General features: G+C 56.0%; 36 protein-coding genes. 15 read left to right on the forward strand and 21 right to left on the reverse strand.

The genetic code is table 11. The features are described from left to right. Positions 1–424: 424 nt before the first annotated feature. The 5 genes from rsmJ to gntX all read right to left on the reverse strand — a co-directional run bounded on the left by rsmJ (position 425) and on the right by gntX (position 6,404). The gene (rsmJ, locus tag QVF11_RS13390; protein WP_112216702.1) at positions 425–1,189 is read right to left on the reverse strand and encodes a 16S rRNA (guanine(1516)-N(2))-methyltransferase RsmJ; all 765 of its coding nucleotides are present in this window, start codon (positions 1,187–1,189) and stop codon (positions 425–427) included. A gap of 4 nt (positions 1,190–1,193) precedes the next feature. Beyond that, entirely contained in the window at positions 1,194–3,236 is a 2,043-nt protein-coding gene (gene prlC, locus QVF11_RS13395; RefSeq protein ID WP_142513376.1) for an oligopeptidase A, read from the reverse strand. A gap of 209 nt (positions 3,237–3,445) precedes the next feature. After that, positions 3,446–4,762 (reverse strand): gluconate transporter, encoded by a 1,317-nt coding sequence (gene gntT / locus QVF11_RS13400; RefSeq protein WP_110274838.1) that lies wholly within the window; start codon positions 4,760–4,762, stop codon positions 3,446–3,448. Between the two features lie 333 nt (positions 4,763–5,095). After that, positions 5,096–5,671 (reverse strand): Fe-S biogenesis protein NfuA, encoded by a 576-nt coding sequence (gene nfuA, locus QVF11_RS13405; protein ID WP_110274837.1) that lies wholly within the window; start codon positions 5,669–5,671, stop codon positions 5,096–5,098. A gap of 58 nt (positions 5,672–5,729) precedes the next feature. Next, the gene (gene gntX / locus QVF11_RS13410) at positions 5,730–6,404 is read right to left on the reverse strand and encodes a DNA utilization protein GntX (protein ID WP_287857413.1); all 675 of its coding nucleotides are present in this window, start codon (positions 6,402–6,404) and stop codon (positions 5,730–5,732) included. A 37-nt stretch (positions 6,405–6,441) separates the two neighbouring features. On the opposite strand from gntX, the gene bioH reads away from it, so the two are divergent. Then, positions 6,442–7,224 (forward strand): pimeloyl-ACP methyl ester esterase BioH, encoded by a 783-nt coding sequence (bioH, locus tag QVF11_RS13415; RefSeq protein WP_142513378.1) that lies wholly within the window; start codon positions 6,442–6,444, stop codon positions 7,222–7,224. A gap of 111 nt (positions 7,225–7,335) precedes the next feature. After that, the gene (locus tag QVF11_RS13420; RefSeq protein WP_110274834.1) at positions 7,336–7,605 is read left to right on the forward strand and encodes a YdgH/BhsA/McbA-like domain containing protein; all 270 of its coding nucleotides are present in this window, start codon (positions 7,336–7,338) and stop codon (positions 7,603–7,605) included. 193 nt (positions 7,606–7,798) lie between these two features. On the opposite strand, the gene QVF11_RS13425 is transcribed toward QVF11_RS13420, so the two are convergent. Then, complete coding sequence (locus tag QVF11_RS13425; protein WP_287857416.1) at positions 7,799–9,073, reverse strand: acid phosphatase; 1,275 nt, start codon at positions 9,071–9,073, stop codon at positions 7,799–7,801. 193 nt (positions 9,074–9,266) lie between these two features. On the opposite strand from QVF11_RS13425, the gene QVF11_RS13430 reads away from it, so the two are divergent. Then, positions 9,267–10,109 carry a 23S rRNA (adenine(2030)-N(6))-methyltransferase RlmJ gene (locus tag QVF11_RS13430; protein WP_112216696.1) on the forward strand — a complete coding sequence of 281 codons (843 nt, stop codon included), beginning with the start codon at positions 9,267–9,269 and terminating at the stop codon, positions 10,107–10,109. Positions 10,110–10,180: 71 nt separating this feature from the next. After that, a complete protein-coding gene (gene gorA / locus QVF11_RS13435; protein ID WP_287857418.1) occupies positions 10,181–11,533 on the forward strand; it encodes a glutathione-disulfide reductase in 1,353 nt (450 codons plus the stop codon). 50 nt (positions 11,534–11,583) lie between these two features. On the opposite strand, the gene QVF11_RS13440 is transcribed toward gorA, so the two are convergent. Next, positions 11,584–12,207, reverse strand: coding sequence for a glutathione S-transferase family protein (locus QVF11_RS13440; RefSeq protein ID WP_287857420.1), 624 nt, complete (start codon positions 12,205–12,207; stop codon positions 11,584–11,586). Between the two features lie 120 nt (positions 12,208–12,327). On the opposite strand from QVF11_RS13440, the gene QVF11_RS13445 reads away from it, so the two are divergent. The 4 genes from QVF11_RS13445 to QVF11_RS13460 all read left to right on the forward strand — a co-directional run bounded on the left by QVF11_RS13445 (position 12,328) and on the right by QVF11_RS13460 (position 16,490). Next, positions 12,328–13,476 (forward strand): iron-containing alcohol dehydrogenase, encoded by a 1,149-nt coding sequence (locus QVF11_RS13445; protein WP_287857422.1) that lies wholly within the window; start codon positions 12,328–12,330, stop codon positions 13,474–13,476. A gap of 263 nt (positions 13,477–13,739) precedes the next feature. Next, complete coding sequence (locus QVF11_RS13450) at positions 13,740–15,392, forward strand: alpha,alpha-trehalase (protein WP_287857424.1); 1,653 nt, start codon at positions 13,740–13,742, stop codon at positions 15,390–15,392. Between the two features lie 68 nt (positions 15,393–15,460). Continuing rightward, positions 15,461–16,009 carry a GNAT family N-acetyltransferase gene (locus QVF11_RS13455; protein WP_287857426.1) on the forward strand — a complete coding sequence of 183 codons (549 nt, stop codon included), beginning with the start codon at positions 15,461–15,463 and terminating at the stop codon, positions 16,007–16,009. Between the two features lie 52 nt (positions 16,010–16,061). Beyond that, entirely contained in the window at positions 16,062–16,490 is a 429-nt protein-coding gene (locus tag QVF11_RS13460; protein WP_142513384.1) for a lysozyme, read from the forward strand. On the opposite strand, the gene QVF11_RS13465 is transcribed toward QVF11_RS13460, so the two are convergent. Together QVF11_RS13465 and QVF11_RS13470 are read right to left on the reverse strand one after the other, a co-directional pair. Beyond that, the gene (locus QVF11_RS13465; RefSeq protein ID WP_287857428.1) at positions 16,487–17,095 is read right to left on the reverse strand and encodes a response regulator transcription factor; all 609 of its coding nucleotides are present in this window, start codon (positions 17,093–17,095) and stop codon (positions 16,487–16,489) included. The genes QVF11_RS13460 and QVF11_RS13465 overlap by 4 nt on opposite strands. 354 nt (positions 17,096–17,449) lie before the next feature. Further along, positions 17,450–18,208 (reverse strand): SDR family NAD(P)-dependent oxidoreductase, encoded by a 759-nt coding sequence (locus QVF11_RS13470; RefSeq protein ID WP_287857430.1) that lies wholly within the window; start codon positions 18,206–18,208, stop codon positions 17,450–17,452. A 119-nt stretch (positions 18,209–18,327) separates the two neighbouring features. Between QVF11_RS13470 and QVF11_RS13475 the strand changes: the two genes are divergently transcribed. The 3 genes from QVF11_RS13475 (at position 18,328) to QVF11_RS13485 (ending at position 21,929) form a co-directional block, all read left to right on the forward strand. Beyond that, on the forward strand, positions 18,328–19,227 hold the full coding sequence (locus QVF11_RS13475) for a LysR family transcriptional regulator (protein WP_287857432.1): 900 nt from the start codon (positions 18,328–18,330) through the stop codon (positions 19,225–19,227). 77 nt (positions 19,228–19,304) lie between these two features. Then, positions 19,305–20,336 carry an inner membrane protein YhjD gene (gene yhjD / locus QVF11_RS13480; RefSeq protein ID WP_112216676.1) on the forward strand — a complete coding sequence of 344 codons (1,032 nt, stop codon included), beginning with the start codon at positions 19,305–19,307 and terminating at the stop codon, positions 20,334–20,336. Positions 20,337–20,606: 270 nt separating this feature from the next. Continuing rightward, complete coding sequence (locus QVF11_RS13485; RefSeq protein ID WP_112216675.1) at positions 20,607–21,929, forward strand: MFS transporter; 1,323 nt, start codon at positions 20,607–20,609, stop codon at positions 21,927–21,929. Between the two features lie 53 nt (positions 21,930–21,982). On the opposite strand, the gene QVF11_RS13490 is transcribed toward QVF11_RS13485, so the two are convergent. After that, positions 21,983–24,034 carry an AsmA family protein gene (locus tag QVF11_RS13490; protein WP_287857436.1) on the reverse strand — a complete coding sequence of 684 codons (2,052 nt, stop codon included), beginning with the start codon at positions 24,032–24,034 and terminating at the stop codon, positions 21,983–21,985. 195 nt (positions 24,035–24,229) lie between these two features. Between QVF11_RS13490 and kdgK the strand changes: the two genes are divergently transcribed. Next, on the forward strand, positions 24,230–25,159 hold the full coding sequence (gene kdgK, locus QVF11_RS13495) for a 2-dehydro-3-deoxygluconokinase (RefSeq protein ID WP_142513388.1): 930 nt from the start codon (positions 24,230–24,232) through the stop codon (positions 25,157–25,159). 170 nt (positions 25,160–25,329) lie between these two features. On the opposite strand, the gene QVF11_RS13500 is transcribed toward kdgK, so the two are convergent. From QVF11_RS13500 to bcsR, 9 genes are all read right to left on the reverse strand, one after another. After that, positions 25,330–26,829 (reverse strand): M16 family metallopeptidase, encoded by a 1,500-nt coding sequence (locus QVF11_RS13500; protein WP_112216672.1) that lies wholly within the window; start codon positions 26,827–26,829, stop codon positions 25,330–25,332. Between the two features lie 221 nt (positions 26,830–27,050). Beyond that, the gene (gene dctA, locus QVF11_RS13505) at positions 27,051–28,337 is read right to left on the reverse strand and encodes a C4-dicarboxylate transporter DctC (protein ID WP_112216671.1); all 1,287 of its coding nucleotides are present in this window, start codon (positions 28,335–28,337) and stop codon (positions 27,051–27,053) included. A 153-nt stretch (positions 28,338–28,490) separates the two neighbouring features. Beyond that, the gene (hmsP, locus tag QVF11_RS13510; protein ID WP_287857440.1) at positions 28,491–30,497 is read right to left on the reverse strand and encodes a biofilm formation regulator HmsP; all 2,007 of its coding nucleotides are present in this window, start codon (positions 30,495–30,497) and stop codon (positions 28,491–28,493) included. 301 nt (positions 30,498–30,798) lie between these two features. After that, positions 30,799–34,284, reverse strand: coding sequence for a cellulose synthase complex outer membrane protein BcsC (gene bcsC / locus QVF11_RS13515; RefSeq protein WP_287857442.1), 3,486 nt, complete (start codon positions 34,282–34,284; stop codon positions 30,799–30,801). Beyond that, entirely contained in the window at positions 34,266–35,375 is a 1,110-nt protein-coding gene (gene bcsZ / locus QVF11_RS13520) for a cellulose synthase complex periplasmic endoglucanase BcsZ (protein ID WP_287857444.1), read from the reverse strand. Before bcsZ ends, bcsC begins: the two co-directional genes overlap by 19 nt. Before the next feature lie 3 nt (positions 35,376–35,378). Then, positions 35,379–37,730: a cellulose biosynthesis cyclic di-GMP-binding regulatory protein BcsB gene (gene bcsB / locus QVF11_RS13525; RefSeq protein ID WP_287857446.1), complete on the reverse strand. Its 2,352-nt coding sequence runs from the start codon at positions 37,728–37,730 to the stop codon at positions 35,379–35,381. Positions 37,731–37,740: 10 nt separating this feature from the next. Then, on the reverse strand, positions 37,741–40,359 hold the full coding sequence (bcsA, locus tag QVF11_RS13530) for a UDP-forming cellulose synthase catalytic subunit (RefSeq protein ID WP_287857448.1): 2,619 nt from the start codon (positions 40,357–40,359) through the stop codon (positions 37,741–37,743). Next, complete coding sequence (gene bcsQ / locus QVF11_RS13535) at positions 40,356–41,093, reverse strand: cellulose biosynthesis protein BcsQ (protein ID WP_287857450.1); 738 nt, start codon at positions 41,091–41,093, stop codon at positions 40,356–40,358. The genes bcsA and bcsQ overlap by 4 nt, the downstream gene beginning before the upstream one ends. Before the next feature lie 11 nt (positions 41,094–41,104). Beyond that, a complete protein-coding gene (bcsR, locus tag QVF11_RS13540) occupies positions 41,105–41,293 on the reverse strand; it encodes a cellulose biosynthesis protein BcsR (protein WP_004106713.1) in 189 nt (62 codons plus the stop codon). Between the two features lie 167 nt (positions 41,294–41,460). Between bcsR and bcsE the strand changes: the two genes are divergently transcribed. Genes bcsE through bcsG form a run of 3 tightly spaced genes read left to right on the forward strand, consistent with a single transcriptional unit; the run spans position 41,461 to position 44,884 of the window. Next, complete coding sequence (gene bcsE / locus QVF11_RS13545) at positions 41,461–43,017, forward strand: cellulose biosynthesis protein BcsE (RefSeq protein ID WP_287857453.1); 1,557 nt, start codon at positions 41,461–41,463, stop codon at positions 43,015–43,017. Next, positions 43,014–43,211, forward strand: a complete 198-nt coding sequence (gene bcsF / locus QVF11_RS13550) for a cellulose biosynthesis protein BcsF (RefSeq protein WP_110276212.1) — start codon at positions 43,014–43,016, stop codon at positions 43,209–43,211. Before bcsE ends, bcsF begins: the two co-directional genes overlap by 4 nt. Next, entirely contained in the window at positions 43,208–44,884 is a 1,677-nt protein-coding gene (gene bcsG / locus QVF11_RS13555; RefSeq protein WP_287857457.1) for a cellulose biosynthesis protein BcsG, read from the forward strand. The genes bcsF and bcsG overlap by 4 nt, the downstream gene beginning before the upstream one ends. Before the next feature lie 84 nt (positions 44,885–44,968). On the opposite strand, the gene QVF11_RS13560 is transcribed toward bcsG, so the two are convergent. Both QVF11_RS13560 and QVF11_RS13565 read right to left on the reverse strand, forming a co-directional pair. Next, a complete protein-coding gene (locus QVF11_RS13560; protein WP_110276214.1) occupies positions 44,969–45,076 on the reverse strand; it encodes a type I toxin-antitoxin system toxin Ldr family protein in 108 nt (35 codons plus the stop codon). A 370-nt stretch (positions 45,077–45,446) separates the two neighbouring features. Next, positions 45,447–45,554, reverse strand: coding sequence for a type I toxin-antitoxin system toxin Ldr family protein (locus tag QVF11_RS13565; RefSeq protein WP_110276214.1), 108 nt, complete (start codon positions 45,552–45,554; stop codon positions 45,447–45,449). Between the last annotated feature and the right edge of the window lie 29 nt (positions 45,555–45,583).

Genomic DNA, 45,583 nt, shown 5'->3' on the forward strand with positions numbered 1-45,583 from the left:
GTCAAGCGCCGCCCCCGGGGAAAACGCGCACGATATTTCAGGCAGCGACATCCCCTGATTGCGGCTGATGCCTTATCCGGGCTACCAGACCGCACGGGCCCGTAGCCCGGGCAAGGCGCATCAAGCGCCGCCCCCGGGGAAAACGCGCACGATATTTCAGTCAGCGACATCCCCGGATTGCGGCTGATGCCTTATCCGGGCTACCAGACCGCACGAGCCCGTAGCCCGGGCAAGGCGCATCAAGCGCCGCCCCCGGGGAAAACGCGCACGATATTTCAGTCAGCGACATCCCCGGATTGCGGCTGATGCCTTATCCGGGCTACCAGACCGCACGAATCCGTAGCCCGGGCAAGGCGCGTCAAGCGCCGCCCCCGGGGAAAACGCGCACGATATTTCAGGCAGCGACATCCCCGGATTGTAAGATTTATCCTTGTTGCTCAATCGCCGTTCCGGCGTAAATATCAAACCGGTGGCCTTTGGTGACCACCGCGTTCGGCGTCGCCACATCCGCCAGCGGCGGCGCATAGTCCGGTCGTTTGACCACCACGCGTTTGGTCGCCAACAGACGAGCAGGTTCCAGCAGGCCATCAGCGTCTAAATCCGGCCCCACCAGCGACTGAAACACCCGCATCTCTTTCTTCACCAGCGCACTTTTCTGCTTGTGTGGGAACATCGGGTCGAGGTAAACCACCTGCGGACGCGGAGTAATATCGGTCAGCGCCATCAGGCTGGAGGCGTGAATTAGCTGTAGCCGCTCCTGCAACCATGGACCGATTTCCGCATCGGCATAGCCGCGCGTCAGGCCATCGTCGAGCAGCGCGGCAACCACCGGATTGCGTTCCAGCATCCGCACATGGCAACCCACAGAGGCGAGGACGAACGCATCGCGCCCCAGTCCGGCAGTCGCATCGACCACATCCGGCAGGTAATCACCCTTAATACCAACCGCTTTTGCCACCGCCTCGCCGCGGCCGCCGCCAAACTTGCGTCGATGAGCCATCGCCCCGCCGACAAAATCGACGAAGATACCACCAAGCTTCGGCTCATCGCGCTTGCGCAGTTCCAGATGCTCCGACGTCATCACCAGCGCCATCAGGTTGTCTTCATCGTGTTCCAGCCCCCAGCGGGCAGCAAGAACAGACAAGGCGCCGTCTCCGGCGCCCGTTTCATCAATTAAGCAGATTTTCACTCAATCAGCCTTTGATTCCGTAATGCTCAAGCATCGCGTCCAGCTGCGGTTCGCGACCACGGAAGCGTTTGAATAGCGTCATCGGCTCTTCAGAACCACCGCGAGTCAGGATATTGTCGAGGAATGACTGACCGGTTTCGCGGTTGAAGATCCCCTCCTCTTCGAAACGCGAGAAAGCATCAGCAGCCAGCACATCGGCCCACAAATAGCTGTAGTAGCCCGCCGCATAGCCACCGGCAAAAATATGGCTGAAAGCATGCGGGAAGCGGCCCCATGACGGTCCAGGGATCAGCGCAACCTGCTTTTTAATTTCCGCCAGCGTTTCGAGGATTTTAGCCCCCTGCTCTGGCTGGAACTCCGCATGCAGGCGGAAGTCGAACAGTCCGAACTCCAGCTGACGCAGGATAAACATCGCCGCCTGGTAGTTTTTTGCCGCCAGCATTTTCTCCAGCAGTTCTTTTGGCAGCGGCTCGCCGGTTTCATAGTGACCGGAGATAAACGCCAGAGCGTCCGGCTCCCAGCACCAGTTTTCCATAAACTGGCTCGGCAGTTCGACCGCATCCCACGGCACCCCGCTGATGCCGGAAACCCCGGCGGTATCGATACGGGTCAGCATATGATGCAGGCCATGACCAAACTCGTGGAACAGAGTGATCACTTCATCATGAGTGAACAGCGCCGGTTTGCCGCTGACCGGACGGTTAAAGTTACAGGTCAGATAAGCGACCGGTTTTTGCAGCGAACCATCGAGTTTGCGCATCTGGCCGACGCAGTCGTCCATCCATGCCCCGCCGCGCTTATGTTCGCGAGCGTAGAGATCGAGGTAGAAGCTGCCACGCAGTTCATTGTTTTCGTCATACAGCTCGAAGAAACGCACTTCCGGATGCCAGACGTCAACATCGGTACGCTCTTTGGCGGTAATACCATAAATACGTTGAACGACTTCGAACAGGCCGTTAACGGCTTTGTTTTCCGGGAAGTACGGGCGCAGCTGTTCGTCGCTGATGCTGTACAGATGCTGTTTCTGTTTTTCGCTGTAGTACGCGATATCCCACGGCTGCAGTTCATCAACGCCAAATTCGGCTTTGGCGAAGGCTCGCAGCTGGGCCAGCTCTTTCTCACCCTGGGGACGGGCACGTTTGGCCAGGTCGGTCAGGAAGTCGAGCACCTGCTGTGGGTTCTCGGCCATTTTGGTAGCCAGAGACTTGTCGGCATAGCTGTCGAAGCCCAGTAGCTGCGCCAGCTCGTGGCGCAGGGCAAGAATTTCCGCCATCACTGGGCTGTTGTCCCACTTCCCGGCGTTTGGCCCCTGGTCAGAAGCGCGGGTGGAGTAAGCGCGATACAGCTCTTCACGAAGCCGCCCGTTGTCGCAATAAGTCATCACCGGAAGATAGCTCGGGATATCCAGAGTTAGCAGATAGCCTTCCTGCTCTTTGGCTTCTGCCTGCGCTTTGGCGGCAGCCAGCGCACTTTCCGGCATCCCGGAAAGTTCGGCTTCATCGGTCACCAGCTTCGTCCAACCCATAGTGGCGTCGAGCACGTTGTTGCTGTACTGGTTGCCCAGCTCGGACAGGCGAGCAGCGATTTCGCCATAACGTTTCTGCTGCTCTTTCGCCAGGCCAATACCAGAAAGTTCAAAATCACGCAGCGCGTTATCCACCGCTTTTTTCTGCGCGGTATTCAGAGTGGCGTAATGGTCGCCGTCGCGCAGGTCGCGGTACGCTTTATACAGACCTTCATGTTGCCCAACCCAGGTGCTGTACTCAGAGAGCAGCGGCAGGGTTTGTTCGTAGGCTTCGCGCAGTTCCGGGCTGTTTTTAACCGAGTTCAGATGGCTGACCGGCGAAAAAATACGCCCCAGCACGTCATCCACTTCTGCCAGCGGCTGGCAAAGATTTTCCCAGGTGTACGGCGCCCCTTGCGCCACCGCGCTCTCTACTGCCGCCCGGCAATCATCCAGCGCTTTGGTGACCGCGGGGACGACATGTTCAGGTTGGATAGCAGAGAAAGGGGGCAATAAAAAAGGCGTCAGTAATGGATTGGTCATATGCGCAGTCCTGTTGAAGAGGGTAAATGAAGCGCGCGTCCGGCGCTTTAGCATGAGATCTAGAATGGGGGATAGTTGGGTGAATTTCAATGTCAGGCACGGTGCAGGACCGGGTATTACTGCGATAAGCCTGGCCTCTGTGGTTATTGCGCATAAAAAAGCCGGGTCAGCATCGCTGCTACCCGGCCCGTTTTATACTGACGCTCTGCTTACACCACCATCCCCAACAGCAAGCAGCCAATCAGACCGCACACGGAGATAATGGTTTCCAGCACCGACCACGACCTGATGGTCTCGCCGATAGTCAGGTTGAAGTACTCTTTAAACAGCCAGAAGCCCGGATCGTTGACGTGAGAGAAGATAACGCTACCGGAACCAACGGCGATAACCATCAGTTCAGGGCTCACGCCGGTAGTCGCGATCAACGGTGCAGCAATCCCGCCTGCGGTAATAGCTGCAACGGTCGCCGAACCCAGCGCAATACGCAGTACCGCAGCAATCGACCAGGCCATAAACAGCGGAGACATATTGGATTCATGCATGATAGAGGCGATGTATTTGTCCATCCCGCTATCGACCAGCACCTGTTTGAAGGCGCCACCGCCACCGATGATCAGCAGCATCATGGCAATAATTTTGATGGAAGAGGTCAGCGTTTCGTTGATCTGGTCCATCGAGCGGCCACGGTTGAGGCCAAAGGTGAACAGCGCGATCAGCACCGCAATCAGCGTTGCCATCACCGGGTCGCCAAAGAACTCAGCAACCGGCAGGAAAGCATGACCTTTCGGCAGCACCATCTCGGCTACCGCACGCATCGCCATCAGAATAACCGGTACCAGAGAAGTCCAGACGCTGACGCCAAAGCCCGGCATCTCTTCTTCAGTGAATGTTTTCGGGTTATGCAGGCCTTCCGGAATCGGTTTATCGATGCCTTTCAGGAAACGTGCGTAAACCGGACCGGCCAGAATCACTGTCGGGATCGCCAGAATCGTACCGAACAGCAGGGTTTTACCCATATCGGCATGGAAAATGGTGGCAATCGCCGTCGGACCCGGGTGCGGAGGCAGGAAGCCGTGGGTAACGGAAAGCGCGGCCGCCATCGGCACGCCGACATATAGCAGCGGGATGCGGGCGGACGCAGCGATGGTAAAGACCAGCGGCAGCATCAACACGAAACCCACTTCATAGAACAGCGCGAAGCCGACGGTAAAACCGGTCAGCACGACTGCCCATTGGATGTGTTGTTTACCAAATTTGTCAATTAACGTGGTGGCGATACGCTGCGCACCGCCGCAGTCCGCCAGCATTTTACCGAGCATAGCGCCGAAGCCCATGATCAGCGCGAGGCTGCCGAGGGTTCCCCCAACGCCGTTCTTGATGGAGACGATAACTTTATCCAGAGGCATGCCCTGCATGAGCCCGACGGCAAGCGCCACCAGAACCAGAGCGATAAAACCGTTCATTTTGAAACGGATCATCAGCAACAATAACAGGGCAACCCCGATAGCAACGATGACTAATGGCATGATTTACCTGGCCTTAATTTGTTATGGGTAACGTCATAGTTTCAACATTGACTTCATCCGTTCCGATTGGAACAAAAAATGTCCGACGCCGTAAATGCTAGCTTTATCCTTACCCAGAGAAAGGATAGCCGGCTATTTTTTAATCTGTGGCGCCTGAAATGAATGATACGGGTAACATAGTAAGTTTGAGAATCACCTGGGCAGTGTAAATTTCAAATATGAGACTTAAGTCATACTCTTTCCCGGGTTTTTGCCGGGTTGCTTAGCGGGGAATGATGCGCGGTAACTTGAGAAGAGTAGCCCGACAGCGCAAATACTGCCGGGCGGGGGGAATCAATAGTAGGAGTGCTCGCCGCGCTGGTGTTCGGTCAGATCGCGTACGCCTTTCAGTTCCGGGAATTCGTTCAGCATCTGCTTCTCGATCCCTTCTTTCAGGGTTACATCGACCATCGAACAGCCGTTACAGCCGCCGCCGAATTGCAGGATAGCCAGACCATCGTCGGTGATTTCCATCAGCGTGACGCGCCCGCCGTGACCGGCCAGCTGCGGGTTAATCTGCGATTGCAGCAGATATTCGACGCGCTCCATCAGCGGGGCATCATCAGAAACCTTGCGCATCTTGGCGTTTGGCGCTTTCAGCGTCAGCTGAGAGCCTAGCTGGTCGGTAACAAAATCGATTTCAGCGTCTTCCAGGTACGGCGCGCTAAGTTCATCGACATAAGCGGTCAGTTGCTCAAACTTCAGCGCAGTATCGGTGTCTTCCACCGCATCCGGTGGGCAGTAGGAAACGCCGCACTCAGCGTTTGGGGTACCGGGATTAATCACAAATACGCGAATTTGTGTCCCTTCTTCCTGATTTACCAGCAGTTTGGCAAAGTGCGCTTGTGCAGCATCGGAAATACGGATCATAGCGTTGGCCTAATAGTTGACTATTTTACTTGGTTATAATACGCCCATCAGCAGGGGTCTACAAGGTACGGCATATACACCATACCTGAACCGTCGCGGCGCCGTTTCGCAAAAGCAGGCGGGATATCTCGGCGACGGTGCTTCCGGTTGTGACGACATCATCCACAATGGCGATATGGTGACCCCGCACCGACAATTCAAGCTGAAAGGCGTTTTTCAGGTTCTGTTTGCGCAATCTGGCGCTGAGCTGATGCTGGGTGGCGGTACGACGCTGACGGGTGAGCGCATCGCTACGCCAGGCGCAGCCCATCCAGTGCGCCAGCGGGCGGCACAGCAGATCGCTCTGATTAAAACCCCGCTTCCACTGGCGACGCTGCCAGAGCGGCACGCTGATAATTCTATCTGGTTTGGGAAGCCCCCTGCTCTGATGAATACGCAACAGCAGAAGACGCGCCAGCGCCGGAGCCAGCTCTGGTCGTTTGTTGAATTTTAACTGGTGAATCATGCCGCTCAGCGGCGGCCGATAATCATTCACCGCAACCAGCCGCTGCCACGGCGGTGGTTTTTGCAGGCAGCGCCCGCACGGCAGCAGGCCTGCCTGAGCAGGTAGCCCACACTGAGGACAGAGCGGCTCAGACGCCATCAACGATGCAGCGCATCGCGAGCAGATCCCCCAGCGGGCGATGACCAGCGGCATTTGACATAGCCAGCATAAGCTGTGTGCTGTTAGCATATTTCCCCTTATCTTGATGGAAAGAGAACAGTAACCGATGAAAGAGATCTGGTGGCAAACCACGGGCGAAGGAAATTGTCATCTTGTGCTGCTGCACGGATGGGGGCTGAATGCGCAAGTGTGGGATTGCATCACGCCGGAACTAACCTCGCATTTCACGCTGCACCTCGTCGACCTTCCGGGCTATGGCCGCAGCAGCGGATTTGGTGCCCTATCGCTCCAGGAGATGGCGCAGCAGGTGCTAGCCAAAGCGCCAGAGCGCGCTATCTGGCTGGGCTGGAGCCTCGGCGGGCTGGTGGCAAGTCAGGTTGCGTTAACTCACCCCAACCGCGTGCAGGCGCTGGTCACCGTCGCCTCTTCTCCCTGTTTTAGTGCTCACGATAGCTGGCCGGGAATCAAACCCGAGGTGCTGAGCGGTTTTCAACAGCAACTGAGTGAAGATTTTCAGCGCACCGTGGAGCGTTTTCTGGCGCTGCAAACTATGGGAACCGAGAGCGCCCGCCAGGATGCCAAAGCACTGAAGAAGGCAGTGCTGTCGCTGCCGATGCCTGCGCCGGAGGTGCTAAACGGCGGACTGGAGATCCTCAAAACCGCCGATTTACGCCAGCCGCTGGCGGCGCTGACGATGCCGTTTTTACGTCTGTACGGTCGGCTGGATGGTCTGGTGCCGCGAAAAATCGTGCCGGTGCTCGACGCGCTGTGGCCACAGAGCCAATCCATCATCTTCGATAAAGCCGCCCACGCGCCGTTTATCTCTCATCCGCAGGAATTTTGCGCACCTCTGATAGCGCTAAAAGCCCAGGCCAGTAAATATTTTTAGCAGGACATGGTAAAAACGCAGGGCCCGACAATACTTAGGTTGTTGCGGCGGTTGACTATTTCATGTTGCCTTCGCGACCTAAAAACAACAACCTAATGGAGAGTAGAGGCTATGAAACTTGTTACAGGAATTGTTGCATCTCTGGTGATTGGTTCCCTGTCCTTCGGCGCGTTCGCTGCCAAGGAAATTCAAAAAGATGAAGTCGCTAAAATGAATCTGACCAAAGTCGGTTCGATTACCACCTCAAAAACGACTTCTCCGATGGATGCGAAGCGCGATCTGTCGAAAAAAGCGGATGAGATGGGCGGCACTTATTTTGTGGTGATTGCAGGCGAGAAGAACGAGAAAACGGTTCACGCGAACGCGGACGTCTACAAGTAAGCCAGTAAGCGGGTCTCAGGACCCGCTTTCGGTATCGCGACGGTGCGGGCGGTTTCCCGGACAGGTGCGCCAGCACCGCCTCCGGGAAAATGCATCATTCAATCTTCCCAGTGCGGCTACGCTGACTGGCTACGAATTCACAACCGTCTGATCTGTACTCTACCAGGCTACGAAAGGCGCTGGCCTCCCGTGATTATTGATGAACTTTGGCCGCCATCTGATACGCAGCAGGCAGATTCAACCGCTGCCAGAACTGCTGGTCACCGGTCTCCCCCGACAGCGGGTACCCTGCGGGCAGAGCCGTTTTGACCATCAACGCCCGGCGCTGCGCGGCGGACAGATTCGGCAATGCTGCTTCCAGCAACACTTCCGCCCCTTCCGGCACCTTCAGACCCTGTTTTTCGCCCTTCTGCTGCGGCAGGCTGTAGGTCATGGTGAAGCGATAAAACTCACGCATCGCCGGGTCGCGATAGGGATCGTCCTTCGCAGGCACCTTCGCGCATTCCGCCAGCGTCGTACCGCACTCTTTCTCCAGCGCCGTACGCAGTTGGTCGCGAGCTTCATTGAACAACGCGCGATACTTCGCATCATTCAGATAGTGAGCGACGTTGCGCTGCGCCACCATCCGCGAGCCCATCACGTCCAGCGGATAATGCACGCCCAGCACGATGCGCGAGTAACCATAGCGAGCGCCGCGGGTTACCAGCGCATCAAAGCGCTCGGGGATCATCTCCGCCATCAGCAGCGCATCGGTATAGCCGGTATTGGTATGTCCACTCGGGAATGAGCCACCGTCTGCGGTATACGGTTTGTTATCCTTCACCACCACATCGTCCGGCACCAGATGGATGGTGTTCCCCTGAATCAGGAACGGGCGCGGGTTATTAAAGTGCTTTTTCGCCGCGCTGGTACTCACTTCGGAAGCTTTAATCAGCGCAGCTGCCTTGCCGAGCTCGCCTTTATCGTAGGCGGTAAGGAATGCTTTCCCAAGGCGTGGCCCCATCGCATCGCTGAGAAAATAGAGATAGCTGATCCCCTCAGCATCTGCCAGCGCCTGGTGGCGAGAGGTCTGCACAGCATCGCGGTTAATCGCGGTGACGGTTTCGAGGTTTTGCTGTATGACCGCCTTCGGCAGCGTGCTGAACGCCGAGAGCAATTCGATACCCGCCTGCTGGTTGGCTTTAGCCTGGAAATCGTAACCGCTGCCCTTCAGCCACGCTTTATCCGCCTGGGTTTTATTCTGTTTAGCGTGCTCCAGCTGGTCACGAGTGAGGGTTGATGCATCGCCCTTCAGCGCGTTACGTAGCTGGGACAGGCTTTGGTTCTCCAGGGCATTGAATGCCGGACTCGCAGCCGCTGGCGTCACGCCGTTAGCCATCGCCGCCACCTGATTCAGAGGGACACCTTGCGCCAGAACCGGCAGCGCCAGGATGAGCGCCGATGTCAGAAGCGTAATTTGCAGTTTCATTATTTTCCCTTTATACAAATAGTTACCTTGCCTGCATGCGACGCTAGCGCCCCTGCTTTACGTTTTTATGACACGGTTATGTTTTGCAACGCTTTAACCGCATTTGAAACAGCGCGGTGCCGGAGGCGGTAATCCAGGCGGATCTGCGGTAAACTATCGGTTATCTTGTTTACTTCCCGGAATCACCGCATCCATGCTCAGTTATCGCCACAGCTTTCACGCAGGCAACCACGCCGACGTCCTTAAACACACCGTTCAGAGTCTGATCATTGAATCACTGAAAGAGAAAGAAAAACCGTTTCTCTATCTGGACACTCACGCCGGAGCAGGCCGCTATCAGCTGAGCAGCGAGCACGCTGAGCGTACTGGTGAATATCTCGAAGGTATCGCCCGCATCTGGCAGCAGGATGACCTGCCCGCCGAGCTGGAGCCGTATATCTCCGTCGTCCAGCATTTCAACCGCAGCGGCCAGCTGCGCTACTACCCCGGCTCGCCGCTGATTGCCCGCCAGCTTCTGCGCGAGCAGGACAGCCTGCAGATGACCGAGCTGCACCCAAGCGATTTCCCGTTGCTGCGTTCTGAATTCCAGAAAGATGATCGCGCCCGCGTGGAAAAAGCCGACGGCTACCAGCAGTTAAAGTCGAAGCTACCGCCGGTTTCCCGCCGTGGGCTGGTGCTTATCGACCCGCCTTACGAAATCAAAAGCGATTACCAGGCGGTAGTCACCGGTATTCATGAAGGCTACAAGCGCTTTGCGACCGGTACCTACGCGCTGTGGTATCCGGTGGTGCTGCGAGCACAGATTAAGCGCATGATCAAAGAGTTAGAAGCCACCGGCATTCGCAAAATTCTGCAAATTGAGCTGGCGGTACGCCCGGACAGCGATCAGCGCGGCATGACCGCCTCCGGGATGATCGTCATCAACCCACCGTGGAAGCTGGAGCAGCAGATGAACAACGTGCTGCCGTGGCTGCATAAGAAGCTGGTACCGAACGGTATCGGCCACGCAACGGTCAGTTGGATCGTGCCAGAGTAATCGCAACCATCGGTGGAACCTTTTACGCCTCGCGCTACAATCGCGGCCATTCAATAATAAGGACCAGAGCCATGACCAAACATTATGACTACATCGCTATCGGCGGCGGCAGCGGCGGCATCGCCTCCATCAACCGTGCGGCAATGTATGGACAGAAGTGCGCGCTGATTGAAGCCAAAGACCTGGGCGGCACCTGCGTGAACGTCGGCTGCGTGCCGAAGAAAGTCATGTGGCATGCGGCGCAGATCCGCGAAGCAATCCATCTGTATGGCCCGGATTACGGTTTTGATGCCACCATCAATAACTTCGACTGGGACAAACTGATCGCCAGCCGTAGCGCCTATATCGACCGTATCCACACCTCTTACGACAACGTGCTGGGTAAAAACAAAGTCGATGTGATTAAGGGCTTCGCGCGCTTTGTCGATGCGAAAACCGTGGAAGTGAATGGTGAAACCATTACCGCCGATCATATCCTGATCGCTACCGGTGGCCGTCCGAGCCATCCGAATATTCCGGGAGTCGAGTACGGCATCGATTCCGATGGCTTCTTCGAACTGCCGGCGCTGCCGAAACGTGTTGCGGTCGTTGGCGCAGGCTATATCGCCGTTGAGCTGGCGGGCGTGATTAATGGCCTGGGTGCGGAAACTCACCTGTTTGTGCGTAAACACGCGCCGCTGCGCAGCTTTGATCCGCTGATCGTCGAGACGCTGGTCGAAGTGATGAACGCCGAAGGCCCGCAGCTGCACACCAACGCCATTCCGAAAGCGGTGGTCAAGAATGCCGATGGCAGCCTGACCCTGGAGCTGGAAGATGGCCGCAGCCAGACCGTCGACTGCCTGATTTGGGCGATTGGTCGCGAACCGGCAAACGATAACTTCAATCTCGCCGTTACAGGTGTGAAAACCAACGATAAAGGCTATATCGTCGTCGACAAATTCCAGAATACGAACGTTTCTGGCATTTACGCCGTGGGCGATAATACCGGTGCCGTTGAGCTGACCCCAGTGGCGGTTGCCGCCGGACGTCGTCTCTCTGAACGCCTGTTTAACAACAAGCCGGACGAGCATCTGGACTACAGCAACATCCCGACCGTGGTCTTCAGCCATCCGCCTATCGGCACCGTCGGTTTAACCGAACCGCAGGCACGCGAGCAGTACGGCGATGAGGCAGTGAAAGTGTATAAATCCTCTTTCACCGCCATGTATACCGCCGTAACCTCACACCGCCAGCCGTGCCGTATGAAGCTGGTCTGCGTCGGCCCGGAAGAGAAGATTGTCGGCATTCACGGCATCGGCTTCGGTATGGATGAGATGCTGCAGGGCTTCGCGGTGGCGCTGAAAATGGGCGCGACTAAGAAAGACTTCGATAATACCGTGGCGATCCATCCAACGGCATCGGAAGAATTTGTAACGATGCGCTAAGGCGTTCATCGGTCGATAAAAAGAAGCTCCCTGGAGCTTCTTTTTTATATTTACGCCACGCCATTATTCCCATGGCGCTTGAACGCCGAACGCTGATTCAGCGCCATATACCAGCGCTCGACTTCCGCCATTTCCGGATGGGCGAATGGCGTCATTTTCCAGCGATGCACCGACAGACCAAGGACAATATCCGCGAGGGTAAACTGGCTACCGGTGACCCATGCTCCGGTCTGCTGAAGCTGCGCATTGACGATCTGCACGCAGCGAGTCCAGGCGGCAATGCTCTCTTTGATCGCCGCCGGATCCTGAAAGCGTGGATCCTTGCGCACCAACCCCATAAAAGCATAGCGCCAGGCACTGTTAAACTCCGTCGCCTGCCAGTCCATCCAGTGCTCAACCTCTGCGGCAGCCTGCGGTGCGCAGGGGAGCAGGTCTTCCCGCCCCGCTTTACGCGCCAGGTAGCGGCAAATACTGTTCGACTCCCACAACACAAAATCGTCATCCAGCAGCACCGGCACCAGGCTATTCGGGTTAAGGGCACGAAACTCCGGTGTCTCAATTGACTGGAACCCACTGCCATAATCTTCCTGCTGATAATCCAGCCCCGCTTCTTCACAGGTCCACAGCACTTTACGCACGTTAATTGATGAGCGCTTGCCCAGTATTTTTATCATTGTCAGCAATTCCTCAATCAAAAGAGATGGTTGTTTCACAATACTCCAACAGCAACACGTGTACAGCTGGATAATGTGTATAGTGGATTGCAGGATTTTTCTCCAGAACAGGTACCCGACATGTTGACCTCTTTTAACGTTTTAACACCGGGCAATATCCGCTTTGGACGCGGCCTTGCTCGTAGCGCAGCCCCCTGGCTCGCCGGGCATTCCGCGCAGATACTGCTGGTTCACGGCGCCAGCCTGCAACGCGCTGAGTTTTTGCTGGCGGAACTGCGAGCGCATCAGCTTGACGTCACCACTCTATCTATCGCCCATGAACCTTGCTTACAGGATATTGAACAGGGCGTTCGCCTGGCGCGGGAAAAGGGCATCGGGGCGGTGGTCAGTCTCGGTGGCGGCGCGGTGATTGACGCAGGCAAAGCGATTGCGGCGCTGATTCCAGCTCAGGGAGCGGCTCTCGAGTATCTGGAGGTGGTTGGTACCGGGCGCGTGTTAGAGGCTAACCCGCTACCGTTCGTCGCTATCCCTACCACCGCTGGCACAGGAGCGGAGGTGACGAAAAATGCAGTGATTAACGTCCCCGAACAGCAGCGTAAAGTGAGCCTGCGCGACGATCGTATGCTGCCGGACCTGGCGATTATTGACCCATCGCTCACCGACAACACCCCGCGAGCAGTGACGTTAGCTTCCGGACTCGACGCCATCACCCAGGTGATCGAGCCGTGGCTCTGCACCCGCGCCAATCCCTTTACCGATGCGCTATGCCGGGAGGCGATCCCGCGCGGAATAAAAGCGCTCAGAACGCTGATGGAAAAAGAGTGCCCGGACAGCCGCGATGAGATGGCGTGGGTTAGCCTGTGCGGCGGTCTGGCACTGGCGAATGCCGGACTCGGCGTGATCCACGGCCTGGCTGGCCCGCTGGGCGGCCTAAGCAACGCCGCTCACGGCGCGCTCTGTGGCAGCCTGCTCTCCTTCGGCCTGGCGCTGAATGAAGCGCAGATTAGCGATGAGAAAATCAAACAACGATTTGCTGACGTGCGGCAATGGCTGGCCGCCGGGCTGGATGTTGAGCCGAGCAACGCCTGGGAGAGCCTGCGAGAGTGGAGCCAGCACGCGGGTCTGGGCAATCTGCACGATCTCGGCGTACCGCGCGATGCCCTGGAGCCTGCGGCGCTCGCCGCCAGCAGCTCATCATCGATGAAGGCTAACCCGGTGATGCTGACCAGCGAGCAGCTGCTGGAGATGCTGGAAGCCGCGTGGGAATAATCTTTCGCTGTTCCAGGCAAAAAGAATTTAGATTTTGTTGCAAAACGATTGCTCCGAATTTCTCTCGTGAAATCGGAGCGATTAAATATTTTTAATGCATAAAATCAGACAATTAAAGTTATAGCTGGTTGCCACTGTTCAGCGAAAATCGTGATCTAGCACACACTTTACCTCCCGAATCCCGCTGCGAATGTCTACGCTTAATAGACAGGTCGGGCGCGCCCGGCATCCTCTACAGACGCAATCCGGAGGCCCGCATAACTATGTTCAGCCAGAAATTACGCAACGTTGATGACGACGAGTTGAGGATCGAAAACGATCTGTGCTACGAAGCCGATCCGTATGAGTTAAAACTGGATGAAATGTTCGACGCCGAACCTGAACCGGAGATCATCGAAGGGCTGCCCGCCTCGGATGCCCTGACCCCTGCGGACCGCTATCTGGAACTATTCGCCCACGTGCAGAAGTCACGTATTTTCGTCGATAGCAAAACCTTCCCCGACTGCGCTCCGAAGCAGGATCCGCTGGATATTTTGATCCACTATCGTCGCGTGAGACGCACGCCCGACTTTGATTTACGCCAGTTCGTTGAAGAACACTTCTGGCTGCCGGACGGCCGCGCCGAGGATTATGTTTCCGATCCCAAGCGATCCCTTAAAGAGCATATCGATAATCTGTGGCCAATCCTCACCCGTGAACCGCAGGATCACATTCCCTGGTCATCGCTGCTGGCGCTGCCACAGTCCTATATCGTGCCCGGCGGGCGTTTTAGCGAAACCTATTACTGGGACTCCTACTTCACCATGTTGGGGCTGGCGGAAAGCGGCCGGGAAGATCTGCTGAAATGCATGGCCGACAACTTCGCGTGGATGATTGAAATTTATGGCCATATTCCTAACGGCAACCGCACCTACTATTTGAGCCGCTCGCAGCCACCGGTCTTCGCGCTGATGGTCGAACTGTTCGAGGAGGATGGCGTGCGCGGTGCAAAACGTTATCTTGACCATCTGCAAATGGAGTACCGTTTCTGGATGGACGGCGCGGAATCGCTGATACCTAACCAGGCCTATCGCCACGTGGTGCGCATGCCGGACGGTTCGCTGTTGAACCGTTATTGGGACGATCGTGATACGCCGCGCGACGAATCCTGGCGCGAAGATGTGGAAACGGCGAAACGCTCCGGGCGACCGCCGAACGAGGTTTACCGCGACCTGCGCGCCGGGGCAGAATCCGGCTGGGATTACTCCAGTCGCTGGCTGCGCGATGTTACCCGGCTAGCGAGCATCCGCACCACTCAGTTTATTCCCATTGATTTGAACGCCTTGCTGTTCAAGCTGGAAAACACCATCGCTAATCTTTCTGGCCTGAAGGGCGATCGCGAGACGGAAGCCACTTTTCGTCAGAAGGCCAGCGACCGCCGGGCGGCAGTCACTCGCTACCTGTGGGACGACGAGAGCGGCTGCTTTCGCGATTACGACTGGCGTCGCGAGCAGTTGGCGCTCTTCTCCGCCGCCAGCATCGTTGCGCTATACGTCGGCATGGCGACCCATGAACAAGCCGACCAGCTCGCCGATGCGGTACGCGCACGTCTGCTGACTCCCGGCGGCATCATGGCGACCGAGTATGAAAGCGGCGAGCAGTGGGATAAACCCAACGGCTGGGCGCCGCTTCAGTGGATGGCAGTGCAGGGTTTTAAAATGTACGGTCAGGACCCGCTGGGTGACGAGATTGCCCAAAGCTGGCTGCAAACGGTGAACCATTACTACAAACGGCACCATAAGCTGATTGAAAAGTACCATATTGCCAGCGCCACGCCGCATGAGGGCGGCGGCGGGGAATATCCGCTTCAGGATGGCTTCGGCTGGACCAACGGCGTGGTGCGGCGGTTAATCGGTCTGTACGGCGAACCTTCGTAGCCGGTCACTATTCCCGGAGTCGATGTCCTGCTATGTTCTTGACATCGACTTTCGCCGGAAGACTTATCATGCCTGAACTCCTTACACCACGCCTGCGCTGCTCACCGCTGCAGCTCGATGACTGGCCGCTTTTTCTCTCTCTGCAACAAGACACCCAGGTGATGCTTTACGTCTCCGATGCTCGTTCAGTGGCTGAAATTCGCGAGATTTTTGATTCACGCCTGCCTGTATGGTCGCCCGGCGCTGCCCACTGGCTGTGCCTGGTGGTACGCGATCGACAGACTCACGCGCCCCTTGGCCTTACCGGATACCATCACCACACAAACGATAGCGCCGAAGTAGGTTTTCTGTTTGCTCCCCAGGCGCAGGGCAAAGGTTACGGCTCTGAATCCCTGCGCGCGCTGTGCGATTACGCCTTCTCCGCAGGCGGCATCAGGCGGCTCACCGCAACCGTCACCGCGGGCAATCAGGCGTCAAAAAGCTTGCTACAGAAGGTTGGATTTCGTCAGGAAGGCGAGCTGCGCGAATGTTATTGGCTCAACGGTCGTTGGCATAATGACTGGCTATTTGGCCTGCTGCGTCACGATTACAACCAGCCTGGGCCATCTGGCGAATAGGGAGTGGTCAACTTTTCCTCTACACTGCAGGCCAGAAACAGAGGAAGCCAAAATGCCCCCACCGAAACCGTTGCTAAGCCCACAGGGTCTGAACTTTATTAAACAAGCTCAAGGATTAGCGCTCGACCCCTATTGGGATGAGAACGGCCTGCGCGTGATTGGCTACGGCCATGTTCTCAATGACTATGAAACCTTCAGTCACTTTACGCGGGAGATCGCTGATACTTTACTTATCGTGGATCTCCTGCAATGCCAACGGGAACTCCAGCGGAACCTCAACATTCCGCTCAATCAATCACAATACGATGCGCTGGTCTCTTTAGCCTTTAGCTGTGGCCCGTCGTCTCCCGCACTCAATACTATTTTGACTCACCTCAACCAGCAGCGATTTGCACAAGCGCTGGCCGTGTGGAGAAATATCCGCAGCGGCCATCAGCAACGACAAGAAGAGTGTGTAAGATTTTCCGTTGCAGTAGATTAAGTTTCGCTGACGCCATTAAGCACCATCGCCGCCTGAGTACGATTTTTCACATCCAGTCGGCGATACAACGACTCAAGATGAGCCTTTACTGTACCGGCGCTAATATTTAAAGCCCGGCTAATCTCTTTATTCGAATCTCCCGCAGCCAGCAACTGGAGAATCTCACGCTGACGATGGCTCAAATGAACCAATTTATTATCCCGTGTTTCTGCGGTTATTAACCAATCGCCTGGCAAACAAAGCAGCCCAAGCAGGATGCTGTTAATCGCCTGGGCAAAAGTTTGCAGACTCTCTTCGCGCTGAACAATAGCGCGCACATTGTAGGAGAGCACACGCTGCAGCCAGCTTTTGTTATCATTAGAAACAATCAGCAGCACCTGAGTTTGCGGAAAGCGTAGCTGTTTTTCCTGTAACAACCAGCAGCAAAATTCACTGTTCATATCGCCATCCAGAATCAGCAGAGCTTCCGGATGCGTCGTCAGCTTCTGCCAAAGTTGCTCTGCCTGACAGGTACCAAAAATATCAATTTCAGGAATGTGTTGCTGAAGGCCAATTTTCATTCCATGAATAAATATCGACTGTCTGTCAAACATGATTACCTGCATGGATTAATCTCCATCGAAAAACGCCCGATAAAATGAGGGGGAAGGGTAATATCAGCAAGATAAAATAAGAACTCGCTGTTTGGCCTGGGGCATTTTACCGATGAAGGGGATTAATGAAATATCAAAACAATGAATGGTTACATGCCTTATCGTCACCATTACGCATTCACAATATTTATTACATTTGAATTAAGGAAATCCTTAATTAAGTGAGCAAATAGATATGTTAATAATATTAATTTATGGATTCTAAACCAACCCGGCAACGCGGGCGATGGCAAAACGCGGAAAGAATGTTACGGAATAAGAAAGCGCATTAAATGCCGTCCCCCAGCATACTGGGGGACAGACTGATTATAAAAACATACCGCCGGAGACTTCCACCCGCTGGGCGTTCATCCAGTGAAGATCGTCACTCAGCAACGCGGCAATGGCATCGCCGATATCATCCGGCAGACCGACTCTTCCCAGCGCCGTTTGCGCGGCGATATGCTGGTTGACGTGCACGTTATCCCGCACCACGCCGCCGCCAAAATCGGTTTCAATCGCGCCTGGAGCGATGATATTAACCGATATTCCCCGCGCTCCGAGTTCTTTTGCCTGATAGCGTGTCAGCACTTCCATCGCCCCCTTCATTGAGGCATAGGCCGCATAGCCCGGTAGAGCAAAACGCGCCAGCCCGCTGGAAACATTGAGGATACGTCCTCCATCCTGCAATAACGGCAGCAGGCGTTGGGTGAGGAAGAACGGCCCCTTAAACTGGATATTCATCAGCTCATCAAACTGAGCTTCACTGGTCTCAGCAAAGGGCACATTGAGACCAATACCGGCATTGTTTAATAAATAGTCGAAGGTGTCGCGCTGCCAGCGCTGCTGAAGTAATTCCGCCACCTTCTGAGCAAAGCTTTCAAAACTGCTAACATCACCGACGTTTAAAGGTAATGCCGCTGCTTTCACGCCTGTTCGCTCAATTTCTGCGACAACTTCCAGCGCCGCCTGCGAGTTGCTGTGGTACGTCAGAATAATATCGGTTCCCTTCGCCGCCAGCTTCAGCGCGGCGTTTTTTCCCAGTCCACGGCTGCCGCCGGTCACTAAAGCGATACGTTGTGTCATCAGAAAACCCCTTCTCGATTGCGTTTGCATGGTTGAAGAGCTTATTAGCTGCTATAAAAACAATAAATATGGGAAATTGCGTTTTACTGTTTCAATTAAAACAACAATAGGTCCCCAGGATGGATAAAATTCACGCAATGCAGCTATTCATCAGGGTAGCGGAACTGGAGAGTTTTTCCCGCGCCGCTGATACCCTCGGCCTGCCGAAAGGGAGCGTATCGCGCCAGATTCAGGCGCTGGAAAGCCATCTTGGCGCCCGCCTTCTGCACCGCACAACCCGCCGGGTGCAGTTGACTCAGGACGGCATGGTCTACTACGAGCGCGCCAGGGACTTGCTCAGCAATCTTGAGGAGCTGGACGGCATGTTTCAGCTTGATCCTTCCAGCATCAGCGGGCGTCTGCGGGTAGATATGCCGGTAAGTCTGGCTAAAAGGCTGGTCATTCCGCAACTACCGGGATTTTTGCAACAGTACCCCGGTATCGAACTGGAACTGAGCAGCAGCGATCGGCTGGTCGATGTGGTTCGTGAAGGATTTGACTGTGTGGTGCGCGTCGGCACGCTGAAAGACTCCGGGCTTATCGCACGTCCGCTGGGGAAATTAACGCAAATCAACTGCGCCAGTCCGCAGTATCTGGCGCGCTTCGGCTACCCGCAATCGCTCGACGATCTGGCCGATCATGCGTTGATCCACTACGCCAGCAATCTCGGCGTACGCCCACTGGGGTTTGAAGTGGTCAGCGACGGCGCTGTCCGCTGGGTAAAAACCGGCGGCGTGCTCACGGTGAATAGCACCGAGACCTATCAGGCGTCTTGTCTGGCGGGTCTGGGAATTATTCAGGTACCACGTACCGGCGTTCGCGAGATGCTGCGCACCGGTGAGCTGATTGAAATTCTGCCCCACTATCGCGCCGAACCGCTGCCGGTTTCATTGCTCTACCCGCATCGGCGTAATCTTTCACGCCGGGTGCATCTATTTATGGAGTGGCTGGGCGGGCTGATGAAAAGCTATGTTGATTGAGGGGCCAGGCACCCCATAAGCGATTTTACGTATATAATTTTGGTGAATACAGTAGTAAATAAAGGAAGAAATAAGTTATGACGCCGGAAAACGACGCTCACCGCACGGCCCAGGATCCGAGCCAGCAGCCGGAAAAAAACAAAAGCACCCTTGCTACGATCAACGACTCCACCGTAGCCAAAAAAGCCAACCAGGCGCTGAAAAGCGTCACCGGGACAGCAGAAAAAGTTCAGCGCAACCCCATTATTGCGCATCTGATCCGCGCGGCTGAACGCTTCAACGACCGGCTTGGCAATCAATTTGGCGCGGCAATCACCTACTTCTCGTTTTTATCGATGATCCCCATTCTAATGGTCTCTTTCGCGGCCGCCGGTTTTGTTCTGGCCTCGCACCCCACGCTGCTACAGGATATTTTCGATAAAATCCTGCTCAACGTTAGCGACCCGATGCTGGCGGCAACGCTGAAAAATACCATCAGCACCGCCGTGCAGCAGCGTACCACCGTCGGTATCGTCGGCCTGCTGGTGGCGCTCTACTCCGGGATTAACTGGATGGGCAACCTGCGCGAAGCGATTCGCGCCCAGTCGCGCGACGTTTGGGAGCGCACGCCGCAGGATCAGGAGAAGATTTGGGTAAAGTACTTCCGCGACCTTATCTCGCTAATAGGCCTGCTGGTTGCACTGGTGATTACCTTATCAATCACCTCTGTCGCAGGCTCGGCCCAGCAGATGATTATCTCGGCGCTTTATCTTGATTATATTGAGTGGCTAAAACCGGCGTGGCGGCTGATTGGCCTGGCGATTTCGATTTTCGCCAACTATCTGCTGTTTTTCTGGATTTTCTGGCGACTTCCACGCCACCGTCCACGTCGTAAAGCGCTGATTCGCGGCACTCTGATTGCGGCCATCGGCTTTGAGATAATCAAGATAATTATGACCTGGACACTGCCGGCACTGGTGAAGTCGCCATCCGGAGCAGCATTTGGTTCGGTACTGGGGATAATGGCATTTTTCTATTTCTTCGCCCGCCTGACGCTTTTCTGCGCCGCATGGATTGCCACCGCCGAGTATAAAGACGACCGCCGAATGCCGGGTAAAGCCCACGACTAAACCATCAATGGGCTGAATAAAAGACGCAAAATTCAGCCCAGCCTGGCATTTCAGCATATAAATCCAACATGTAACTTTTATTTAACCTAAAGCTGGTTTTATCAACCATTATTTGAATTATGTGAAGCATTTCATGGAAGTTATTTTTCTGGCGCAGAAATTATTCACTTTTTGAGTATTTTTTAGACTACCGCTCACCTTGTTACAGATTGAAATGTCCCCAAGGCTGTGGCTATATGGCCTTTCGTTCGCAAAAAATAAGAAAGATCTATGCAAGCCACAGCCACAACACTCGACAACGCGCAAGAAACCGTACCGGTTAACTCACGCAATAAAGTCGTCGTCGCCTCGCTCATCGGTACCGCCATTGAGTTCTTCGACTTCTATATTTATGCCACCGCGGCGGTTATTGTATTTCCGCACATTTTCTTCCCGCAGGGCGACCCCGCTGCCGCGACGCTACAGTCACTGGCGACCTTCGCGATCGCCTTTATTGCCCGTCCTATTGGTTCCGCGGTATTTGGTCACTTTGGCGACCGCGTAGGCCGTAAAGCGACGCTGGTGGCCTCGCTGCTAACGATGGGGATCTCTACCGTGGTTATCGGCCTGCTGCCGGGCTATGAAACCATTGGCATTATGGCCCCGGTACTGCTGGCGCTGGCGCGCTTCGGTCAGGGCCTCGGCCTTGGCGGTGAGTGGGGCGGTGCGGCGCTGTTGGCCACGGAAAATGCTCCTCCGCGCAAACGCGCGCTGTACGGCTCTTTCCCACAACTCGGTGCGCCTATCGGCTTCTTCTTCGCTAACGGTACCTTCCTGCTGCTCTCCTGGCTGCTGACCGACCAGCAGTTTATGGAATGGGGCTGGCGTATGCCGTTTATCTTCTCCGCCGTGCTGGTGATCATCGGCCTGTACGTTCGCGTTTCGCTGCACGAATCGCCGGTGTTCGCTAAGGTTGCCGCCGCGAAGAAGCAGGTGAAGATCCCGTTAGGTACCCTGCTGACCAAGCATGTTCGCGTGACCGTTCTCGGCACATTCATCATGCTGGCGACCTACACGCTGTTTTACATCATGACCGTCTACTCCATGACCTTCAGTACCGCCGCCGCGCCGATTGGTCTCGGCCTGCCGCGTAACGAAGTCCTGTGGATGCTGATGATGGCGGTTATTGGTTTCGGCGTGATGGTGCCGGTTGCGGGCCTGCTGGCGGACGCATTCGGTCGTCGTAAGAGCATGGTGGTTATCACAACCCTGATCATCCTCTTCGCGCTGTTTGCCTTTAAACCGCTGCTCGGTTCCGGCAACCCGATGCTGGTCTTTGCCTTCCTGCTGATTGGCCTGAGCCTGATGGGGCTGACCTTCGGCCCGATGGGCGCGCTGCTGCCGGAATTGTTCCCGACTGAAGTTCGCTATACCGGCGCATCGTTCTCATATAACGTCTCGTCGATCCTCGGGGCCTCCGTGGCGCCCTATATCGCCGCATGGCTGCAGGGCAACTACGGTTTGCCTGCGGTTGGGCTCTACCTGGCCGCAATGGCGGCGCTGACAATGATTGCGCTGCTGCTTACCCACGAAACGCGTCACCAGTCGCTGTAACGCTTTGACTCTACCCCCGGCCATTGCGGCCAGGGGCAACTTCTCTCTTCCGGCTATTTTTTCATCTGCGACAGTATCGCCCGGCACTGGTTCGCCTCCCCCTCGGCAGGTGATATTAGCGCCAGCAGCGCTGCAGCCGGTGTCACCAGCGTTGCCAACGCAGCCGCCACCGCGCCGCGCGCAATCAACGGTCCCGCCTTCACGCCCGCGTTTGGCGACTTAAAACTGCCGCGCACGTACAGCGGCGAACGTAGGGTGATAATGCGAAAGCCCTTACTTTCCGGATCGATAGTCAGGTCCAGTTGCTCAGAGGCAAAGCTGGCGGTGCCGGTGACGTTGATCAGCGCATTTTCGGTATCAAAAGCGAATACCTGCGGTCGGGCTACGCCATTGACCACGTCGATATTGGCCGCCGCACAGTTCACCCGCACCTCATCATCGCCAAAGATTTGCCCAATAATAAAGTTACCGACGTTCAGGCCAAGAATTTCCATCAGGTTGCGGCTAATCAGCCCGTCATTCATCAGCAGCTTCAGGTTACCGTTACTGTTACCCAACAGCGCGGCAACGGAATTTCCCGTACCGCGAAGCTGGACATCGCCATTCATCTCACCGAGGGTTTTCTGCATCATCTCCACATTTGGCATCAGTGCTTTCAGCTTCAGCCGGCGCGCCTGCAGGTTCGCCGTTCCCTGCAGCGGCTTTTTATCCCCTTGCAGATGAATACTGCCAGCGATAGTCCCGTTGGCCAGGCCAAGGCGCAGCGGCTGCAGGCGCAGGTCGCCTCGTTCAAGGATCACGTGGGTGGAGAGATCGCTAATCGGCAACGTGCCGCCGTGCTCAATCTTGCGCCCTTTAAAGCGCACATCCGCATCCATTACCTGCCATTTATCGGTTTCAAAACGGTCATATGGCAACACTTTCCCGGCGGGCTGCGGCGAAGCTTCGCCTTTACGTTGTTCCGTTTTACTTCCTTTCCCCCCGGAATCGACGCCGATCAGCGGGCCTAAATCCGCCAATCTTAGCTGTCGGGACTCCAGATCGCCTTCGAGCTTAGGCCGGGGTTTACCGGTGGTGTAGGTCAGCGAACCGTGAATATCGCTCTCGCCGATGCGACCATTAAAATCCTGATAGGCAAAACGTGAACCGCTCTTATCCTTGAAAGTGGCCCGCAGATGCCCATCAGTCGAGAAAGTCGGCGTATCCGGCAGCAGCACACCGGTCAGGTCGTAGAGGTCGCCCAACGAGTCTCCGGAAAATTTCAGCCGCAGATCGACCCCGCCGAGGTTAAGCGGATCGTTAACCGTACCAGTGAACGCTACCCGGGAATTGCCGGAACGAAAATCACCCTGTAGCGGGAACGGCGTCCCTTCACTGCGCAGCGCCAGCATGCCGCCGATTTTTCCCGTCCCGGAGAGCGGCTGCCCGTTATAGTTGCCTTTCGCCTGCAGGCCGAAGACGTAATCGCCAACTTTTTGCGACTCGCCCTTGCCCTTTTCACCCGTCACCTCACTAAACGCCAGCTGTTTACCCAGCGGGTCGACCATAATCGTGACGTCGGCGCGGGTCACTTTATCGTCAATAGCAATCTTGCCGCGGTCGAAAAGAATATTGTCGAGGCGGAAAGACCAGCTGGAAGGCGGCGCGTTTTTATTCGTCACATCGTTCGAGGCGAGATCAAATGTCCAGTTATTCGCTTTCTCCGACAATCGAATCAACCGCGCATCCGGCTGCTCCAGCTTGATCCACGGTAAATAGACCGTCTTGCTGAGCAACGCCAACGGCGCGAGGGTCGCTTCAACTCGCGGCAGATGTACCATCGTCACCTGCGGGATGTCTGGCGGGTTGCCGAGGACGATATCTTCGGCGTGAACGTGCGGCCAGGGAACCCAGCTACGCCAACCGCTTTCGCCAGGCTGGCGCTCCCAGACCACGCCCAGATCGCCGCGAATGGCAAACGGTCGGTTCAGTTCAGCGGAAACCTTCTGGTTAATCGTCGGCTTCAGGCGATTCCAGTCAAAGGTCGCCAGCACGATGAAAAACACAACGATCAGTAAGACTATCGTTCCCGAGATAATCGCAACGGTTTTACGGGTTCTGCTCATCCCCTTTGCACTCCTTTTGCAACATGTCAGTCCTGAATATAGTTGAGAAACGCCAGGTGCTCCGCCGAATGAGGTTTTCGTCACATAATCCGCGTTATGTCAAAAAAATAATGGAACGTTGTTTTAATATCATTGACCATAAAAGCGGCCCAGCGCACACTAGGGTTAATATTGATTTAATTTCAGGTCCTCACTATGTCTAAGAAAATTGCCGTCATCGGCGAATGCATGATTGAGCTGTCAGAGAAAGGCGCGGCAGTAAACCGTGGCTTTGGCGGCGATACCTTAAATACCTCCGTCTATATTGCCCGTCAGACTGACGCCAGCGTGCTGGGTGTACATTACGTCACCGCGCTGGGGACGGATACTTTTAGCCAACAGATGCTGGAGTCCTGGCAAGGTGAAAATGTCCAGACGGACCTGATACAGCGTATGGCTGACCGTTTGCCGGGCCTGTATTACATCGAAACCGACGACACCGGCGAGCGCACCTTTTACTACTGGCGTAACGAAGCAGCAGCGAAATTTTGGCTGGAGAGCGAACAGTCTGCGGCTATCTGCGAAGAGTTGGCGACGTTTGATTACCTTTACCTTAGCGGTATCAGCCTGGCTATCCTTAGCCCGACCAGCCGCGAGAAGCTGCTAACGCTGCTGCGCGAATGCCGCGCAAACGGCGGCAAGGTGATTTTTGATAATAACTATCGCCCGCGCTTGTGGAGCAGCAAAGAAGAGACGCAGCAGGTTTACCAGCAGATGCTGACCTGTACTGATATCGCGTTCCTGACCCTCGACGACGAAGATGCGCTGTGGGGAGAAAAGCCGGTTGAAGAAGTGATTGCCCGCACTCACGCCGCAGGCGTTGAAGAGGTGGTGGTCAAGCGCGGCGCAGATTCCTGCCTGGTGTCGGTTGTCGGACAGCCGCAGCTGGAAATCCCGGCCGTGAAGCTGTCGAAAGAGAAAGTGGTTGATACGACCGCTGCTGGCGATTCATTCAGCGCGGGCTATCTGGCCGTGCGCCTGACCGGCGGCGATGCAGAGTCTGCGGCGAAACGCGGACACCTGACCGCCAGCACGGTGATTCAGTATCGCGGCGCGGTTATCCCTCGCGAGGCAATGCCGCAGTAACCGTAGCGTCGCGGCTTCCCGGTGGCGCTGCGCTGACCGGGCTACAGGTTCACTGCTGACGGGTAGCCCGGATAGATGCGCAGCATCGCCTCCGGGGAAAAACACCCGGCGCAATACCCAAAACAGATTTGCCATTAGCTTACCGGATAGCATTGCTATCCGGTTTTTCTTTACTGTCCTGGCGGAATATCAGTGACTTCGTTACGCCCTTCCACAACATCGCTGGCGCTGCTGGTCGCCGCCGTTGGCGCAGGCATCATCAGTTTTTCCCAAGTCGCCTGCAGATCTTTCATGTTGTACTCCGGCTCGCCCTGCGGCTGCTGCAATACCAACGCCATATCCTGCGACAGTTGCTGACGCAGATACTGATTGAGCATATCGACCGTCAGCGAGTTAAGAAACTCCTGGCGCAGCTTCTGATACTGCTCGGGAGCAATATCCACCACCTGGTTTTGCAACGAACGCATCCGCTGGCTAATCAGGATATACGTATCAGTACGCGCATAAGTGGCAAACAGCTTCTGCAGCTCAAGGTTCTTCTGCGCAATCAGAGCATCAAACTCATCCTGCGGCAGGCCGTTATCGCGCACTTTCGCCAGCTCACGTGCCACGGTCGTCAAGTTGGCGTTCAGGCGCTCACCCGGCGATTCGATATTGATCGCACACTGCGCACGTTGGTAGAGCACACGACAATCAAAGCCCAGGCCGATATCCTTGATATTACTCTTGCTCAGATTCTGCTGCACATGCCAGAACAGCGCTTCACGCGCAAGATCATCGCGCCAATAACGCTGGAGCGCTGCCGATTCACGAATAGGCTGCCACGGCGTATCCCACATCAGCGACAGCTTATCCTGGCGCACCGCATCGGTCATAATGCTGACCGGCGTTGTCGGCAGCGGGGATAATGTCGGAACCGCTGCTGGCGTTTCGCGCTTGCCCTTCAGGCCGCCAAAGGTTTTGTTGATCTGTTCCGCGACGCTGCGGCTGTCCACGTTTCCGACCACAATCAGGGTCATGGCGTCCGGGGTATACCATTTTTGATAGAAATCTTTGAGCTGAGCGATATCAACCGGTTGTTTCAACGGTGCCGCTGGATCGTGCCCCAACATCGTTGAGCCTTTCAGCCGATAGCGCCACCAGCCTTCTTTGGTATCAGCAGGCCAGGTCACCACCATGTCTTCACCTTGTAGCGCGTGGTTGACCGTTTCTGGGGTGATCGACATTTTACCGCTGGCGTTCGCCAGCCAGCTCAGCGCTTCTTTCAGCAGATCATTGCGGTTATTCGGTAAGCTCAGATTAAACAAACTGTAGTCATAAGAAACAATGGCGGGCGGCAGAGGACGCTTAGGGTCAATACTCTGCTGCCACAAAGAACGCGCCTGCATGGTCGGGAGGCTACCGCTTTGCGTCAGTGCAAGACGCGGGATAAAGTGGCTAAAGCCGCTCTGCTGAGTGCTTTCGCTCAGCGAGCCAATATTCACGGACAGGCGAACTTCGATACGATCGCTGGGACGCTGCGGGGTGGCTAAAACCTGCCACTGAAACCCATTCGCAAGTGTCCCCTGTTGCCAGGCCGGGTCCGGCTGGAGCGCTTCTGCCTGCACATAACCGACCGCCGCTATCATCAGCAAACCACCGGTTAAGAGTCGAATTTTTGTGCCCTGCATGTGAACCCCTGATGAACAATCCTGGTTACAACAGCAGCCCACAGGCGGGCCGCCGAAAAAATGTGGTGAGTTAAGTACGTCGTTTAGACCACGCGGAGATGAAAATGTCGCATGTAGACGTTAAAAAATCATAAGGGTCACCACCGTGCAAGCGGCAGCGACCCCTAATTATGCGCAGGAGCCCGGAGTCCAGCAAGGGACAACGGGCCTAACAGGTGGATTTATGAGGATAATTCGTGCGATTTGCTCGCTGGAGTACGGTTATTCAGGACATCATCCAGCTGTTTGGAGTCCAGCTCTTTTACCCATTTCGCGACCACGATAGTTGCCACGCCGTTACCCACCAGGTTAGTCAGCGCACGCGCCTCGGACATAAAGCGGTCGATACCGAGGATTAACGCCAGACCGGCTACTGGCAAATGGCCGACGGCGGAAATGGTCGCCGCGAGGACGATAAATCCGCTGCCCGTTACGCCCGCAGCGCCTTTCGATGAGAGCAGCAGCACCACCAGCAGGGTTATCTGATGGAAAATATCCATGTGGCTGTTGGTTGCCTGAGCGATAAACACTGCCGCCATCGTCAGATAGATTGAGGTGCCATCGAGGTTAAATGAGTAACCCGTTGGAATAACCAACCCCACCACCGACTTACGGCAGCCGAGTTTTTCCATCTTATCGAGCATGCGCGGCAGCGCTGACTCAGATGAAGAGGTTCCCAGCACAATCAGCAGTTCTTCACGAATATAGCGGATAAATTTAAAGATGCTAAAGCCGGTGGCTTTAGCGATCGACCCCAGTACCACCACCACAAACAGGATACAGGTGATGTAGAAGCAGACGATCAGCTGACCAAGCTGCACCAGCGTCCCAACGCCATATTTACCGATGGTAAAGGCCATTGCCCCGAAAGCACCGATTGGCGCCAGGCGCATAATCATGTTGATGATGCCGAAGATGACCTGCGAGAAGCTTTCGATAACGTTGAAAATCAGCTGGCCTTTGCTGCCCAGTCGGTGCAGTGCGAAACCAAACAGCACCGCAAACATCAGCACCTGCAGAATGTTGCCGCTAGCAAAAGCGCCGATCACGCTGCCGGGGATAATATCGAGCAAAAACGCCACGATACCCTGATCTTTCGCCTGTTCGGCGTAAACCGCCACGGCCTTCGCGTCGAGGGTCGCCGGGTCCACGTTCATTCCCGCGCCAGGTTGCACCACGTTGACAATAATCAGGCCGATAATCAACGCGATGGTGCTAACAATTTCAAAATAGAGCAGCGCAACCGCCCCGGTGCGGCCAACCGCCTTCATACTTTCCATCCCGGCAATCCCTGTCACGACTGTACAGAAGATAACCGGCGCAATAATCATTTTAATCAGTTTAACGAAGGCATCGCCGAGGGGTTTCATCTGCGCGCCCAGTTCCGGGTAGAAGTGGCCCAGCAGAATACCGATCGCGATGGCCGATAAAACCTGAACATAAAGGCTTTTAAAGAAAGAGATTTTCATAGGTGTCCTTTGGGAAAAACCACAGACAAAGAGTGGATATCGCGTCTGTGGCTTAAAAATAACACCCAAGAAACATTTCAGAAATAACGAGGAGTTAAATTGCAACGGAATTGTTAATTTATTAGAGCTGACTCGTACAAGCTAACAATATCGTTACAAATTTGCATCCTCAGCATCGCTCTTTAAAAACCGTGCCATAAAAGCGTCTGGCGGCATGGCGCAGCCAAATAGATACCCTTGAACCGCCTCGACGCCCGCCTCTTGCAACCACGCATACTGCGCCTGGTTTTCGACCCCTTCCGCGACAATGCGCAGATTCAGACCGCGCGCCAGCTGGATAATCGCCGGAACCATGCTGATATCGTCCGGTAACATATCGATAAAGACTTTATCGATTTTCAGAATGTCCACCGGCAGCGCTTTGATATGCTGCAGCTGCCGCAGGCCCGCGTAGCCCATACCAAAATCATCCAATGCAATCCGCACACCGGCTTCACGCAGTGGGCGTAACAGGGAGATTATCGCCTGCGGATCGTCTATCCGGCGACTCTCGGTCACCTCCAGCACCAGCGTTCCCGGCGCGATACGGTAGCGCGAGAGCAGCGCCAGCATCTCCGCGCCGCGATCGTGGTGCAGTAACTGTAGCAACGACACGTTGACCGACAGCGGCAGCATGATCCCCTGATTTTGCCAGGCGGCAAGCTGCCGACAGGCCTCTTCCATTACCCAGTAACCGACCGGAACCATCAGCCCACAGGCTTCTATACGCTCAATCAGATCCCCCGGCAGCGACCAACTGCCGTCCGCCTGACGCTGACGCAGCAGCACTTCTGCACCGCACACCTCGCCGCTGGCGGTATCCACCTGCGGTTGCAACCAGGTAGCAAACTGCTGGTTATCCAGCGCCGTCAGAATATCGTGCTCCTCCATTAATCGACGTTGCGCTTTTTCCATTTGATCTGGATCGAAGAACTCAATCTGGTTTTTCCCTTTACGCCGCGCGGTCACCGCGGCGGAAAACGCCCGGCGATAGAGCTGTTCGGCGCTGAGCTCGCCATTAAACATCGCAATACCGATGCTGGCGCAGGGCCGCAGCTGAATACCATGCAGCGGCAAACGCTCATTTACGACAGTAAGTACTTGCTTACTTAACGTCACAGCCTGCCAGGGTTCGGTAATGCCGTTGGCCAGAATTGCGAAGTCATAACCGCTGACCTGAGCCAGCACCATCTGCGCAGGAATGATCGCCCGCAGCTTTTCAACCAGGGTCAGCAGCAGCATTTCACGCTGCGTCTCTTTCAGCACACCAGCGGTATCCTGCAGGGTTTCACAAGCGATAATCAGCAGCGCCGAAGCATGCGGACGAGTAACGGTCTGCTCCAGCATCGCCATCAAAAAGGCTTTATTGGGCAGGTCGGAGACCGGAAAGCGGGTCGACTGTAAAGAGAGTTCATCGTGCAGCCGCAGCAGGGTCTGCTGGTTACGGTTGTAGCTGCGCACCAGCATGCCTATCTCATCGTCATGATGCAGGCGCGGCAGCGTAAGCTGGTGACCCAGACGCTCCTGCTGCGGAACATCGTTCAGCTCGCGGGCAACTTTGCGCAGAGGCCGTACTATCAGGCGGTTGATGCACCAGGTGATTGCCACTGTCAGAATCAGCACCAGAAGTAAGTAAGCAGTTACTAACGTCGACAGGGTACTCATCACGAACTTATACATACGATATGAGTCGGCCTGGAGCACCAGATAGGCCAACGGCTGCGGGTTAGCAGGCCGTTCAAGGGAATAGATTGGTAATGAAATCTGCACCGGCAGCTCAAACATACGGGTGATCATCACCGGTACCGGGCGCTCGGGAATAAACCGCATCCGCAGCGCCTGGAATTGATTCGGTAATACCACATCCGCCCGGCTGACGATGCCAGCAGGCTGAATACGGCTCAGAATGGCTTCCGCGTCAGGAATATCGGCTTTCAGGATAGCCGCTGACAGCGGTTCGCGAACGGAACGCGCGATACTTTCTAATTGCGTGGCCGTGGTAAAGCGACTCTGCTGCACAAAGTGGAACAGCAAAATAGAACAGAAGACCAATACAAACGCCATGGACACGCTCGCGACCATCGCCATCTGTTTAATTGTAAGTGAACGGCTGACGCGCAACGGGGTTCTCCACTAATACTGAACGATTGCCCGACGTCGATCCCTCCACGCCGGTCGTTTTCAGGCTGATTATATACTCAAATCATTCGCTCGCGCCCGCAAGGTGTTCAGCGATGTCCTGGGATGCCTTCCCGGAGGCGGCGCGATGCGCCTAAACCCAAAACCACACGGACCCGTAGCCCGGTCAGCACAGCGCCTCCGGGAAAAAACGAGCGATATTGCCAAAGGCGGGCGAAGTGTGACGAGTATACGCGAAGAGCGTCGTGGAGTGACGCCCAGTCACGTAATTCAGGCTAATCTGCTACCAGTCGGCGTAAGGGACCAGCGGCTGCGGCGGGATATCCATATCGCCCTGCCAACCGGAAGCCGAGTAGCGAACATAAAGCAACGCATGGCTTGGGGTGTAATCCTTCGCCTGCTGAATATCCACCGCCGCCCCAACAAACCAGTTGCCGGTCACCCGCCGCTCAACCAGCGCCCGGGCGGTATAACCGACGCCCGAACTACTGCTGCCTTCTTCCGTCAGTTGGCTGGCTGCGTTGCGATACTGTGAGGGAATCAAATTCAGCAGCGGATAGCGAGCTTCTGTTTTGGTCCGCGAATGGGACCAGGAAACGGAACCGCCCAGCTCCCAGGACCAGTTCTCGGTCCGTTGACGCCAGGTCACCGGCACGGCGAAGGAGACATATTCCTGTGGGCTGTAATAACCGCCCTGACCGAGGGTATAGCCACTGAGGTCCTTATCGTAGTGCCAGAGCATATTGTTCAGGCCGACGGTGACCCGGCGGTTATCTTCATTAATAACTTTGTAGTAGTAGCCGGTCATCCAGCGCACGCGCCAGTTGTCGGCGACGTTTTTCCCCGTCAGTTGGTCAACGCCCAGCGATGACCAGACCCCGTTGGCTTCGCCTTTATCGTAGCTCAGGCTGAGACCGCCGCCGTCGGCGCGTACACCGCCCCAGGTCTTACCGGTATGACCATCATTACCGTTATCCTTCTGCCCACCGAAGGCCAGCAGCGAGCTGGAAATGGGCCGACGGTGGACGTTTACGGTATAGCCCAGCGGGCCAACATCGCTGCTGTAGCTCAGGCCACCCACCACATCGACGACGTTAAAGCCCATCGGCGTGGTGCCGATATCACCGCTCCAGGTGTCGTTCTTCCAGCCCACCGCGACGCTGGCGCCGCTGTCGCTTTGGTGTTTGCTACCGCCAGTACAGGCGATTTCACCACAGGTCCCCCAGCTCGGCGAGTAGCTGCCGTCGCTATCCGTAGAAAAACTACCGGCATCCATATTGACGAGGTCGGTACGCAAGAACATCCGTCCGTCGGCCAGCGGCGCGTCCACGTGCAGCATCGTGGTGTGCGCTTTCAGATCGGAATAGCCGCCGGTGCCGCTGGATCCCCAATAATCATGTTCAAGGGTGACGTTCAGATCCTGCTGACGATACAGATCGGCTGCATCGCTACGCACCCCGCGCTTCAGCCAGTCATCACGGCTATCGTTACGCGTCAGGCGCGTGAAGGTGTCGTTATCCTGCGGGCGCACGCGGGTCACGCCGGAGGCCACCATCGCATCTTTGTAACCCTCCAGCGCCTGCTGCGGCTCACCGTTTTGCGCCAGGAAGCGCGCGGCATCGCGTAGCACCAGCGCGCTTTCCATCGACGGCGGCTGGGCTTTCGCCTGCGGAACAATACGGGCGAAAGTTTGCTGCGCCTGAACGCTATCGCCGAGACCCGCCTGTGTCAGAGCAATGCGTCGCTGCATATTGATGGAGTCGACATCCTCGCCCTTGAGCTGCGCCACCTGGGCCCGAGCGGCATTTTTATCGCCATCGGCAAGATAGACTTCCGCAAGGCCCAGACGCGCATCGCCGTTACTCGGCTCTTGCCCGAGTACCTGCTGATATTCCGCTATCGCCGTCCGGCTGTCGCCGCGCTGCTGCGCCCAGTCCGCAAGGGTTAGCTCGTAGCGCACCGATGTCGGCTGCTGTTTGATCAGCACAATGGCCTGCGCTTCCTGGCCGCCATCGCGCAACTGGTTCGCCTGACGAACGACCTTGTCGCTTTGCAAACGCGCGTCCAGCTCACGAATATTGTCCGTCCACTGCCCGCGCGGTAGGGCGTTAATCTGCGCCAGCGCCATCTCATCCTGATCGTTACCGGATAGGTAGAGGCCATAAGCATAAATCCGGTCGGCATCACCGGGCTTGCGGTTGACCATCGCACGCATCAGGGCATCGGCTTCGCTGCGGCTGCCCGCGCTGACCAGATCCCGCGACAGGCTGTAGGTAATCCATACGCTATCCGGATCCAGCGCCAACCTTCGGCGCTGTACTTCCGCTGCCTGCGCCCAGTTGCCCTGGCTCTCCAGCAATTCGGCCTGTTTCTCCAGCCGATCGTTAGTCAGGCTGCGCTCGATATCGTCAATGCTGCGCCGCTGGCCCGGCGACAGGCTGGCAATGTAGGCGCTGGCTTTTTCCGGCGATTCGGCGCGATACAGGTTCGCCAGCCCGCGCACCGCCAGGCTATTGCCGCGATCCATACGCAGCGCGCGCTGGTAGTAACGCTCCGCCGACGCGTTTTCTTTACGCGCCGCCGCCACGTCTCCCAACCCCAGTACCGCATAGCTGTCGGTATTGTCTACTCGCTGCGCCTGAGCGTAATAATTTTGCGCCTGCGCCAACTGGCCGTTTTTCAGCGCATTGTCGCCCTGCTTGATCAGCAGCCAGTAGCGGTTGGTCTTGAGCAGGCTGTCCCATTTGTCGCGGCTCGGGCTATCCGGGTCCATTTTGATGGCTTTACTCAACTGAGCAACCGCCCGCGCCCGATCGCCGCGCTGGGAGTACGCCTGCCCTAACGCGCCAACCGCATCGCTGTCTTTGGCATCCGCCCGCACGGCTTGCTGCAAATCGGCGACGGCCACCGAACCTTTTCCAGCTTTCACCGCCGCCAGACCTTCAGCACGATCGCGGAACGTCGGATCTTTAAGCTGCGTCTGCTGTTGGTCGAGCAGCACCCGAGCATTCGCCGAGGCGGAACCGGTAGGGAACTGCATCAGAAACCGCTGTAATGCCTGCACGCTGGCCTTACTGACCGGCATGCTTTTCACTTCCGTAAACCACATGTCGGCAGCAATACCGCGGCCCGCCGCCGAGCGCGACATCTGCTCAAGATAAGCGAATCCCTCTTCCGGCTTATTGTCGCCAAACATCTGTTTCGCCAGCGCCGTTTGCAGCTGGACGTTGCCCGGCAGGCTGGCATTGAGTTTTTTCAGCTGATTGACGCCCTCGTTATGACGTGATGGTAGACGCGCCACCAGCGTCCAGTACTCAATCGCCGCGTTTTCATCGCTCGGTACGCCGTTGAACAACTTCTCGTAAGCAGCAATCGCTTCATCAACTTTCCCGGCAACGCCCAGCAGGCGGGCCTGCTGTAGCTCCTGGCGCCCATCGCCGGTGCTGATATCCATCTCGTTACGTGAGGCTTTAAGTTCCGTCGATTCCGGAGCCAGTTTCGCCAGACGCTCAAGCTGTTTCTGCGCCCCGGCGGTATCGCCCTGGCGCAGGAGATAGCGCATCCGCGCGGCGACAACGTCCGGGTTATTCGGATCAATCAACTCCAGGCGGTACAGCGACTGACGCACCAGATCCTCACGATTGCTGGCCTCGCCGAGGCGAACCTGTTCCAGCAGATGTTGCTGAGCCGGCGTGTTCGCGGCGTGCGCCAGCGGCATCAGCGCGACGCTTAAGGAGAGCGTGAATAAGCTTAGTGAGAACTTGTGCATTCCTGGTTCCAGTCAGGCCGTAATTCACCACCGGCGGTGAAGCGAAAACGGTGTTGATCCCATCCCTGGCCAAAAAGGGTCAGGACCGCGCTGTAGTAAGCATCTGCGCCGGGGTAATCATCGGCGACGCGCTGGCGCTGAATGGTCCGGGCGTCTTCATTCTGCAAGAACGGCAGCAACGAAGCGGAGAAGCCAACCGGGCCATTACCGCTGGTTTTACCGGTAGCGATATTGGTTTTTTCCGGCGGCACGCCCTGACTCACCGTCTGGGCTTCCATCGGTTTAAAGCGCGCCAGCAAGCGGGCTTTTTGCTTATCGCCATCGTCGAGCATACCGACCCACAGATAGACGCGAATGGCGTCATAGCTGCCGATAATCGGTTTATCCGCTTTCAGCTGCCAGCCTTTACCTTTTTCGTAACGCACCCAGTCAGGCGAGAAACCTTTTGGCGCCGTCTCCAGCAGCAGGCGCAGATTGCTGTCGCGTATCTTCGGCCAGGGAGCGCCAAACGCGGCAAAGTAGGTCGCCAGCTGTGGCGGCAGGTAGCTGGGGTTAAAACGCCAGCCGCCATCATCAGCAAAGCCAACTTTCCCCGGCAGCACCAGCGGCCCGAGCCCCGGCACCGTCGCAATCTCTTCATCGGCAATCCGCGCCAGCAGCGCTTTACCGACTTCAGTGTACTGCGGCGTTTCCCACAGGCGTCCAGCCTCCAGCAACGACCAGGCTATCCATAAATCGGAGTCCGATGCCGAGTTGCTGTCCAGTACCGTCCACTCGTCATCGCTCTTTTTACCCCATAGCCAGCCCGGCAGGTGTGCGCGCAGATCGCCCTCGGCAAGATTATTCTGCGTCCACTCAAACAGCTTGCGAAAACCGTCACGGTCATTGGCCGCCAGAGCAAAGAACAACGCGTAGCTTTGCCCTTCCGAAGTGGTAATTTTTCGCGAGTCGCTGGGATCAATAACCCGCCCTTCGGCGCTGACATACTCTTTTTTAAACTGATCCCAGGCCGGCCACCGGCAGGCGGCGCTCACCTGCGCCGCCGCCAACATCAGTACCGACAGCACCACTCCACGAAGCACACTCATCATCAATTACTCATCATCAAGGCTGAGGCGACGACGGCTAATAATACGCAGCATGCGCCACAGTACCCATGCCAGCAGTACGATGCTGACCGCCGCCAGAATCGCCAGCAGTACCGGGTGGCTGGAGAGCGCAAACCAGATGCGTTCGAACCACGGCAGATGCCCGATATAGTAAACATCGCCCACCCGCAGGCTATTGACGCCCGATTCGCGGATCACTGAAACGGAGCCAAACATCGCCGCGCGTTTACCGCTGTCATTAAGCGCTGCGGTCAGCAGTTCGTTGCCGCGCGGGCTATCAGCCAACAGCGCCACGACGCTGCGCTGATCGTTGTACGGCGACTGGAAGCCGATAATCGCCGCCATCGGTCCGGACGAGGTGATATCAGTGCGGATATTCGGCGTTCTGGCTTCGGTGTCAGGGTAAATGCTTGCCAGGTCGTAGTGGCGCATCGGCATTTTCACCCAGCTTTTGGTCGCTTCAACCAGCAGGTTAATTTTGGTGTCGTCCTTAAGCGCCTGCGGAATAGAGCCAATCAGCAGCAGGTCGGCATCTTTATCTTTAATCTGGCTGCCGTCATCGGTCATACGCAGGTTAATTGCCGCCAGACCGGTTTGCGCACCGATGCCGCCGGTGGTCTCCAGCAGCGTGGCAACCTGGCCCTCAGTCGGCGTTTTGGGCACCACAACCAGGGTGTCGGACAGATCGGCCATCCGGCTATACGGGAAGCCCGCGTTGGCAAACACGCGCAGATCCGGCATCGCCATAAAGTGATAGTACTTCGAGAAGTCGATGGTCGAATCGTCGCCAATCACCACGTGGTTCTGCACCGGCTGGAAGGTAATGCAGTTATCGATGGAGCCGCCGGGCATCGGGTTCATATACTGGAAATCAAAGCGCAGCTGGTTCATCGCTCCGAGGCGCAATGCCGGGATCGTGACTTCCGTTTTGCCGTCCAGCAGCCCCTGCAGCACCGGCAGACGCAGAATCAGTTTATTCACATCCTGCGAACTGTTGAGGCTAAACGACTGCAAGAACTGATCGTTAAGGCTGATATCCATGCGCGAGCTGTCTTTGATCGGCGGCATGGTGTAGCGATAGTTCAGATTCATATCGATGCCGTTGGCGCGCAGCAGGTACAGATCCGGCGGCAGGTTTAGCGCCACGTTGATCGAATCCGGCACCAGGCCGCTGGATTGCAGCTGCTGTTCGTAGGTCTTCAGCTCGGCAAAGGTCACCGCCCGGTCGGTGCGCACCCAATTTGGCGCATCGTAAGGCTTACGTGCCTGTAGCTCTTTCACATCGTCAACCGTCACGCTGCTGCCGCGGAACAGAATATTGCCTTGGGCAATCCCCTTCGCTGCCTGCAGCAGATCTTTATCATCACGACCGAATACAACCAGTAGCTTGACGTACGGATTGTTCGGGTGGTCGATCATTTCAATGGTCGGCGCGTTGACCGGCGGATGCTCGCGCAGGAAATCCGGGCGCTTATCGTTGGTGGCGAAAACAATGGCATTACGATCCGGTAGTGTATTGAACTGAACCGGGAACTGCTGGCCACGCCAACCCGCTTTGCTGCCGAACCACGAGGCGATAATCGCCGCCGCCTGCTGCTGCTGAACATCCGGCGAAGAGGCAAAGACCATTGGCAGCGTCAGCTGGCGGTTATCACGGGAATCGTAGAATGGGACCGGAAAATGCGAGAGATCGTTGCGCACATTCAGCGACTGATAGGTTAAATCCAGATAGCTTTCGCGGCCCACATCCAGCCACAGGGTACTGCTGGCCGGGTTTTCACAGACATCACGATAGTGGCCAACGAACTCCAGGCGCACACGGTTAAAATCGGTGATATAGAGCGGATCTATCGGGATCTGCGCACTGACTTTTTTGCCCAGTTGCTCTTTGGTGACCGGCAAAACGCCCATCAGCTCATCGTTAAGATAGACCTTCAGTTGCGACTGGATCGGTAGCAGCGACGGCGATGGCGTGTAGTCGAGGTTAAGTAGCGCTTTCGCCACCACTTCATCACTGCGCATACCGAAGTCTACCGAGCCATCAGGACGCGCGCCGCGCAGCACCATACTGCCCGGAGGCGGAGCGATTTTGGCAAAGGTGAGCTTTACGTCGCGGGTCGGAGCATTATCCAATATCACCACCGGGGCCGCCGGGTCAGCAAGGGCCGCCGTTGGTTGGCTGTCAGCAACCACCCCGGCAATACCGGGCACGGTAGTCGTCTGTGCCACTTCCGGGGCCGCAGCTACCGCTGCCGTCGGTTCCGCATACGAGGCGAAGGAGGACCAGCCGCCAATGCTCACCGCTACTGCACAAACCAAAGAGAGTTTTTTGTTCATCGCATTATCATCATTGTTGAGCCATCGCCGGTTCTGCCGAGAGTATTGCCGCAGCACGTTCCGGACGACGCGGAATAAACGAGACAACCCAGGCCACCAGCATGGTGAGCGAGCGGAAAATAACCTTCACCGACGGCGGCGAAAACTCCGCCAGGTGACGATATCCACGGAATCCCAGCTTCAGGATATCCAGCAGGCTTTCCATCGGTTTATCTTCCGGGAAGCTATCCTGCCAAAGCGCCCACGTATCTGCGCGGGCAAACGTACACTGCACAAAATCAATATGCTGCCGATTGCTTAACGGCAACAGCTGTAAACCCACTTCACTGCCGTTAACCCGCGCAACCCGTACAGGGAAGCTGTACTCCTGCTGCCCGCGTTTGAGCAGCAGCTTGACGTGCTGGCCTTCCAGCACCTGCGCCTCGCCGTGAATTTTGACGCCAAGCCCACCGTCGGAGTAGTCATGAACGGTGCAGGAAAACAGATGGCCATCTTCGCGAGCAATCGCTGCCGGCATCGACATCTCTACACGATGCGAGCGCCGCACCTGCTTGCTTTCGACCGACACGGCCACCGCGCCGCCGAGAATAATCAGGTTATAGAACACCCAGATGATACTCACCCAGACGGTCAGAACTTCGTTTTCCGGGCCGTACATAAAGCGCCAGATACCCACGACGACGCCGACCAGATTCAACAGCACAAGGTAGATATAGGGACGAGAAATCACCCAGTCGACGTACTCGTCTTCCACCAGCCCGCCCTTCGCGGTGACGTTGAATTTGCCCTTGTGCGGATTTATCAGCGCGACAAACGTCGGCGGAGCGATATACCAGGCCAGCACCGTTTCGTAGATTTCACTCCAGAAAGAGTGGCGATATTTACCCTGAATCTTCGAGTTAGTCAGGCTGGCGTGAATCATATGCGGCAGAACGAACAGAGCAATCATCAGCGCGGGGGCGTAAATGATATAGGCGTGCAGCAGCAAAAACGCCAGCGGCGCGGTCAGGAAGATCAGGCGCGGAATACCGGACAGGAAGTGCAGCATCGCGTTGACGTAGCAGACGCGCTGCGCCAGCTTCAGCCCTTTGCCAAACAACGGGTTATCGAGACGGAAAATCTGCACCATCCCTCGCGCCCAGCGGATACGCTGACCGATATGCGCCGACAGGCTCTCCGTCGCCAGCCCGGCCGCCTGCGGAATACGCATATAGGCGGAAGTGTGGCCGCGGCGATGCAGGCGCAGAGAGGTATGGGCATCTTCAGTCACCGTCTCCACGGCGATACCGCCAATTTCATCCAGCGGGCCGCGGCGGATTACCGCGCAGGAGCCGCAGAAGAAGGTGGCGTCCCACATGTCGTTACCATCCTGCACCAGGCCATAAAACAGCGTGCCTTCGTTCGGCGTTTTGCGAAAACGCCCGAGGTTGCGTTCAAACGGGTCCGGGGAGAAGAAGTGGTGCGGCGTCTGCATCATTGCCAGTTCTTTCTCTTTCAGGAACCAGCCCATGGTCATTTGCAGGAATGAGCGTGTCGGCACGTGATCGCAGTCGAAAATCGACACAAACTCGCCTTTGGCGTACTTCAGCGCATTATTGATATTCCCGGCTTTCGCGTGTTCATGAGTGGTGCGCGCGATGTAGTGCACCCCGACGTCTTTAGCGAACTGGCGGAACTCTTCGCGCCCGCCGTCGTCGAGGATCCAGATATTGAGCTTGTCCTTCGGCCAGTCGATCCCCTGCGAGGCATAAATGGTGTTTTTCACCACGTTGAGGTCTTCGTTATAGGTCGGCACGAAGATATCCACCGTCGGCCACTGCGCCATATCCTCCGGCAGCGGCACCGGCTGGCGGTTGAGCGGCCAGACGACCTGGAAATAGCCCAGCACCAGCACAACCCAGGCATAGGTTTCAGCGAACAGCAGAATGATCCCACACACCAGGCTTACCGGGTCATCCCAGTTGAGTGTTGAGGTGTAACGCCACCAGATATAGCGACAGGAAACGGTTAGCGAGAGCACGATCAGCATCAGCGCTGAGAAGCGCCCTGGAATACGGCGCACCAGCAACGCGACGCCCCACAGCAACAGCAGGAAAATAAACTGCGACAGCGGATTAAAGGGCTGAGTAATACAGAGCAGTGCCAGGATCAGCGAGAAAAACGTCACCGTGCCGAGAATCAACCGTCTCAGCTTCGGGTTCAGGTGTGCCAGCTCTTTGTGTTTATCTAAATGGCTAGTGCGGGCATTAACCTTCTCCGGCAGCTTTTCCAGCCATTGCGCATAGCGTCCCTGCACACCTTCGAGGGCGACCAGCGAACGCCAATTGACCTTTTTATCCGGCTCCGGCACCCGGGTCGCCAGCAGCCATAAGGATTGCAGCAGGTAGCGAATCGGGTCCAGCGGGCGCGGGCGATGCGGATTGATATGCGGGAAAAATTCATCATGGCGCTCGCGAATCGCCTGCCAGCGCGGCGTTTCCAGCGGCATAAACGCCCACGCCAATGACGCCCACAAGCAGCCCAACGCGGCCGCCAGCCACGACGCACCGTGCCGACGATAATCACGATAGCGCTCGCTCAGTCGTTCGCCAACCGGTGGAGCCAGCAGTAGGGTACTCAGGCGAATCATTCAGCCCCCTTGCCGACATAGTGCAGCAGGCACCAGTTGGCAAGCGTGAGTATCTCTTCCGCCGCCAGAGAATCCTGACGATATTCGCCGAGCGGCTGCTTCGCCGCCAGACACTCCGCCATCGCCTCATCGCGATGAATCGTCACCGGCAAAATGCGGCGCTGACTCTCCAGCCACAGCTGATACAAATCTTCCTGCAGCTGGCTGCCGACGCGCAGATCGTTGATCAGAATATCGCTATTCGTCGGTAATGCCTGCTGATGCAGGCGAATATGGCTGTTACCGTCCGGATGGACCACCACCAGCGTGCGGTCGCATACGTTGATTAAGGCGCGAGTCAGCGGCGAATAGCCGTCCGGCAGGTCAATCAACAGCCAGCGGTGAGCGCCCTGCTGATGGAGCTTTTGCACCATTTCGGCCATCGGCGAAAGCATCGACTGAAGCTGGTCAATATTCTCGCGTTCACCCGGTTCGAGCTGACCAAACGGCAGCAGATCGATATGCGAAGTGTAGCGAAGTCCGGCATCACGCCAGTCATCGCCGTCGATCATCGCACGCGCCCAGCCCACTTTGTGGCTAAAATCGACGTTGAAAAAAAAGCGCAGCATATTGTCCGGGCTGGCATCAACCACCAGTACGGTTTCCCCGAGTAATTGCAGCGCCCAGGCTAGCGCAGCGGTAATCGATGTGGTGCCAGTGCCACCGCGCACGCCTTGTAATCCCAGAATAGCCATCAACGGCTTCCTTACTTTTTCTCAGCTAATTCAGCCAGTAATGGCCAGCGTTTCAGCGCCGCGGTTAACTGCTCGCGTCGGGAAATGTCGTGGTAATCAATATCAGGCAGGGAAAATGCCCGGCTTAATGCCAGAAAATCATTTTGAAAGGTGTAACCCAAAGTCGCATCGGTGGGTACAGCTGGCTCTTTTGCTGGCATTTCTCTGTCCGTTGGAAAATACAATAAATTAAACTACGAGGTATTTGTTCATCCTTAAATTAGGTTTACATGCTAAAACTGATGTCCTTTAATTTCAATGTTAGGTTTACTCTGGCGCTTTCGCTAGTAAACTGATCAAGTGTAAATCAGGTCTCACGAGGGACGCCGTGGATATCGTATATTCTTTGGGTATTTCATCATTATGGGACGAAGTACGCCATATGCCCGTTGGTGGAGTATGGTGGCTTAACGTTGACCGCCATGTCGACGCGGTAAGCCTGCTTAACCATACGCTTGCTGCCCAGGATAAAAAAAGCCAAGTGGCAGCGATCGTTATGGGAGATAACCCCAAAGAAATCATTTCATTAGAAAAAGATATTGGTCCCGAAAAGGTCGCATTATTTACCATGCCAAACCGCATTGAAGGCCTGGAGGAGATGCACCGGGATTTAGTTTGTTCCCTCGAACCTGGCAATTATTTATTTATTCTGCTATGTGCCGAAAACGCCTGGCAGAATATTAAAAGTGAAGAATTATGCAACTGGGTTGAAAAATCATATCGCTGGGCTAAATACCATCATTGTTCCCTATTAGTACTTAATTCTGGGCATGATATCGATAAACAGCTTTCCCCTTTATTACGCGAGTATCGTTCTCTTGCCGGTCTGGCAAGTATTCGTTACCAGGGTGACAGCCACCTGTTTGATATTGCCTGGTGGGGAAGCGAAAAAGGAATAAGCGCCCAGCAGCAACTCACTGTTTTGCACGAAGAAAATGGCTGGCGACTGGCGCAGGATGAGGAAACCGTCGTTCAGCCACGCAGCGACGAGAAGGTCGTCCTCAGTAACCTGCGAGTACTGGAAGGGGCGCCCGCACTTTCCGAGTACTGGAAACTATTCGATACCAACGACGCTGTTTTCAATGCCGGACGGATGGCGCAGGCGGCGACGCTTATCTTCTCCATTACCCAAAACGAGCAGATTGAGCAGTTGGGACGCTATATCCACACGCTGCGCCGCCAGCGCGGCAGCGCGTTAAAAGTGATCGTTCGCGAGCAGACCCCAAGCCTGCGCGCCACCGATGAGCGACTTTTGCTAAGCAGCGGCGCAAATATGGTTATCCCCAGCAGCGCACCGCTTTCGCGCTGCCTGACGCTAATTGAAAGCGTACAGAAACAGAAGTTTACCCGCCATATTCCGGAAGATTTCTCCACCCTGCTCACCTGGAGTCAACCGCTAAAACTGCGCGGCTACCAGAAGTGGGATGCCTTCTGCGAAGCGGTGCATAATATTATGGCTAACACCATGCTGCCCGCCGATAGCAAAGGCGTAATGGTGGCGCTACGTCCGGCACCGGGCCTGCGCGTCGAGCAGGCGCTGACGCTGTGTAAACCCAACCGCATGGGCGACATCATGACTATTGGTAACAATCGTCTGGTGCTGTTCCTGTCGTTTTGCCGCGTAAACGATCTCGATACCGCGTTAAACCATATTTTCCCTTTGCCTACCGGCGATATTTTCTCTAACCGAATGATTTGGTTTGAAGATAAGCAGATATCCGCTGAAATTATGTTGATGCGCGGCATCATGCCAGCGAACTGGAACACGCCTCTGCCTATTTCTCTGGGCAAGAATGAGACCATCAACGCGACCCATGATGGGCGAAGCTGGCGTCGAAACCCTGAGCCACATCGCTTATCCATCGATGGGGAGCTAAATCTATGATGTCTATTGCCGATATTATTCAGTTGGTCGTCCTGTGCGCCCTGCTGTTTTTCCCGCTGGGATACCTGACGCGCCACTACCAGCGGCGTATTCGTACCACGTTACGACTGATGTTCTTTAAACCCCGTTATGTCAAACCGGCTGGCGTGTTGCGCCGGGAAACGGCATCCAGGCAAGGCAAATCAACAAAATGACCAATCCAAAAACAACCGCTGCATCGCTTCCGCTCTGGCGGTACTGGCGCGGCTTATCCGGCTGGAACTTCTACTTCCTGGTGAAGTTTGCTTTGCTGTGGGCGGGATACCTTAATTTTCACTCGATGCTGAACCTGGTGTTTCTCGCCTTCTTATTGGTGCCAATTCCGCAGTATAAGCTGCACCGCCTGCGCCACTGGATAGCGATCCCGCTGGGCTTTATGCTGTTCTGGCACGATACCTGGCTACCCGGTCTGGAAAGCATCTTCAGTCAGGGTTCGCAGATTGCTGGCTTTAGCGCAGACTACATCTGGGATCTGGTGACCCGCTTTATCAACTGGAATATGGTTGGCGCGTTCTTTGCCCTGCTGGTCTTGTGGCTGTTTATCAGCCAATGGCTACGGGTGACGGTTTTTGTCTCGGCGATCATGGTCTGGCTGGTTGTTAGCCCGCTGCTGCCCTCTTTTACCCTATGGCCAACAGGTCAACCTACGGCAGCGACGGCAAATACCGCAACCAATACCGGCGGCGGTACCGCTATCGCCACCAATACCGCCCCGGCAAATAACGATATTCCACCGCAAACGGAGTCGCCAACGTCGGCCAATCTGACCAACTGGCTAAATACCTTTTATGCCTCTGAGCAGAAACGTAAAACGCCTTTCCCTGACGCGCTCCCGGCCGACGCTCAGCCGTTTGATGTATTAATTATCAATATCTGTTCTCTGTCATGGTCAGATATCGAAGCCGCCGGGTTAATGGATCACCCGCTGTGGAAGCATTTCGACCTGCTGTTCAAAAACTTTAACTCAGCGACCTCTTACAGCGGTCCGGCGGCGGCTCGCCTGCTGCGCGCCAGCTGTGGTCAACTCTCTCACGCTAACCTGTATCAGCCGTCAGGTAATGAATGCTACCTGTTTGAAAACCTGGCAAAGCTGGGCTTTACCCAGCAGTTGATGCTTGGGCATAACGGTATCTTTGGCGACTTCCTGAAAGAGCTTCGCTCGTTGGGCGGTATCCAGAGCCCACTGATGGATCAAACTGGCCTGCCGGTGATTCTGCAAGGATTTGATGGTTCACCGGTTTATGACGACCAGGCGACGCTAAACCGCTGGCTGCAGACGCTGGATAAACTGGACACACCGCGCACCGCAACCTTCTACAACACGCTGCCGCTGCATGATGGCAACCACTATCCGGGCCAGAGCAAAACCGCAGACTATAAAGCCCGTGCGCAGAAGTTCTTCGATGAGCTGGACAGTTTTTTCACTGAGCTGGATAAATCAGGTCGTAAGGTGATGGTCATTGTCGTGCCGGAACACGGTGCGGCATTGAAAGGCGACAAAATGCAGGTTTCCGGCCTGCGCGATATTCCAAGCCCCTCAATTACCAACGTCCCGGCAGCGGTGAAGTTTTTCGGCATCAAGGCGCGGCATCCCGATGCGCCGATCACAATAGATCAGCCAAGTAGCTATCTGGCTGTTTCGGAGCTGGTAGTTCGCGCACTGGATGGCAAGATGTTTGGCGAAAACGACATCAACTGGCAGCAGTATATTGCTAATCTGCCGCAGAGCGCGGCGGTCTCGGAAAACTCCAACGCTATCGTGATTCAGTATCAAGGTAAACCTTATGTCCAGCTAAACGGCGGCAGCTGGGTGCCTTACCCACAATAAAACGAAAAAGGCCGCAGGATATTACCCCTGCGGCCCCGTTCGGGCGCATGCTGCCATTAAGGCAGGCAGATACCCACAGACCGGTTACTTCCGGTTATCCATCCGGCTCACGATGATGCTGACAAGAATGCCAGCCAGCACCGGAGCCGCCAGATCGTCCCAGAGTACCAGGCCTAACTGAGCGAGCGTCATACAGCCGCCTTTGTTGCAATGGCAACCGTTCGCGGCTATCCTCGAATTGTCTAGATGCGAGGTTAGCCCCCGATACGTTGCCAGGTTTTTACCAAACAACGTGCGGGGGTTTTCTCTTTCCAGCAACCAATTCATCTATGCCGCCGGGGTTCAAGCCCCCGCAACATTGCGCCTCACCGGGCGAGCCCGGCTTGCCGGTGATTCTACGGCCCCGAACAGCCCCCCGCATCTCACCATTACGCACCGTGCGAGACGCCTTCCAGTATCATTTTGGGTTGCTGCAATAAACGAAAAAGGCCGCAGAGTTTCACCCCTGCGGCCCCGTTCGGGCGCATGCTGCCATTAAGGCAGGCAGATGCCCACAGGCCGGTTACTTCCGGTTATCCATCCGGCTCACGATGATACTGACAAGAATGCCAGCCAGCACCGGAGCCGCCAGATCGTCCCAGAGCACCAGGCCTAACTGAGCGAGCGTCATACAGCCGCCTTTGTTGCAATGGCAACCGT

The organism is Klebsiella sp. (assembly GCF_027492335.1).
In the GTDB taxonomy this organism is placed as follows: domain Bacteria; phylum Pseudomonadota; class Gammaproteobacteria; order Enterobacterales; family Enterobacteriaceae; genus Klebsiella; species Klebsiella huaxiensis.

Excerpts from the sequence above, each read along its gene's own strand:
- prlC (WP_142513376.1), bottom strand. The coding sequence starts at position 3,236 with ATGACCAATCCATTACTGACGCCTTTTTTATTGCCCCCTTTCTCTGCT.
- gntT (WP_110274838.1), bottom strand. The coding sequence starts at position 4,762 with ATGCCATTAGTCATCGTTGCTATCGGGGTTGCCCTGTTATTGTTGCTG.
- nfuA (WP_110274837.1), bottom strand. The coding sequence starts at position 5,671 with ATGATCCGTATTTCCGATGCTGCACAAGCGCACTTTGCCAAACTGCTG.
- gntX (WP_287857413.1), bottom strand. The coding sequence starts at position 6,404 with ATGCTAACAGCACACAGCTTATGCTGGCTATGTCAAATGCCGCTGGTC.
- bioH (WP_142513378.1), top strand. The coding sequence starts at position 6,442 with ATGAAAGAGATCTGGTGGCAAACCACGGGCGAAGGAAATTGTCATCTT.
- QVF11_RS13420 (WP_110274834.1), top strand. The coding sequence starts at position 7,336 with ATGAAACTTGTTACAGGAATTGTTGCATCTCTGGTGATTGGTTCCCTG.
- QVF11_RS13425 (WP_287857416.1), bottom strand. The coding sequence starts at position 9,073 with ATGAAACTGCAAATTACGCTTCTGACATCGGCGCTCATCCTGGCGCTG.
- QVF11_RS13430 (WP_112216696.1), top strand. The coding sequence starts at position 9,267 with ATGCTCAGTTATCGCCACAGCTTTCACGCAGGCAACCACGCCGACGTC.
- gorA (WP_287857418.1), top strand. The coding sequence starts at position 10,181 with ATGACCAAACATTATGACTACATCGCTATCGGCGGCGGCAGCGGCGGC.
- QVF11_RS13440 (WP_287857420.1), bottom strand. The coding sequence starts at position 12,207 with ATGATAAAAATACTGGGCAAGCGCTCATCAATTAACGTGCGTAAAGTG.
- QVF11_RS13445 (WP_287857422.1), top strand. The coding sequence starts at position 12,328 with ATGTTGACCTCTTTTAACGTTTTAACACCGGGCAATATCCGCTTTGGA.
- QVF11_RS13450 (WP_287857424.1), top strand. The coding sequence starts at position 13,740 with ATGTTCAGCCAGAAATTACGCAACGTTGATGACGACGAGTTGAGGATC.
- QVF11_RS13455 (WP_287857426.1), top strand. The coding sequence starts at position 15,461 with ATGCCTGAACTCCTTACACCACGCCTGCGCTGCTCACCGCTGCAGCTC.
- QVF11_RS13460 (WP_142513384.1), top strand. The coding sequence starts at position 16,062 with ATGCCCCCACCGAAACCGTTGCTAAGCCCACAGGGTCTGAACTTTATT.
- QVF11_RS13465 (WP_287857428.1), bottom strand. The coding sequence starts at position 17,095 with ATGCAGGTAATCATGTTTGACAGACAGTCGATATTTATTCATGGAATG.
- QVF11_RS13470 (WP_287857430.1), bottom strand. The coding sequence starts at position 18,208 with ATGACACAACGTATCGCTTTAGTGACCGGCGGCAGCCGTGGACTGGGA.
- QVF11_RS13475 (WP_287857432.1), top strand. The coding sequence starts at position 18,328 with ATGGATAAAATTCACGCAATGCAGCTATTCATCAGGGTAGCGGAACTG.
- yhjD (WP_112216676.1), top strand. The coding sequence starts at position 19,305 with ATGACGCCGGAAAACGACGCTCACCGCACGGCCCAGGATCCGAGCCAG.
- QVF11_RS13485 (WP_112216675.1), top strand. The coding sequence starts at position 20,607 with ATGCAAGCCACAGCCACAACACTCGACAACGCGCAAGAAACCGTACCG.
- QVF11_RS13490 (WP_287857436.1), bottom strand. The coding sequence starts at position 24,034 with ATGAGCAGAACCCGTAAAACCGTTGCGATTATCTCGGGAACGATAGTC.
- kdgK (WP_142513388.1), top strand. The coding sequence starts at position 24,230 with ATGTCTAAGAAAATTGCCGTCATCGGCGAATGCATGATTGAGCTGTCA.
- QVF11_RS13500 (WP_112216672.1), bottom strand. The coding sequence starts at position 26,829 with ATGCAGGGCACAAAAATTCGACTCTTAACCGGTGGTTTGCTGATGATA.
- dctA (WP_112216671.1), bottom strand. The coding sequence starts at position 28,337 with ATGAAAATCTCTTTCTTTAAAAGCCTTTATGTTCAGGTTTTATCGGCC.
- bcsC (WP_287857442.1), bottom strand. The coding sequence starts at position 34,284 with ATGCACAAGTTCTCACTAAGCTTATTCACGCTCTCCTTAAGCGTCGCG.
- bcsZ (WP_287857444.1), bottom strand. The coding sequence starts at position 35,375 with ATGATGAGTGTGCTTCGTGGAGTGGTGCTGTCGGTACTGATGTTGGCG.
- bcsB (WP_287857446.1), bottom strand. The coding sequence starts at position 37,730 with ATGAACAAAAAACTCTCTTTGGTTTGTGCAGTAGCGGTGAGCATTGGC.
- bcsA (WP_287857448.1), bottom strand. The coding sequence starts at position 40,359 with ATGATTCGCCTGAGTACCCTACTGCTGGCTCCACCGGTTGGCGAACGA.
- bcsQ (WP_287857450.1), bottom strand. The coding sequence starts at position 41,093 with ATGGCTATTCTGGGATTACAAGGCGTGCGCGGTGGCACTGGCACCACA.
- bcsR (WP_004106713.1), bottom strand. The coding sequence starts at position 41,293 with ATGCCAGCAAAAGAGCCAGCTGTACCCACCGATGCGACTTTGGGTTAC.
- bcsF (WP_110276212.1), top strand. The coding sequence starts at position 43,014 with ATGATGTCTATTGCCGATATTATTCAGTTGGTCGTCCTGTGCGCCCTG.
- bcsG (WP_287857457.1), top strand. The coding sequence starts at position 43,208 with ATGACCAATCCAAAAACAACCGCTGCATCGCTTCCGCTCTGGCGGTAC.
- QVF11_RS13560 (WP_110276214.1), bottom strand. The coding sequence starts at position 45,076 with ATGACGCTCGCTCAGTTAGGCCTGGTACTCTGGGACGATCTGGCGGCT.
- QVF11_RS13565 (WP_110276214.1), bottom strand. The coding sequence starts at position 45,554 with ATGACGCTCGCTCAGTTAGGCCTGGTGCTCTGGGACGATCTGGCGGCT.